Annotated in this window: 54 protein-coding genes and 2 pseudogenes (2 of these 56 only partly in view); 33 read left to right on the plus strand and 23 right to left on the minus strand. The window is 66.7% G+C overall.

Annotated features, from left to right (window positions below):
• Nucleotides 1-119 carry the end of an AAA family ATPase gene (locus CXQ90_RS05570; protein WP_104137600.1) on the plus strand. The gene continues 463 nt to the left of window position 1, outside the view, so 119 of the gene's 582 nt are visible here — the last part of the coding sequence; its start codon lies off the left edge, out of view; it ends in the stop codon at nucleotides 117-119.
• A 240-nt stretch (nucleotides 120-359) separates the two neighbouring features.
• Entirely contained in the window at nucleotides 360-1,250 is an 891-nt protein-coding gene (locus CXQ90_RS05575; protein WP_104137602.1) for an SRPBCC family protein, read from the plus strand.
• Between the two features lie 396 nt (nucleotides 1,251-1,646).
• On the opposite strand, the gene CXQ90_RS05580 is transcribed toward CXQ90_RS05575, so the two are convergent.
• Nucleotides 1,647-1,853 (minus strand): hypothetical protein, encoded by a 207-nt coding sequence (locus tag CXQ90_RS05580; protein ID WP_104137603.1) that lies wholly within the window; start codon nucleotides 1,851-1,853, stop codon nucleotides 1,647-1,649.
• A gap of 421 nt (nucleotides 1,854-2,274) precedes the next feature.
• On the opposite strand from CXQ90_RS05580, the gene CXQ90_RS05585 reads away from it, so the two are divergent.
• From CXQ90_RS05585 to bcp, 7 genes are all read left to right on the plus strand, one after another.
• The gene (locus CXQ90_RS05585; protein WP_104137605.1) at nucleotides 2,275-3,075 is read left to right on the plus strand and encodes a hydroxypyruvate isomerase family protein; all 801 of its coding nucleotides are present in this window, start codon (nucleotides 2,275-2,277) and stop codon (nucleotides 3,073-3,075) included.
• 50 nt (nucleotides 3,076-3,125) lie between these two features.
• Entirely contained in the window at nucleotides 3,126-4,004 is an 879-nt protein-coding gene (locus tag CXQ90_RS05590) for a 2-hydroxy-3-oxopropionate reductase (RefSeq protein ID WP_104137606.1), read from the plus strand.
• A 110-nt stretch (nucleotides 4,005-4,114) separates the two neighbouring features.
• Entirely contained in the window at nucleotides 4,115-5,905 is a 1,791-nt protein-coding gene (gene gcl / locus CXQ90_RS05595; protein WP_104137608.1) for a glyoxylate carboligase, read from the plus strand.
• A 34-nt stretch (nucleotides 5,906-5,939) separates the two neighbouring features.
• Entirely contained in the window at nucleotides 5,940-7,238 is a 1,299-nt protein-coding gene (locus CXQ90_RS05600; RefSeq protein WP_104137609.1) for a glycerate kinase, read from the plus strand.
• Complete coding sequence (gene allB / locus CXQ90_RS05605; protein WP_104137611.1) at nucleotides 7,231-8,574, plus strand: allantoinase AllB; 1,344 nt, start codon at nucleotides 7,231-7,233, stop codon at nucleotides 8,572-8,574. Before CXQ90_RS05600 ends, allB begins: the two co-directional genes overlap by 8 nt.
• 11 nt (nucleotides 8,575-8,585) lie before the next feature.
• Entirely contained in the window at nucleotides 8,586-9,332 is a 747-nt protein-coding gene (locus CXQ90_RS05610; protein WP_104137612.1) for a winged helix-turn-helix domain-containing protein, read from the plus strand.
• Between the two features lie 124 nt (nucleotides 9,333-9,456).
• A complete protein-coding gene (bcp, locus tag CXQ90_RS05615; RefSeq protein ID WP_104137614.1) occupies nucleotides 9,457-9,936 on the plus strand; it encodes a thioredoxin-dependent thiol peroxidase in 480 nt (159 codons plus the stop codon).
• Between the two features lie 103 nt (nucleotides 9,937-10,039).
• Here bcp and CXQ90_RS05620 read toward each other — a convergent pair.
• Nucleotides 10,040-10,276, minus strand: a pseudogene (locus CXQ90_RS05620) (polysaccharide deacetylase); the annotation flags it as partial.
• 10 nt (nucleotides 10,277-10,286) lie between these two features.
• Between CXQ90_RS05620 and CXQ90_RS05625 the strand changes: the two are divergent.
• Nucleotides 10,287-10,616, plus strand: a pseudogene (locus CXQ90_RS05625) (PucR family transcriptional regulator); the annotation flags it as partial.
• A 235-nt stretch (nucleotides 10,617-10,851) separates the two neighbouring features.
• Here CXQ90_RS05625 and CXQ90_RS05630 read toward each other — a convergent pair.
• Nucleotides 10,852-11,394, minus strand: a complete 543-nt coding sequence (locus tag CXQ90_RS05630) for a hypothetical protein (RefSeq protein ID WP_104137615.1) — start codon at nucleotides 11,392-11,394, stop codon at nucleotides 10,852-10,854.
• Nucleotides 11,395-12,018: 624 nt separating this feature from the next.
• On the opposite strand from CXQ90_RS05630, the gene CXQ90_RS05635 reads away from it, so the two are divergent.
• Both CXQ90_RS05635 and CXQ90_RS05640 read left to right on the plus strand, forming a co-directional pair.
• Nucleotides 12,019-12,621: a GNAT family N-acetyltransferase gene (locus CXQ90_RS05635; RefSeq protein ID WP_104137617.1), complete on the plus strand. Its 603-nt coding sequence runs from the start codon at nucleotides 12,019-12,021 to the stop codon at nucleotides 12,619-12,621.
• A gap of 123 nt (nucleotides 12,622-12,744) precedes the next feature.
• Complete coding sequence (locus CXQ90_RS05640; RefSeq protein WP_104137618.1) at nucleotides 12,745-13,554, plus strand: IclR family transcriptional regulator; 810 nt, start codon at nucleotides 12,745-12,747, stop codon at nucleotides 13,552-13,554.
• Between the two features lie 161 nt (nucleotides 13,555-13,715).
• On the opposite strand, the gene CXQ90_RS05645 is transcribed toward CXQ90_RS05640, so the two are convergent.
• From CXQ90_RS05645 to CXQ90_RS05655, 3 genes are all read right to left on the minus strand, one after another.
• Nucleotides 13,716-14,027: a hypothetical protein gene (locus CXQ90_RS05645; RefSeq protein WP_104137620.1), complete on the minus strand. Its 312-nt coding sequence runs from the start codon at nucleotides 14,025-14,027 to the stop codon at nucleotides 13,716-13,718.
• Nucleotides 14,028-14,260: 233 nt separating this feature from the next.
• Nucleotides 14,261-14,881: an MBL fold metallo-hydrolase gene (locus tag CXQ90_RS05650; RefSeq protein WP_104137621.1), complete on the minus strand. Its 621-nt coding sequence runs from the start codon at nucleotides 14,879-14,881 to the stop codon at nucleotides 14,261-14,263.
• A complete protein-coding gene (locus tag CXQ90_RS05655) occupies nucleotides 14,878-15,984 on the minus strand; it encodes an S-(hydroxymethyl)mycothiol dehydrogenase (RefSeq protein ID WP_104137623.1) in 1,107 nt (368 codons plus the stop codon). The genes CXQ90_RS05650 and CXQ90_RS05655 overlap by 4 nt, the downstream gene beginning before the upstream one ends.
• Before the next feature lie 492 nt (nucleotides 15,985-16,476).
• On the opposite strand from CXQ90_RS05655, the gene CXQ90_RS05660 reads away from it, so the two are divergent.
• The 9 genes from CXQ90_RS05660 to purM all read left to right on the plus strand — a co-directional run bounded on the left by CXQ90_RS05660 (nucleotide 16,477) and on the right by purM (nucleotide 25,779).
• A complete protein-coding gene (locus tag CXQ90_RS05660) occupies nucleotides 16,477-17,820 on the plus strand; it encodes an MFS transporter (RefSeq protein ID WP_104137624.1) in 1,344 nt (447 codons plus the stop codon).
• A gap of 96 nt (nucleotides 17,821-17,916) precedes the next feature.
• On the plus strand, nucleotides 17,917-19,173 hold the full coding sequence (locus CXQ90_RS05665) for an aminopeptidase P family protein (protein WP_104137626.1): 1,257 nt from the start codon (nucleotides 17,917-17,919) through the stop codon (nucleotides 19,171-19,173).
• 88 nt (nucleotides 19,174-19,261) lie between these two features.
• Complete coding sequence (locus CXQ90_RS05670) at nucleotides 19,262-20,062, plus strand: IclR family transcriptional regulator (protein WP_258064372.1); 801 nt, start codon at nucleotides 19,262-19,264, stop codon at nucleotides 20,060-20,062.
• A gap of 619 nt (nucleotides 20,063-20,681) precedes the next feature.
• Complete coding sequence (gene uraD / locus CXQ90_RS05675; RefSeq protein ID WP_104137949.1) at nucleotides 20,682-21,179, plus strand: 2-oxo-4-hydroxy-4-carboxy-5-ureidoimidazoline decarboxylase; 498 nt, start codon at nucleotides 20,682-20,684, stop codon at nucleotides 21,177-21,179.
• Nucleotides 21,176-21,514, plus strand: coding sequence for a hydroxyisourate hydrolase (uraH, locus tag CXQ90_RS05680; protein WP_104137629.1), 339 nt, complete (start codon nucleotides 21,176-21,178; stop codon nucleotides 21,512-21,514). Before uraD ends, uraH begins: the two co-directional genes overlap by 4 nt.
• A gap of 11 nt (nucleotides 21,515-21,525) precedes the next feature.
• Nucleotides 21,526-22,380 carry a fumarylacetoacetate hydrolase family protein gene (locus CXQ90_RS05685; protein WP_104137630.1) on the plus strand — a complete coding sequence of 285 codons (855 nt, stop codon included), beginning with the start codon at nucleotides 21,526-21,528 and terminating at the stop codon, nucleotides 22,378-22,380.
• 74 nt (nucleotides 22,381-22,454) lie between these two features.
• Nucleotides 22,455-22,829 carry a hypothetical protein gene (locus CXQ90_RS05690; protein WP_104137632.1) on the plus strand — a complete coding sequence of 125 codons (375 nt, stop codon included), beginning with the start codon at nucleotides 22,455-22,457 and terminating at the stop codon, nucleotides 22,827-22,829.
• Nucleotides 22,830-22,876: 47 nt separating this feature from the next.
• On the plus strand, nucleotides 22,877-24,619 hold the full coding sequence (purF, locus tag CXQ90_RS05695) for an amidophosphoribosyltransferase (RefSeq protein ID WP_104137633.1): 1,743 nt from the start codon (nucleotides 22,877-22,879) through the stop codon (nucleotides 24,617-24,619).
• The gene (gene purM / locus CXQ90_RS05700) at nucleotides 24,616-25,779 is read left to right on the plus strand and encodes a phosphoribosylformylglycinamidine cyclo-ligase (protein ID WP_104137635.1); all 1,164 of its coding nucleotides are present in this window, start codon (nucleotides 24,616-24,618) and stop codon (nucleotides 25,777-25,779) included. Before purF ends, purM begins: the two co-directional genes overlap by 4 nt.
• Before the next feature lie 75 nt (nucleotides 25,780-25,854).
• On the opposite strand, the gene CXQ90_RS05705 is transcribed toward purM, so the two are convergent.
• From CXQ90_RS05705 to CXQ90_RS05715, 3 genes are all read right to left on the minus strand, one after another.
• Nucleotides 25,855-26,682: a VOC family protein gene (locus CXQ90_RS05705; protein WP_104137951.1), complete on the minus strand. Its 828-nt coding sequence runs from the start codon at nucleotides 26,680-26,682 to the stop codon at nucleotides 25,855-25,857.
• Between the two features lie 39 nt (nucleotides 26,683-26,721).
• Complete coding sequence (locus tag CXQ90_RS22825; protein WP_258064373.1) at nucleotides 26,722-26,844, minus strand: hypothetical protein; 123 nt, start codon at nucleotides 26,842-26,844, stop codon at nucleotides 26,722-26,724.
• 212 nt (nucleotides 26,845-27,056) lie between these two features.
• Nucleotides 27,057-27,290, minus strand: coding sequence for a DUF3073 domain-containing protein (locus CXQ90_RS05715; protein WP_104137636.1), 234 nt, complete (start codon nucleotides 27,288-27,290; stop codon nucleotides 27,057-27,059).
• Nucleotides 27,291-27,841: 551 nt separating this feature from the next.
• On the opposite strand from CXQ90_RS05715, the gene CXQ90_RS22275 reads away from it, so the two are divergent.
• Nucleotides 27,842-28,342 carry a septum formation family protein gene (locus CXQ90_RS22275; RefSeq protein WP_181038438.1) on the plus strand — a complete coding sequence of 167 codons (501 nt, stop codon included), beginning with the start codon at nucleotides 27,842-27,844 and terminating at the stop codon, nucleotides 28,340-28,342.
• Between the two features lie 45 nt (nucleotides 28,343-28,387).
• On the opposite strand, the gene clpB is transcribed toward CXQ90_RS22275, so the two are convergent.
• Entirely contained in the window at nucleotides 28,388-31,057 is a 2,670-nt protein-coding gene (clpB, locus tag CXQ90_RS05725; RefSeq protein WP_104137638.1) for an ATP-dependent chaperone ClpB, read from the minus strand.
• 232 nt (nucleotides 31,058-31,289) lie between these two features.
• On the opposite strand from clpB, the gene CXQ90_RS05730 reads away from it, so the two are divergent.
• The gene (locus tag CXQ90_RS05730) at nucleotides 31,290-31,625 is read left to right on the plus strand and encodes a YciI family protein (protein ID WP_104137639.1); all 336 of its coding nucleotides are present in this window, start codon (nucleotides 31,290-31,292) and stop codon (nucleotides 31,623-31,625) included.
• 68 nt (nucleotides 31,626-31,693) lie between these two features.
• On the opposite strand, the gene CXQ90_RS05735 is transcribed toward CXQ90_RS05730, so the two are convergent.
• The 5 genes from CXQ90_RS05735 to CXQ90_RS05755 all read right to left on the minus strand — a co-directional run bounded on the left by CXQ90_RS05735 (nucleotide 31,694) and on the right by CXQ90_RS05755 (nucleotide 35,761).
• The gene (locus CXQ90_RS05735) at nucleotides 31,694-32,437 is read right to left on the minus strand and encodes a trypsin-like serine protease (RefSeq protein ID WP_104137640.1); all 744 of its coding nucleotides are present in this window, start codon (nucleotides 32,435-32,437) and stop codon (nucleotides 31,694-31,696) included.
• 144 nt (nucleotides 32,438-32,581) lie between these two features.
• Nucleotides 32,582-33,646, minus strand: coding sequence for a sulfate/molybdate ABC transporter ATP-binding protein (locus CXQ90_RS05740; RefSeq protein WP_104137642.1), 1,065 nt, complete (start codon nucleotides 33,644-33,646; stop codon nucleotides 32,582-32,584).
• A complete protein-coding gene (locus tag CXQ90_RS05745) occupies nucleotides 33,643-34,437 on the minus strand; it encodes an ABC transporter permease (protein WP_258064374.1) in 795 nt (264 codons plus the stop codon). Before CXQ90_RS05745 ends, CXQ90_RS05740 begins: the two co-directional genes overlap by 4 nt.
• A 77-nt stretch (nucleotides 34,438-34,514) precedes the next feature.
• Nucleotides 34,515-35,354, minus strand: coding sequence for a molybdate ABC transporter substrate-binding protein (gene modA / locus CXQ90_RS05750; protein ID WP_104137645.1), 840 nt, complete (start codon nucleotides 35,352-35,354; stop codon nucleotides 34,515-34,517).
• Entirely contained in the window at nucleotides 35,351-35,761 is a 411-nt protein-coding gene (locus CXQ90_RS05755; RefSeq protein ID WP_104137646.1) for a molybdopterin-binding protein, read from the minus strand. Before CXQ90_RS05755 ends, modA begins: the two co-directional genes overlap by 4 nt.
• A gap of 252 nt (nucleotides 35,762-36,013) precedes the next feature.
• Here CXQ90_RS05755 and CXQ90_RS05760 point away from each other — a divergent pair, with 252 nt between their 5' ends.
• On the plus strand, nucleotides 36,014-37,099 hold the full coding sequence (locus tag CXQ90_RS05760; RefSeq protein WP_258064375.1) for a metallophosphoesterase: 1,086 nt from the start codon (nucleotides 36,014-36,016) through the stop codon (nucleotides 37,097-37,099).
• Nucleotides 37,100-37,161: 62 nt separating this feature from the next.
• Here CXQ90_RS05760 and CXQ90_RS05765 read toward each other — a convergent pair whose 3' ends face one another.
• A complete protein-coding gene (locus CXQ90_RS05765) occupies nucleotides 37,162-38,178 on the minus strand; it encodes a glycoside hydrolase family 16 protein (protein WP_258064376.1) in 1,017 nt (338 codons plus the stop codon).
• Nucleotides 38,179-38,442: 264 nt separating this feature from the next.
• Between CXQ90_RS05765 and CXQ90_RS05770 the strand changes: the two genes are divergently transcribed.
• The 7 genes from CXQ90_RS05770 to CXQ90_RS05800 all read left to right on the plus strand — a co-directional run bounded on the left by CXQ90_RS05770 (nucleotide 38,443) and on the right by CXQ90_RS05800 (nucleotide 47,117).
• A complete protein-coding gene (locus CXQ90_RS05770) occupies nucleotides 38,443-39,294 on the plus strand; it encodes a glycosyltransferase family 2 protein (protein WP_104137649.1) in 852 nt (283 codons plus the stop codon).
• 1 nt (nucleotide 39,295) lies between these two features.
• The gene (locus CXQ90_RS05775; RefSeq protein ID WP_104137651.1) at nucleotides 39,296-40,294 is read left to right on the plus strand and encodes a glycosyltransferase; all 999 of its coding nucleotides are present in this window, start codon (nucleotides 39,296-39,298) and stop codon (nucleotides 40,292-40,294) included.
• A gap of 61 nt (nucleotides 40,295-40,355) precedes the next feature.
• Nucleotides 40,356-41,456, plus strand: a complete 1,101-nt coding sequence (locus CXQ90_RS05780) for a hypothetical protein (protein WP_104137652.1) — start codon at nucleotides 40,356-40,358, stop codon at nucleotides 41,454-41,456.
• Nucleotide 41,457: 1 nt separating this feature from the next.
• Nucleotides 41,458-43,572, plus strand: coding sequence for a glycosyltransferase (locus CXQ90_RS05785; RefSeq protein WP_104137653.1), 2,115 nt, complete (start codon nucleotides 41,458-41,460; stop codon nucleotides 43,570-43,572).
• Nucleotides 43,573-43,574: 2 nt separating this feature from the next.
• A complete protein-coding gene (locus tag CXQ90_RS05790; protein WP_258064377.1) occupies nucleotides 43,575-45,485 on the plus strand; it encodes a hypothetical protein in 1,911 nt (636 codons plus the stop codon).
• Nucleotides 45,475-45,897 carry a hypothetical protein gene (locus CXQ90_RS05795; protein ID WP_104137655.1) on the plus strand — a complete coding sequence of 141 codons (423 nt, stop codon included), beginning with the start codon at nucleotides 45,475-45,477 and terminating at the stop codon, nucleotides 45,895-45,897. The genes CXQ90_RS05790 and CXQ90_RS05795 overlap by 11 nt, the downstream gene beginning before the upstream one ends.
• A 338-nt stretch (nucleotides 45,898-46,235) precedes the next feature.
• On the plus strand, nucleotides 46,236-47,117 hold the full coding sequence (locus CXQ90_RS05800; protein WP_104137656.1) for a DUF4031 domain-containing protein: 882 nt from the start codon (nucleotides 46,236-46,238) through the stop codon (nucleotides 47,115-47,117).
• A gap of 28 nt (nucleotides 47,118-47,145) precedes the next feature.
• Here CXQ90_RS05800 and CXQ90_RS05805 read toward each other — a convergent pair whose 3' ends face one another.
• Nucleotides 47,146-47,544: a YccF domain-containing protein gene (locus CXQ90_RS05805; RefSeq protein ID WP_104137658.1), complete on the minus strand. Its 399-nt coding sequence runs from the start codon at nucleotides 47,542-47,544 to the stop codon at nucleotides 47,146-47,148.
• Between the two features lie 83 nt (nucleotides 47,545-47,627).
• A complete protein-coding gene (locus tag CXQ90_RS05810) occupies nucleotides 47,628-48,224 on the minus strand; it encodes a phosphoribosylanthranilate isomerase (RefSeq protein ID WP_104137659.1) in 597 nt (198 codons plus the stop codon).
• A 167-nt stretch (nucleotides 48,225-48,391) separates the two neighbouring features.
• Between CXQ90_RS05810 and CXQ90_RS05815 the strand changes: the two genes are divergently transcribed.
• Both CXQ90_RS05815 and CXQ90_RS05820 read left to right on the plus strand, forming a co-directional pair.
• Nucleotides 48,392-49,018 carry a HutD family protein gene (locus tag CXQ90_RS05815; RefSeq protein ID WP_104137660.1) on the plus strand — a complete coding sequence of 209 codons (627 nt, stop codon included), beginning with the start codon at nucleotides 48,392-48,394 and terminating at the stop codon, nucleotides 49,016-49,018.
• Between the two features lie 66 nt (nucleotides 49,019-49,084).
• Nucleotides 49,085-49,615: a ferritin gene (locus tag CXQ90_RS05820; protein WP_104137661.1), complete on the plus strand. Its 531-nt coding sequence runs from the start codon at nucleotides 49,085-49,087 to the stop codon at nucleotides 49,613-49,615.
• A 57-nt stretch (nucleotides 49,616-49,672) separates the two neighbouring features.
• Here the strand turns inward: CXQ90_RS05820 and CXQ90_RS05825 are convergent, their stop codons facing one another.
• The 5 genes from CXQ90_RS05825 to CXQ90_RS05845 form a co-directional block, all read right to left on the minus strand.
• Complete coding sequence (locus tag CXQ90_RS05825) at nucleotides 49,673-50,725, minus strand: hypothetical protein (RefSeq protein WP_104137663.1); 1,053 nt, start codon at nucleotides 50,723-50,725, stop codon at nucleotides 49,673-49,675.
• A 106-nt stretch (nucleotides 50,726-50,831) separates the two neighbouring features.
• Nucleotides 50,832-52,115 carry a lipopolysaccharide biosynthesis protein gene (locus CXQ90_RS05830; protein WP_104137664.1) on the minus strand — a complete coding sequence of 428 codons (1,284 nt, stop codon included), beginning with the start codon at nucleotides 52,113-52,115 and terminating at the stop codon, nucleotides 50,832-50,834.
• Nucleotides 52,112-52,924 (minus strand): glycosyltransferase, encoded by an 813-nt coding sequence (locus CXQ90_RS05835; protein WP_104137666.1) that lies wholly within the window; start codon nucleotides 52,922-52,924, stop codon nucleotides 52,112-52,114. Before CXQ90_RS05835 ends, CXQ90_RS05830 begins: the two co-directional genes overlap by 4 nt.
• Before the next feature lie 13 nt (nucleotides 52,925-52,937).
• Nucleotides 52,938-54,029 (minus strand): hypothetical protein, encoded by a 1,092-nt coding sequence (locus tag CXQ90_RS05840; protein ID WP_104137667.1) that lies wholly within the window; start codon nucleotides 54,027-54,029, stop codon nucleotides 52,938-52,940.
• Nucleotides 54,030-54,109: 80 nt separating this feature from the next.
• Nucleotides 54,110-55,869, minus strand: partial view of an Ig-like domain-containing protein gene (locus tag CXQ90_RS05845; protein ID WP_104137957.1) — the 3' portion only. Its footprint extends 526 nt past the window's final position; 1,760 of the gene's 2,286 nt are visible here — the last part of the coding sequence; the start codon falls outside the window, past its right edge; its stop codon occupies nucleotides 54,110-54,112.

Below are 55,869 nucleotides of genomic sequence, written 5' to 3' on the forward strand. Positions count from 1 at the left end.
CCTACCGTTCGCTGCCCGAGTACACGGATTTTGTGAAGATCGACGCCGATGCCCCGCCGGCTGAAGTGCTCGCCCGGCTGACTCAAACCATCGGCCAGGCCTGCGCGCTCAAGGTTTAGTCAAGAATTCCCGAAACCGGGCAAAACCGCCGTCGTGCGGGTGAACGCGACTGTACATTGAATCCCAGCTCTCCGCTTTCCCCCCATGCCGGAGCGCTGGGAAGCCTCCGCGCTTGAGTCACCGAATTCGCGCGGGGGCTTCCTTTCACTGGCCGCGACGGGCGGCCGACGATATAGTAAGCATGCTGATGACCTTTGCTAGGTTGGTCATCATCTGTTCACGTCGACGAAGGAGACACTATGAGCACGCGGGTCGAGAAGCGCATTTTGGTGAACGTACCGGTAAGCACGGCGTACAACCAGTGGACCCAGTTCGAGGACTTTCCGCATTTCATGGGCGGCGTCAAAAAGGTGACGCAGCTGAGCGATGACCGGCTTGAGTGGGTGGCCGAGATCGCCGGCGTGAAACGGAAATGGGAGGCGAAAATCCTCGAGCAGGTACCCGACCGGAAGGTGGCCTGGGCGGCCACCGAGGGTGCCACGAATGCCGGCTCCGTGGAGTTTGAGGACGTGGGCGGCGGGCAGACATCCATCCGGCTCTTCATTGACTACGAGCCCGAAGGGCTGGTTGAGAAGGTAGGAGACAAACTCAACATTGTGGATCGCCAGGCCGAGGCAGACCTCAAAAAGTTCAAGGAATTCATCGAAGCCGAAGAATACGCCAGCGGCGCCTGGCGGGGTTCCGTCAACGAAGGCGCCTCCGTGGGCACCCCCGGCGTTGAGCAAGCGGCCGAGTCGCGCGGTGACAGCGGCAAGGCCGGCATCTCCGGCAAGATGGCTGCGGCCGCCGGAGTGGCCGCAGTAGCGGCGGCCACCGCAGCCACAGCGGGCAGCAAGAGCCCGGAAGCTGCTCCGTCTGCAGGCGAACCGATCACGCCGGTGACCACAACTCCGGGCACCGTGCCCACAGGAGCCACGGGCACTGCCGGAACATCAACCGTGGGAGGATCCCCCCTCGCGGACGAGACGATCGCCCACCCCTTCGACCAGACCAACGGCCTCATCGATGACGAGGGGGACTCAGACGAAACCGCGGCAAGTGACACGCGGAGCGCCGCTGAACGGGCCGAGAATGCGGACCGTGGACCCGGCACAGTCCCGCCCATTGCAGGAAATCCCGGCCAGCACTAAGCGTGGGGGGCACCGCCGTTGCAGGTTCTTTTGACGGCGGGAACCCGGCACGGAACGCATGAAAAACGACGGCGGGCAATCCCGCCGTCGTTTTTCATGCTTAGCAATCGATAGCATTTCTTTTGCTGGTTATACGTTGGATTAGAGGATTGACCTCTACGGCAAGCGGTGAAGGACCTCTCCGGCGGCCAGCGGCAGCGGCTCGCCATTGCCCGCGCCATCCTCCGACTGCTTGGCGAAACCGTTCGCGGGACCGCGCCCACAATTGGGCAGTCCTCCGGCGTGTAGCCGTAACAGCGATCACGGCGGCCCATTAAGGTGCCGCCGTGACCTGTGTGTGGATTTTTGGTTGTTGAGTGGAGCGTCGTGGTCGGCGCTGGAAGCCAGGGGCCTCTCTCAGAGCGCCGGGTCTGGTGCTCCTGCGGGCTTGGTGCGGGTTTGCGTCAGGTGCAGCTGCAGTTTCGCCTCTGCTTCCCGACGACGCCGAGCCTGCTCGCGCAGTTGCCGTGTTGACTCGGAGCCTTCGGGATGGAACATTCCGGCTGATCGATTGCGGGGAGCGCCACCGCCGGAGGGTGCCGCCGCTATCAGTTCTTCGCTCATGCCCCATGGTCACATGCAGTTGTTCAGGCGGGAAGATCTCCGGGCGCAGCGTGACCGGATCGAAATATTGCCGCGTTCGCGCAGCGATCATAAGGGCCGGCGGCGGTTGGGAAGGCACCCCGGGCGAATACAAATCACTCTCCGAGGCTCTTGCCGTCGGCCCCACGTCAATTCTACGAAAGAAACCGTAGCCGAGACAGTGCTTTCGGGAAGCCAACATCCTTTCCATCAAACAGGCGGCCGCCGCCTCGCGAGCAATTTTCCGGCCAGGCCAGCCTCGCCAGGGCACTTCCCCTTGACTCCCATCCCCGCCTTCCCTAAACTTTTCATAAAGCAGAATCTAAATTCCACAAAGCGGAATCTCGTAAGAGGCCGGCTAGCAGGGAAGATAGATCAAAGCCCCTCCTCGGAAGGACCTACGATGACGTACACAGTGAACTGCTCCATCCTCCTGACGGAGCTGCCCTTGCTCGAGCGCCCCGCCGCCGCAAAGGCAGCCGGTTTTGACGCCGTCGAGTTCTGGTGGCCCTTCGAAACCTCCGTCCCCACCGACGTCGAGACCACGGCCTTCGAGCGCGCCATCACCGACGCCGGCGTCCAGCTCTCCGGCCTGAACTTCAACGCCGGCAACATGCCCGGCGGCGACCGCGGCCTCACGTCCTGGCCTGCCCGCTCCACGGAATTCCGCGACAACATCGACGTCGTCGCGGGGATCGGCGAGCGCCTCGGCTGCAGGGCATTCAACGCGCTCTACGGCAACCGCGTGGACGGCGAATCCGCCGAGAAGCAGGACGCCATCGGCGCCGAAAACCTTGCGGCGGCGGCCGCCGGCGTGGCCCGCATCGGCGGCACCGTCCTCCTCGAGCCGGTCAGCGGCGCACCCAGGTACCCGCTCCTCACCGCCGATGACGCACTCAGGGTGATCGCGCGCGTCAAGGCGGAGTCCGGCCTCGGGAACATCATGCTCCTCGCCGACTTCTACCACCTGGCGGTCAACGGGGACGACGTCGCCGCCGTCATTGAAAACCACGCCAAGGACTTCGGCCACATCCAGATTGCCGACAACCCCGGCCGCGGGGCTCCCGGAACCGGTGAGCTTCCCCTCGGCGAGTGGATCGCCCGCAGCCGCGAACTCGGCTACGACGGCTACATCGGCCTCGAGTACAAGGAGCCCGCGGAAACGGCCTTCAGCTGGGCCATCCGCGAGCACGCTTCCAACTAGCCCCGTTGCCCGACCAGCGCATTACACAAAGACTTAGAAAGAGAACCATCATGAGCAACGTTTCAGTCATCGGACTCGGCATCATGGGCCTGCCCATGGCCATCAACCTCGTCAAGGCCGGGCACACCGTCACCGGCTTCAACCGCAGCCAGGACAAGATCGACAAGCTCGTCTCCGAAGGCGGCAAGGGCGCCACGAGCATCGCCGACGCCGTCAAGGACGCCGACGTCGTCATCACCATGGTGCCGGACTCCCCCGATGTTGAGGGCGTAGTCAGCGGCCCCGACGGCGTCTTCGCCAACGCCAAGCAGGGCACCCTCTGGATCGACGCTTCCAGCATCCGCCCGGACGTCGCCAAGCGGCTCTCCGACGACGCCCGCACAGCAGGCATCCGCCCGCTCGACGCCCCGGTCTCCGGCGGCGAACAGGGCGCCATCGACGCCGCACTCTCCATCATGGTGGGCGGCGACGCGGCCGACTTCGAGGCAGCACAGGACGTCCTGAACGCCGTCGGAAAGACCATCGTCCACGTCGGCCCGTCCGGCTCCGGCCAGACCGTCAAGGCAGCCAACCAGCTGATCGTTGCCGTCAACATCGAGGTCCTCGGCGAGGCCATCGCCTTCCTCGAGGCCTACGGGGTGGACACCGATGCCGCCCTCAAGGTCCTCGGCGGCGGCCTGGCCGGCTCCAAGGTCCTCGACCAGAAGGGCCAGAAGATGCTCGACCGCAACTTCGACCCCGGCTTCCGCCTCGCCCTCCACCACAAGGACCTGGGCATCGTCACCTCCGCCGCCCGCGAAGCCAACGTCGCCATCCCGCTCGGCGCCGTCGTCGCACAGCTCGTCGCCGCCACCGTCAACCAGGGCGACGGCGGACTGGACCACTCGGGACTCTTCAAGCAGGTCCTCCAGCTCAGCGGCCGCGAGTAAAAGCACCTCCGGCTGTAGCCGGCTAACAAACAAAACCGGAGTCCCGCCGTCGTACCTAACGACGGCGGCTCCCTCAGCACACCCAAAAACAGACTTTCAAGGAGCACACCATGACGAAGATGCGTACCGTAGACGCAGCCGTCGCCATCCTGGAGAAGGAGGGCGCCACCGAGGCGTTCGGCCTGCCAGGCGCGGCAATCAACCCGTTCTATTCCGCAATGCGGGCCCACGGCGGCATCCGCCACACGCTGGCCCGGCACGTTGAAGGCGCCAGCCACATGGCTGACGGCTACTCCCGCGCGGCAGACGGCAACATCGGCATCTGCATCGGCACGTCCGGCCCTGCCGGCACCGACATGATCACCGGCCTGTACGCCGCATGGGCAGATTCCATCCCCATGCTCTGCATCACCGGCCAGGCCCCCGTGGCCAAGCTGCACAAGGAAGACTTCCAGGCCGTGGACATCGAGTCCATCGCCAAGCCTGTCACCAAGATGGCCATGACCATCCTGGAGCCCGGCCAGGTTCCCGGCGCCTTCCAGAAGGCGTTCCAGCTGATGCGCTCCGGCCGTCCCGGCCCCGTGCTGCTGGACCTGCCCATCGATGTGCAGATGGCCGAGATCGAGTTCGACATCGACACCTACGAGCCCCTGCCAGTCGAGAAGCCCAGGGCCAGCCGCAAGCAGCTGGAAAAGGCCCTGGACATGCTGACCGCAGGCGAGCGCCCGCTGATCGTGGCCGGCGGCGGCATCATCAACGCCGGAGCCTCCGCACAGCTGGTGGAACTGGCCGAACTCCTGAATGTTCCGGTCATCCCCACCCTGATGGGCTGGGGCGCCATCGCGGACGACCACCCGCTGATGGCCGGCATGGTGGGCCTGCAGACCTCGCACCGCTACGGCAACGAGAACTACCTGCGCAGCGACTTCGTGATCGGCATCGGCAACCGCTGGGCCAACCGCCACACCGGCGGCCTGGACACCTACACCGCGGGCCGCAAGTTCGTGCACATCGACATCGAGCCCACGCAGATCGGCCGCGTGTTCTCCCCGGACTTCGGCATCGCCTCCGACGCCGGCGCCGCCCTGGCCGGACTGGTGGAACTGGCCCGCGAACGCCGCGACGCCAAGACCCTGCCGGACTACTCCGCCTGGGCTGCCGAGTGCGCCGAGCGCAAGGCCACCCTGCACCGCAAGACGCACTTCGATAACATCCCCATTAAGCCGCAGCGCGTGTACGAGGAGATGAACAAGTCCTTCGGCAAGGACACCACGTACGTGTCCACCATCGGCCTGTCCCAGATCGCCGGTGCCCAGATGCTGCATGTCTTCGGCCCGCGCAAGTGGATCAACGCCGGCCAGGCAGGCCCCCTGGGCTGGACCGCCCCAGCCGCCCTGGGCGTTGTCCGCGGCAAGCCGGACGAGACCGTGGTTGCCCTGTCCGGCGACTACGACTTCCAGTTCATGATCGAGGAACTGGCCGTGGGCGCGCAGTTCAACCTGCCGTACATCCACGTGGTGGTGAACAACTCCTACCTGGGCCTGATCCGCCAGTCGCAGCGCGGGTTCAACATGGAGCAGAACGTGTCCCTGGCCTTCGAGAACATCAACTCCACCGACCTCTCCGCGACCGCAGCGGGCTACGGCGTGGACCACATCAAGGTGGCCGAGGGCCTGGGCTGCAAGGCCATCCGGGTGGAGGACCCCAACGACCTGGGCTCTGCCTTCGACAAGGCCAAGGCGCTCATGGGCGAGTTCCAGGTTCCCGTGGTTGTTGAAGTGATCCTGGAGAAGATCACCAACATCTCCATGGGCGTGGAAATCAACGCCGTGAACGAGTTGGAGGAGCTGGCCGCAACCGCAGCCGACGCCCCCACCGCCATCCTGGCCCTGCAGCCCTAGGCTGCAGCGCTCAACACTAAAGACAGGCACTGCAATGCGCATTGTGATCGCGCCGGACAAGTTCAAGGGCTCGCTCTCCGCCCCGGACGTCGCCCGGCACCTTGAGGAGGGGCTGCAGGCCGGCTTCCGCACCGCGGGGCTGGGTCCCCTTGAGGTACTGCGGATTCCCGTGGCCGACGGCGGTGAAGGCACCTTGGATGCCGCCGTCGGCTCCGGTTTCACGCGCCGGAGCGCCGTAGTCAGCGGCCCTACCGGGCTGCCGCTGACGGCCGAGTTTGCGGTCCGCGGGCGGGAGGCGGTCATCGAGATGGCCGCGGCCTCCGGACTCGCCGTCCTGCCGGGCGGCGCTGGTGAGACCAGCGCTGGCGGGAGTGGCGCCGGTGTAAGCGGCGGTGGTGTAGCCGGCGGCCCGGACTCCGCCACCGCCAAGGCCGCCACGAGCCTGGGCACCGGCGAACTCATCCGGGCCGCGCTCGACGCCGGCTGCCGGCAGATCATCCTGGGCGTCGGCGGCAGCGCCAACACAGACGGCGGGGCCGGAGTGCTGCAGGGACTCGGCGCCATACTGTTCGACGCCGACGGCAACGAGCTCCCGCTGGGCGGCGCCGCCCTGGCCGACCTGGCCAGCATCGACTTCTCCGGCTTCGACTCCCGCCTGGACGAGACCCGGTTCGTCCTGGCCAGCGACGTGGACAACCCGCTGCTGGGCCCGGAGGGCGCCCCCGCCATCTTCGGCCCGCAGAAGGGCGCCACCCCGGAGGACGTCCGTGCACTGGACGCCGCCCTGGCCAACTTCGTGCAGGTCCTCGCGGACGAAATCGGGCCGCGGGCGGTGAAAGCCGCGGACGCTCCGGGCGCCGGAGCCGCCGGCGGCGTCGGTTACGCGGCCATCGCGGTACTGGCCGCGACCCGCCGGCCCGGGATCGACGTCGTGCTTGAATTCACCGAACTGGCGGACCGCATGGCCGGCGCCGATCTGGTGATCACCGGCGAAGGCAGCCTCGACGAACAGAGCCTGCTGGGCAAGACGCCCATGGGCGTGGCCCGCGCCGCGGCGCTGGCCGGGGTGCCCGTGCTGGCCGTCTGCGGCCGCACTACGCTCACGCCCGAACAGCAGCAGGATTCCGGTTTCCGGCAGGTCTACCCGCTCACCGCGCTGGAGGCCAAGGTAGATATATGTATAGCCGAAGCCGCAACCCTGCTTGAACAGCTGGGAACGAACATCGGCCTGGAGCTGGCGGAAACGGCCCCGGCCAACGCCGCGGCCGGGTCCACCCCGCCGGCGAACAGTGCCAGAAACAGTGCCCGCACGAAGGAGCCCCTGAATGTCTGAAGAAACCTTTGACCTGGTCATCCGGGGCCGCCGCATCCTCACCACCGCCGGCATCGCGGCACGTGAAGTGGGCGTGCGCGGCGGCAAGATCGTCGCGATCGAGCCGCTCGGCAACGGCCTCGCCGGCGCCGAAGTGATCGAACTCGGCGACGACGAAACGCTACTGCCCGGCCTGGTGGACACCCACGTTCACGTAAACGAGCCCGGCCGCACCGAGTGGGAGGGCTTCGCATCGGCCACCCGCGCCGCCGCGGCCGGCGGCGTCACCACCATCATCGACATGCCGCTGAACTCCATTCCGCCCACCACCACGGTGGAGGGCCTCAAGCTAAAGCGCGAGGTGGCCGAGGACCAGGCGTTCGTGGACGTCGGATTCTGGGGCGGCGCCGTGCCCGGCAACAAGGCGGACCTCCGCCCGCTGCACGACGAAGGCGTGTTCGGCTTCAAGTGCTTCCTGCTGCACTCCGGCGTGGACGAGTTCCCGCACCTCGAAGCGGACGAGATGGAGGAGGACATGGCCGAGCTCAAGTCCTTCGACTCGCTCATGATCGTCCATGCCGAGGACTCGCACGCGATCGACCACGCGCCCCACCCGGGCGGCGACAAGTACGCGACGTTCCTGGCCTCCCGCCCCCGCGGCGCCGAGAACAAGGCCATCGCCGAGGTGATCGAGCGGGCCCGCTGGACCGGCGCCCGCGCCCACATCCTGCACCTCTCCTCCTCCGACGCGCTGCCTATGATCGCCTCCGCCAAGCGCGACGGCGTCCACCTCACCGTCGAGACGTGCCCGCACTACCTCACGCTCATGGCCGAGGAGATCCCCAACGGCGCCACCGCGTACAAGTGCTGCCCGCCCATCCGCGAGGCCTCCAACCGCGAGCTCCTCTGGCAGGGCCTGCAGGACGGCACCATCGACTGCATCGTCTCGGACCACTCACCTTCGACGCTTGACCTGAAGGACCTGGAAAACGGCGACTTCGCCGTGGCCTGGGGCGGCGTCTCCTCGCTCCAGCTGGGCCTGTCCCTGATCTGGACCGAGGCCCGGCACCGTGGCATCCCCCTGGAGCAGGTGGTGTCCTGGATGGCCGAGAAGCCCGCGGCCCTCGCGCGCCTCTCCAACAAGGGGCAGCTGGCGCTCGGGTACGACGCCGACTTCTCCGTCTTCGCGCCGGACGAGGCCTTCGTGGTGGACGTCTCCAAGCTCAAGCACAAGAACCCCATCACCCCGTATGACGGCAAGGCCCTCTCCGGCGTCGTCCGCCGCACCTACCTGCGCGGCAACGTGGTGGACGGCCAGATCCCCGGCGGCAAACTGATCCGCCGCGGCGGCGTCTGAGGCGCACCGCCATGGCTGTCCACGCCCATACGCCCGCCCCGAGGCTACGGTGTGCCCCGGTTCCGGGGGCTCCGGTTCCGGGAGCTGCGTCGCTGAATCCGGGGGCGCTGAAGGCACCGTCGCTGAAGGCGCGGGGCCTGGCCGTTTGGGTGACCGTTGGGGCGGGGCAGGAAATCGATGAAGCCGTGCTGGCCCGCGCTGCCGAACTCGTGCTGGCGCGCGCGCTGAAGATTGCTCCGGAGGCGGAAGTCCACTGGCCCGCCGCCGGGGCTGCAACGTCCGACGTCGGGATGTCACCGGCCGGAACGCCCCCTGGGGAGGGGGCACCGGCCGGTCCCGACGGCGGCACTCCCGCGCCGTCGTCGTCCTCCACGGAGGACTCCCCGCATACGGACGACGACGGCGCCTCCCTCCTGCCGCCGTCGCCCGGGCCGGTGAGCCGGGTCGCCGTCGACCTCGCCGCGGGCGAGGTGCTGCTGGACGGCGGGCGCGTGGCACTGACCGGCGTCGAATTCAAGCTGCTGCGCTACCTCGTGGAAAACTGCTCGCGCGCCATCGGCCGGGAGGAGCTGCGGCTGTTCCTGGAATCGTTCGACAGCCCGGGCGCGGCCACCCGTTCCATCGACGTCTACGTGGGGCGGGTGCGGCGGAAGCTGCGCGGCGGCCGGCACGCGATCGCCACTGTGCGCGGCGGCGGCTACCAGTTCATTCCCGGTCCGGCGGCCACGGTGCGCGGCCCGGCGGAATACAGCATCTAGGCCGGCTGTTATCACTTTCAGTCCTTGTTTGCCGCACTGAGTCCTCAATCGACGAGCAGTTTTTGCCTGACCAGATTTTGTCTGACATGTTTTTGTTTGACCCAGATCCATCCGAAGGAATGCCATGAGCCCCAACCTGACCAACAAGCTCCAGCCTGGAACCCAGGCGCCGGACTTCACCCTGCGGGACGCCGAAGGCAAGCAGACCTCGCTGGCCGACTACCGCGGCAAGAACGTCATTGTGTACTTCTACCCCGAGGCCGCCACCCCCGGCTGCACCACCGAGGCCTGCGATTTCCGCGACAACCTGTCCACCTTCCAGGGCTCCGGCTACGAGGTGCTGGGCGTTTCCCCCGATGCCCCGGAGAAGCTGGCACACTTCACCGGCGACTTCGCACTGACCTTCCCGCTGCTCGCCGACGAGGACCACGCCGTGGCGCTGGCCTACGGCGCCTGGGGTGAGAAGCTCGTTGACGGCGAGGTCCGCGAGGGCATCGTCCGCTCCACCGTGGTGCTGGACCCCGAGGGCAAGGTCCGCCTGGCCCGGTACCAGGTCAAGGCCCAGGGCCACGTCCAGGCGCTGAAGGAAGAGCTCGGCGTCTAACCCGCTCACACCTTTCGCAACAAAGACCGGAACGCTCTGCCAGCTGATGACAGAGCGTTCCGGTCTAAGCGGCAGGAAGTGGGAGAGCGTCCAGCCGGTGAAGTCAGGCCTTGTCGGCGGCCAGTTCCGACTGCCGGACCTGCGCCTGGGAGATGCCGGCCGGCGTGAAGCGGGCGCCGGCGTCGGGGAAGGCCGGAACCTCGATCCGGGCGTGGCTGTGGACTTCGGTGACGGTGTCCCGGGTGTGCTCCGCGATTTTGGCCATCGTGGTGACCCACATTCCGTCCATGGCCTTGACCCGGCTAATCAGCTGTTCCAGGGCAACCGATTTTGAACGGCCGGCGTCGGAAGCGTCCGGAGTGGTGGTCGACGTCGAAGAACTCGCCGTCGAGCGGCTGGCCGCACAGCATCTGGACCAGGGGGCACGGCAGGACTTCGTGCGCCAGCAGCTGGGCGCCGTGATGGACCACGACGCGCGGCGGAATTCCCAGTTGCTGACAACGCTGGCAACCTGGCTCGACTCCGGCTGCAACACGGCGCAGGCCGCGAGGGAATTGCATGTGGAGCGGCATTCGATGCATCACCGGCTGCAGCGGATTTTCGAGTTGTGCGGCGGCGATCCGCGGGGAACGGGCCGGCTCGCGGCCCTGCATCTGGCCACCCGGCTGGCGGTCCTTTAGCCCCGGGTGAAAGGGACGCCCTCCCACCTTTCGCAACAAAAACCGGGACGCTCTCTCACTTTCCCTAAGAAAGTGAGAGAGCGTCCCGGTTTAGGCGACAGGAAGTGCGAGAGCGTCCCGGTTTAGGCGACGGGAAGTGAGAGAGCGTCCTGAAGCGAAGAATCCCCCGGGCGGTGAACTCCGCACCGGGGGATTCTTGCTGAGACGGCGGGGGTTTAGCCAGGGCCTGGCAGAGCTAGCGGCCGCCTCCGCCGATCACTCCTTTTTCGACTGCCTTCGTGACGGCGACGGCTTCAGCCTGGGTCAGCGTGCCGTCCTTGACTGCAGTATCCAGCGTGGTCTTCAGGGCGGCCGCCCGCTCCGCCTGGGCAGCGGCGCGGATTTCGGTCAGCGCCGCCGTCACCTTGGATTCGTCGACGCCAAGTGCCGTCGCCAGGGACTTGGCCATGGCCGCGTCCATGGCGGTCCGGTCCGGCTTGGTGCCTTCGGCGGGCGGCGTGGTGAGCTTGTTGGCATCCCGGAACGCCTGGAGCGCCTCAGTCACCTTGGCCTCCTCGACGCCGAGCTTTGAGGCGAGGTCCGCAGCGATCTGGCCGCGGTCCCCCTTGTGGCCGCCCCGCTTGCCGTCCGCGGGCGCGGTGCTGTCTGCCGACGCGCTGGCGCTTGCGCTGGGGGTCGGGGTGGTGGCCGCGGAGGCCATTCCGGTGACGCCCAGCCCGGCACCCAGCGCCAAAGCTCCGGCCGCAACGCCGAGCGTGATTCTCTTCGTTCGTGACATGCTGTGTCTCCTAGATCCGCCGTGCGAGACGGCTTGTGATTAAGGGCGTCTGGTTCAACCCCCTCACACAAAGATGCGGCAGCGGGATATGGCACCGCTGTTCGGCAACTGTCAGGAACCTGTGAGTGTCACGGGCCGGTTTACTTCCGGCGCTTCGGCCAATTCACATTGAGCAGCAGCAATCCCAGCAACAGCGAGTCAACTGTCATGATGGCCGCCGTGAGGTAGGCCCAGCCGATCATCATGAGTCGCCCACCGCCAGCCCAAGGCCCGAAGTGCCGGTGTGGATCAGAACGCTCATGACAATCTCCTGACATGGATCCCCCAGCCATTCGATAGTGCATACAGTGTGGCACGGCGCCGCTCTGTAAGGAACGGCCCCGGGCGAACGACGGCGGCCCCCACCGAAACGGGGCCGCGCACCAGAACGGCGGCCAGCACCGAAAGGTGCGAACCGCCGTCGGCGTTTTGCAAGATCGGGGCTTCGTCCCGGACCGAGGCCATTCCGCTGGCCCACAGCAACGGGCTGCGCTAGGGCATGCTCCTGGCGGGCGTAGTGCGGTTCCAGCCGCTGGCCGCGAACTTCCCCTTGCCGGACCGGCGGGCCGGTGACATGGTGGCGGCATGGGGATCGAGATTCGTCCGGCGACGCAGTTCGAGGACGTGAAGGCGGTGCTGGGACCCAAGCGGGCCGACGCGAACGTGTGCTGGTGCCTGAGCTACCGCATCCCCTCCAGACAGCACCTGCAGTTGCACGGCCCGGAGCGCGGGGAAATGGTGAAACAACTGGTGGGACAGGATCCCCCGCCCGGGGTGCTCGCGTACGACGGCGACGAGGTGGTGGGTTGGGCAGCCGTCCATCCGCGCGCCGACACCAGTTTTGCCCGTAACCGCAAGATCCCGCACGTGGACGACCTCGATGTGTGGTCGGTGTGGTGCATTCGGGTGCGGCCCGGGCACCGCCGCGAGGGAATCTCCCATCATTTGCTGAAGGGTGCAGTCGATTTCGCCCGCCGGCACGGTGCACCCGCCATCGAGGGCTACCCGGTGGACAACCATGGCGAGCGGGTCGACCTCACCATGGCGTACGTGGGCACCCGCAGGCTTTTCGAACGGGCCGGGTTCGTCTGGGCTGCCGACACCGACTCGGTGATCAGTGGTTTTCCGCGCGTGCTCATGCGCCGTGATCTGCGTTCATTGCCGACGCGCTGCGTTAACCCCGATTAGTGCAATGTCGGCTCCGTCACAGCTCCGGGACTAGGATCGGACTGGTGGATCTAACCGAGAGGCCGCTACCTGCGGCCTTGTGGCGGGAATGCAAGCCGCAGAAACTACTTGAGAGTATGGATCATGGCTTCGAACAGTGACCCTGAACCTGATGTCGACGCTGAAGCAGGGCAGCATGGAGGCGTTCAGTCCGTGGACCGGGCGCTGGCAGTCCTGGAGATTCTTGCCCGGGACGGCCATGCGGGCGTGAGCGAAATAGCCGAGGAGATGGGCATCCACAAGTCCACGGTCTCCCGGCTGCTGGGTTCCCTGGTGAGCCGGGAAATGGTCCACCAGAACAGCGAACGCGGAAAATACCAGTTGGGGTTCGGCATCCTGCGGCTGGCAAGCTCCATCCCCGGCCGGCTGAGCCTGGTCCGGGAGGCCCGTCCCGTGCTGGAAAGCCTGGCCGAGGAGTACAAGGAGACGGTGAACCTTGCCGTGCTGCGTTCCAATTACGCCGTCAACGTCGACCAGGCCATGGGCCCGTCAACCCTGGCCACCTACGACTGGGTGGGCAGCCTGACGCCGCTTCACGCCACGTCCAGCGGAAAGGTGCTGCTGGCGGCCCTGTCCGCGGACGATCGGGACCGCATCCTGAAGGAGACCGGCCTCCCGGCCCGGACTCCCCGGACCATCACCAACCGGAGCAAGCTCGAAAGGCAACTTCTCGACGTCGCCAGCGACGGCTACGGCGTGGTGCGGGAAGAATTCGAAATCGGGCTCAACTCGATGTCCGTGCCGGTGTACAACCACGTTGGTGCGGTGATCGGCGCGGTCAGCATTTCCGGACCGGCCTTCCGCTTTGATCCCGAGACGGCGCCTGGCCTGCTCGAGGCGCTCAAACAGGCAGGTCTGCAGATCAGCGCAAAAATGGGCTACACCCGGCGATAGTGCTGCCCTAGCGGGCTCCTTCGTGGGAGGACAGCAAGGTCGGCTGACCCTTCCTGACCTTCTTTGCCAAAGAACGACGGCGACACTCCGGACTTACCGGTGTGTCGCCGTCGTCTTGGGGTCAAACAGGGTCAGCGCGGATTTGTGGCCTGGGTTTCGGTTCAAACAGGGTCAGCGCGGAGCGGGCGGCAGAGGTTCCGCAGGGCCGCATAGCTCGCCGCCGCCGCCTCTGTTTCGACCTGAATGCGCTGCGTGAGCAGTTCCACCTGCTGGGAGACCTGGAAGCTGACCGGGAGACGCTGGCCGGGCCAGGTGGATGCTTCACGGGAGTCCGCCAGGGCCTCGGCCAGCGCCTTGGAGGCAGCGTGAACTTTCCACGAGTGCCTGAGGCAGTGGACTGCCCGCCGTTTGAATTCCGGGCTTTGCCTCAGCAGCTCGCGGGTGCCCGATACAAGGCCCCGCAACTTCCCCATAGTTTGAATGCTCTCCATGCCGCACCATCCCCCAGCTCACCGACTCTTCGTTCCGTTGTTTCGAGTGTGGCGAAGGTGTCTCAACTTCCGGTCAAGGCGGTCCAAGGATTTCGTCAAATCGGCCGTCGTGACCTTCTTTGCCAAAAAACGACGGCGACACTCCGGGTTTTCCCGGGTGTCGCCGTCGTTCTGGGGTCAAAGAAGGTCAATCTGGGTCAAGCAGGGGACGTGGTTCATTCGCCCAGGCGGGCCAGCGTCTCCCGCTCGGCCCCGATGGTGGTGTCATCGCCGTGGCCGGTGCGGACCACGGTCTCGGCAGGAAGCGTCAGGAGCCGTTCCCGGATGGAGGTGAGGATGGTCGGGTAGTCGCTGTAGGACCGTCCGGTGGCGCCCGGGCCGCCGTTGAAGAGGGTGTCGCCCGTGAACACTGTTCGCTCGTCCTCAAGGAGGAAGCAGGTGGAGCCCGGTGAATGGCCGGGGGTGTGGATGGCCTTGATGGCCGCCCCGCCCACCGTGAAGACATCGCCGTCAGCGATGTGATGGTCGGGCTTGGCGTCCGGGTAAACCCGCTCCCAGAGGACCTGGTCCTCGGGGTTGAGGTAGATCGGAGCGCCGGCGGCATCAGCAACCTCCCGGGCCGCGCCGATGTGGTCGTTGTGCGCGTGGGTGAGCAGGATGGCCAGGACCTTCCGGCCGCGGACCTGGCTGATGATCGCGGCGGCGTCGTGCGGCGAGTCGATGATCACGCACTCGTCGTCGTTGCCCACGATCCAGACGTTGTTGTCCACGTCCCAGGTGCCGCCGTCGAGCGAAAACGTGCCCGAGGTGACAAGGTTCTCGATGGTGACGCTCATGCGGTCTCAGCCCCCGAACGGATCTCAACCACTGAGCGCAGGACCTTGCCCTCGTGCATCTTGTCGAACGCCTCCTCGACCTGGTCAATGGTGATGCGTTCGGATACGAAAGCATCGAGGTCGAGGTTGCCCTGCTTGTAGTGCTGCACCAGCATCGGGAAGTCCCGGGAGGGCAGGCAGTCCCCGTACCAGGAGGACTTCAGCGAGCCGCCGCGGCCAAAGACATCCAGCAACGGCAGTTCAAGCAGCATCTCCGGGGTGGGCACGCCCACCAGCACCACGCGGCCGGCGAGGTCACGGGCATAGAACGCCTGCTTGTACGTCTCGGGACGCCCGACAGCCTCGATCACGACGTCGGCGCCGAATCCGTTGGTGAGTTCGCGGATGGCGTCGACCGGGTCCGTGGCGCGGGAGTTCACGCCGTGGGTGGCGCCGAGTGACTTGGCCATCTCGATCTTGTTGTCGTCGATGTCCACCGCGATGATGGTGGTGGCTCCGGCCAGCTTGGCCCCGGCAATCGCGGCGATGCCCACGCCGCCGCAGCCGATCACGGCCACGGACTCGCCGCGCTGGACCTCGCCGGTGTTGATGGCGGCACCGATGCCGGCCATCACACCGCAGCCCAGGAGCCCGACGGCGGCCGCGTCGGCGTCCTCGTCCACCTTGGTGCACTGCCCGGCGGCAACGAGCGTCTTCTCGGCGAAGGCACCGATCCCCAGAGCCGGAGAGAGCTCGGTGCCATCCTCGAGCGTCATCTTCTGGGTGGCGTTGTGCGTGTTGAAGCAGTACTGCGGCTTGCCCTTGGCGCAGGCCCTGCACTGGCCGCAAACCGCCCGCCAGTTGAGGATGACCCGGTCGCCGGGCGCCACCTCGGTGACATCGGGGCCCACGGCGCTGACCACGCCGGTTGCCTCATGGCCCAGCAGGATGGGGAAGTCGTCGGTGATTCCGCCCTGCTTGTAGTGCAGGTCCGTGTGGCAGACGCCGCAGGTGAGGATATCCACCAGCGCCTCGCCCGGGCCGGGATCCGGCACCAGAATGGTCTCAACCGAGACCGGGGCGTTCTTTTCCTTGGCAATGACTGCTTTTACTTTGTGAACCATGAGCTGGTGTTCCTTTCGTCAGTCCTTCGGACTCGATGCAACGGTACCCATTGCCAATCTAGCTGACACGCCGGGTTCGGGTTCCTTGTACGCCGCGCGGACCAGGCGAGGGAACGCCCGATCCTGCCTTGCGGGAAGCTGGCGGACTGTGCACCCTGCGCAATTGAGGCCCCAATTGCGTGTCACACAACACGGTGCACATAGTGCGTACTCGAGAATATGGCACCCGCCACAAAGGGTGTCAACAGACCGGGCGAACGAGCCGCTGCGAGGGAGCGGGACCGCACCCGCACACCTCTCCTGCCTGCAACCACGTTCCTCTGGGTGCAACTCACATGTGCACTTCCTGCGCGACGCCAGGCCCCCGGCTGCAGCTCTCTAAGGCACATCCAAGCAATAGTTTGCCGAAAGGCATTGACCGTGTCACACGTCACGCTCTAATCTGATGCAACAGCGTTGCACTGAATGCAACCCCAACACTTTGGTGGATACATGAGTAATGAAGCTCCCTCCCCCGCCACACTTGCGGGACCCAGCCCCGGCAGCGGCGTCAATGGCGACGTCAGCAGGGAAACCCGCCGCAAAGTGGTCACTGCCAGTTTCATCGGCAACTTCGTCGAGTGGTTCGATTACGCCGTCTACGGCTATCTGGCCGCGACCATCTCCTCGGTGTTCTTCCCCGAGGCCGACCGCCAGGCGGCCCTGCTGGCGACTTTCGGAGTCTTCGCGGTCTCGTTCTTCGTCCGCCCCCTTGGCGGATTCGTCTGGGGCCACATCGGAGACCGACTGGGCCGGCGGAAAGCACTGTCGCTCTCCATCGTCATCATGTCCGTGTCAACGTTCTGCATTGCGCTGATCCCGGGTTATGCCAGCATCGGCATGATGGCGCCGGTCCTTCTGCTCCTCATCAGGATCGTCCAGGGCTTCTCCGCGGCCGGTGAATACGCCGGAGCTTCCGCCTTCCTGGTGGAGTACGCACCTGCCAATAAGCGCGGCCTCTATGCCGCCGTCGTTCCGGCCAGCACCGCGGCGGGCCTGCTGCTTGGTTCCCTGATCGCGGCGCTTCTCAGCACTGTCCTTACCCCGGAGGAGCTGCATGAGTGGGGCTGGCGGCTGCCCTTCCTGCTCGCGGCGCCCATGGGCCTCATCGGCCGCTACATCCGCACCAAGCTCGAAGACACCCCCGCATTCCAGGCCCTTGCAGCAGAGGACCACACCGTCAAGACCCCGGTCCTGGCCATGTTCCGGACGTACCGCAAGCAGCTGATCATTGCGACCGGCGCCGTCCTCCTCAACGCTGTGGGGTTCTACGTGATCCTCAGCTACATGCCCACCTACCTCTCGGAGGAACTTGGCTTCGGCGCAGCGGAGTCCTTTCTCGCCACCACCATCGCGCTGGCCAGCTACATCGGCTTCATCTTCCTGACCGGCATCGCTTCGGACAGGTTCGGCCGCAAGCGCATGCTGATCACCGCCTCGCTGCTCTTCATCGTGCTAACTGTCCCGGCCTTCATGCTGCTGGACACCGGCAATTTCCTGGTCATCGTCCTGGTCCAGATCCTGCTTGGCGCCATGCTGACGCTCAACGACGGCACGCTCCCGAGTTTCCTTGCGGAGCTCTTTCCCACCCGGGTCCGGTACACCGGGTTCGCCGTCAGCTTCAACCTCTCGAATGCGCTCTTCGGCGGCACGGCCCCGTTCATGGCCACGCTGCTCATCGGCCTCACCCAAAGCAAGGTGGCCCCGGGCTGGTATCTGGTGGCGGCATCCATCGTCTCCCTGGTCGCTGTCCTGTTCGCCAGCGAGACCTCAAGGAAGCCGCTCAGGCAGGAATGACCCACGCGTCCAGGCCCCGCCCCCTTTGGCCGCACCGCCGGCCTGGCACCACACACTTTCCTCGCTCAACTCAGCACTAAAGAAAGGTACAAACCCATGACCACCATCGAAACCGAGGCCGTCAACGATGTCGCCAAACTGGACCGCCTGAAGGTCCTCAACAACGGCGACAAGGTCCGGCTGACGTTCTCAGACACGGAGTTCGAACGCCGGCTCGCCGGACTGCGCCTCATCATGGCCGAGAAGGAACTCGACGCCGTCGTCCTCACCAGCTACCACTCCATCAAGTACTACTCCGACTTCCTGTTCACCTACTTCGGCCGCTCCTACGCCATGGTGGTCACCAAGGACGACACCGTCACCGTGACGGCCAACATCGACGCCGGCATGCCGTGGCGCCGCAGCTTCGGCGACAACCTGGTGTACACGGACTGGCGCCGGGACAACTACATCCACGCCATCCAGGAAGTGCTGCGCACCCGCGGCATCAATGTCCGCCGGCTTGGCGTCGAGGACGATTCCCTACCGCTGGACAACCGCAACAAGATCCAGGCCGCGTTCGCGTCCGCAACGCTGGTGGATGTGGCCCAGGCCGCCATGCGCCAGCGGATGATCAAGTCCGCCGAGGAGATCGAGGTGATCAAGCACGGGGCGCGCATCGGCGACCTTGGCGGCGAGGCCATCCGCAACGCCATCACAGCCGGGATCACCGAGTACGAGGTGGCCCTGATCGGCACCGAGGCCATGGTCCACGAGATTGCCCGCACGTTCCCGGACTCCGAGATCCGGGACACCTGGGTCTGGTTCCAGTCCGGCATCAACACCGACGGTGCACACAACTGGGCGACCACGCGGAAGATCCAGGAACACGACATCCTGTCGCTGAACTGTTTCCCGATGACCTCCGGCTACTACACGGCGCTGGAACGCACCCTGTTTTACGGCGAGCCCGATGCCCGTTCCCTGGAGCTGTGGAACATCAATGTGGAGGTGCACAAGCGCGGCCTCGAACTCATCAAGCCCGGCGCCGTCTGCAAGGACATCGCCGCCGAGCTGAATGAGATCTACGTGGGCCACGGACTGCTGGCCAACCGGACCTTCGGCTACGGGCATTCCTTCGGCGTCCTCAGCCACTACTACGGCCGGGAGGCCGGGCTGGAGCTCCGCGAGGACATCGACACCGTGCTGGAGCCGGGCATGGTGGTCTCGATGGAACCCATGATCACGGTCCTGGACGGCCAGCCGGGTGCCGGCGGCTACCGCGAGCACGACATCCTGGTGGTCGGCGAAGACGGCGCCGAGAACATCACCAAATTCCCGTTCGGGCCGGAGTACAACATCGTGGGCGCCTAACAGCGCCATCTTTGCCTCCGCGGAAGAGCGGCGCCACGTCAGCCGTGGCGCCGCTTTCCGGCCCTCATGCGGAATGATGGTGAACACCATGACCTCAGCAGAAGCTCCCGACACCAGCGGCAACGGCGACACCAAAGGCACGTCCGTCATAGTCAACGCCATCGCCGTCCTGCGGTGCTTCACAGCGGACGAGCCGCTGCTCGGAGTCACGGAGATCGCCAACCGGGTGGGCCTGCATAAGAGCACCGTCTCCCGGATCCTGGCCACGTTCGAGCAGGAGCGGCTGGTGGAACGGGACACGGAAACCCGCCGCTTCCGCCTCGGCCTGGGCCTGATCGCGGTGGCCGGGCCCCTGCTCGCGGAACTGGAGGAACGGCGCGTCGCGTATCCGGTGCTGCGTGAACTGGCCGAACTGACGGGCGAAACCAGCGCCCTCATGGTGTGGAACGGCTCAGAGTCCATGTGCGTGGAACAGATTCCCAGCCACCACCAGATCAAACACACCACTCCGCTGGGCGCCCGCTATCACGACGCCCTGAGCGCCTCCGTGCAGGTCTTCCTCGCAGCCGAGCCCGCTGAGCGCGTCCGCGTCCTGCTGCGCAGCGGCGCCATCACCTATCCCGGCCTGGATGAGACCAGCCTCGAGGCATACCTGGACCGGCTGGGCGACGTCCGCGAGCGCGGTTGGGCCATCAATTACGGCGAGTCCTCGCTCGATGAAGTGGGCGTCGCCGCACCCGTCCGTGACCACCGCGGCGACATTGCGGCGGCCGTCCTCATCCCCGCTCCCCGGTTCCGTGTTTCGCCGGACACGTTGCAGAGCCTCGGTGAATCCTGCAAGGCGGCGGCACGCCGGGTAACCTCCCGGCTGGGCGGCGAAACTCCTTAATTGCACGGAGGCATCACGCACGGGGCGCCGCCTTGAACCTCCCCTGCCGGCACCACCGGCAATGCCAACCAGTTCCTGCTCCCCAGGATTCGGCTACCTCGCCGGCACTACAGCTACCAGCCCGAGTCCGACGTCGACAACGTCCGCCACGCCTGATGACAACCGCACGGCATCGCCCCACCCCCTCTGCAACCCCTTCGCCTTCCGACGCCTCGGCGGTCATACGGTCTGGGCCTGCAGCAAAAGGGCGGATCCGAAGTGACAGCCGCCTGACCCGCCCGCGCTGCGGCAATCCTTCGCTGAACCTGCGCTGGATTGCCGTCGCGGAGCCGTCGACGTGCCGGACACTGGAAGAGGGGTCTGCCCGGTGATCGGGCGGCCCCTTATTGGCTCACCCAGCGTCAAGTCTCCCGCCGCCGATCCTATCTGGAGCGGCTCAGCACTGCTGTAGTCTCTTGACACCGACGCCGTCCGTCCGCTTCACTATTACGTATGCTGAAATAACAGTTCCATGATGCGGAAACTGGGTGCCGATGGCAAGCCGGTTTCGCCGGGAGAAGGCCCGGCTGTCCGCATAGCCGTCACCGTGGATGCCAGCACCTGCCTGAGGAATCATCAAGTGAAGCTTGCCGAATTCAACGACGCCGACCGCGCCGCTGCCAGCGCGGTGCTCCGGCCGTGCGTAGACATCCAGCGCTGGGTGGACCAGATCGCCGACGCACGGCCGTTCGCCTCCGTGGGGGAACTCCTGGACGGAGCCCGCGAGGCCGCGGCACCGTTCACGGCCGACGAGATCGAAGCGGCACTGGCGCACCACCCGCGCATCGGGGAACGCCCCGCCGCCCAGACCGCCGAAGCGTCAATGTCGCGGGCGGAACAGTCGGGCGTCGATCCGGCAGACGCCGCGGCTGCCGAGGCGCTGGCCCGCGGAAACCGCGCCTATGAGGAAAAGTTCGGCCGGGTTTTCCTGATCCGCGCCGCAGGCCGCACCGCCCCCGAAATCCTGGCCGCGCTGAACGAGCGCCTGGCCAACACCCCGGCGCAGGAAGACGCCATTGTTGCCCAGCAGCTGCGTGAAATCGCCCTGCTGCGCCTTGAAGGAGTGATCAGCGAATGAGCGTTTCCCACGTCACCACCCACGTCCTGGACACCGGCGCCGGCCTCCCGGCGGCGGGGGTCGCCGTCGTTCTTTACGCGAACGACGGCGGCAGCTGGACACCGCTGGCGAGCGGCACCACCGATGCCGACGGCCGCGCGAAGGACCTCGGCCCCGAGCAGCTGGCGGCCGGCAAATACCGGCTGAACTTCGCCACCGGCGCCTACTACGCGCAGCAGGGCACGGCCACGTTCTTCCCGGAGGTGGACCTGGTCTTCGAAGTGACCGGCGCCGAGCACTACCATGTGCCGCTGCTCCTGAGCCCCTTCGCCTACTCCACCTACCGCGGAAGCTGAAAGGAGCAACCATGAGGCTGATGCGTATTGGCCCGGCAGGCGCCGAGATTCCCGTGGTCCTGGACGACGAAGGCCGGGCCCATGACCTCCGGCCGATCACCCGGGACATCGACGGCGACTTCCTGGAGGCGTGGGCCGGCCAGCTCGGTGATCTGGACCTGTCGGGCCTTCCCCGGCTGACCCTCGACGGCAGGCGCATCGGCGCCCCAATAGCGCGGCCGGGTGCCGTGATCGGCGTCGGCCTGAACTACGCCGCGCACGCCGCGGAATCCGGCCTCCCGGTGCCGGAGCGGCCCATCATCTTCTTCAAGCACCCCAACACCGTGGTTGGACCGGACGACGACGTCGTGATCCCGCCCGGAGCGGAGCGGGTGGACTGGGAGGTGGAACTTGGCGTGGTGATCGGCCGACGGGCCAGCTATCTGGAGTCCGACGCCGATGCCGCGGCCTGCATTGCCGGTTTCGTGCTGTCCAACGACGTCTCCGAGCGCGAGTACCAGCTGGAACACTCCGGGCCGCAGTGGTCGCTGGGGAAGTCCTGCCCCACGTTCAACCCGGTGGGCCCGTGGCTCGTGCCCGCCGCGGACGTCGATGCGGGCGATATCCGGCTGGCGTCCTGGGTCAACGACGAAACCCGGCAGGACAGTTCGACGGCGGACATGGTGTTCGGTCCGGCCGAACTGGTCCGCCGCCTCTCGCAGTACATGGTGCTCGAACCCGGCGACCTCATCACCACCGGCACGCCGGAAGGCGTGGCGCTGTCCGGACGCTTCCCCTACCTCAAGGCAGGCGACGTCATGCGGATGTCCGGCGGCGATCTCCTCGGCGAGCAGCGGCAGCGGCTCGTGGACGCCGGGCCGGCCTGAACGCGGCCGCCTGCCTGAGCGCCCGGCCGCTGGCGGCACCGGCCGCACCGCCGGATGACAGTAGGCTAGATGGCATGGCTTCTGACGATCACCCCACGCCTGAACGGCGCGAAATCACCGTGCGGCGCGCACCCAAGTATGTTCCGTTCCTGATCCTGGGCGGGATTGTGGGCATTGCCGCGGCGGCGGTCATTGCCTACGCGCTTCCCGGCGACGCGAGCTATGACCGCGGCGCGGTCTTCGGCTTCTTCATGGTGCTGTGCGGCGCAGGCGGTGTGATCCTCGGCGCAATTGCCGCGCTGGTCCTGGACCGGCTGAGCGTCAAGCGGGCGCAGCACGCCGTGGTCGAGGCCGCTCCCGAGACGGAACAGGCCCTGCCTGACGCGGAACCGGACACTTCGCGGGAGCGCACGCGGGACGACGGCGGCGAACCCGGCCTCGGGTCATAAACCGGCCGCCGGAAGTTCCCTACCCGATGACGTGAGATAATCGACCAGTGGCACGCGGCGATGGAAAACTTTCTCATGATCTTCTCCCTGGCGAAAAAGGCCCTCAGGACGCTTGCGGCGTCTTCGGGGTCTGGGCACCAGGTGAAGAAGTAGCAAAACTCACCTATTACGGGCTGTATGCACTGCAGCACCGCGGTCAGGAGTCGGCTGGTATTGCCACCAGCGACGGCAAGCGGATCAACGTCTACAAGGACATGGGCCTCGTGTCGCAGGTCTTCGACGAGACCACGCTTAACACGCTGACCGGGCATCTGGCCGTGGGCCACTGCCGCTATTCCACCACCGGAGCCAGCCACTGGGCCAACGCCCAGCCCACGCTCGGTGCCACCGCGACCGGAACCGTGGCCCTGGCGCACAACGGCAACCTGACCAACACCGCCGAACTCAACGCCATGATCAACGAGCGCAACGGCGGCCAGCTCAGCGGCGAGATGAAGCAGGGCAACACCTCTGACACCGCCCTCGTGACGGCGCTTCTCGAAGGCGAAGAGGGCAAGACCCTCGAACAGACCGCCATCGAGCTGCTTCCCAAGATCCGCGGCGGCTTCTGCTTCGTGTTCATGGACGAAGGCACCCTGTACGCCGCCCGCGACACCTTCGGCATCCGCCCGCTGGTCCTCGGCCGGCTGGAGCGCGGCTGGGTGGTGGCCTCCGAGCAGTCTGCCCTGGCCACCGTGGGCGCCAGCTTCATCCGGGAGATCGAACCCGGCGAATTCATCGCGATCGACGAGGAGGGCGTGAGGTCCCAGCGCTTCGCTGAGCCGACGCCGGCGGGTTGCGTTTTCGAGTACGTCTACCTCGCGCGTCCCGACGCCGCGATCGCCGGCCGCTCCGTGTACGAATCCCGTGTGGAGATGGGCCGCCAGCTGGCCCGCGAAAATACCCAGGAAGCGGACATCGTCATTCCGGTGCCCGAATCCGGCACCCCCGCTGCCGTGGGCTACGCCGAGGAATCGGGCATCCCGTTCGCGCACGGCTTCGTCAAGAACTCCTACGTGGGCCGCACGTTCATCCAGCCCTCGCAGACCCTGCGCCAGCTGGGAATCCGGCTCAAGCTCAACGCCCTGGAATCCGTAATCCGCGGCAAGCGTGTTGTGGTGGTGGATGACTCGATCGTCCGCGGCAACACCCAGCGCGCCATCGTGCGGATGCTCCGGGAAGCGGGCGCCGCGAGCGTCCACATCAAGATTTCCTCCCCGCCGGTCAAGTGGCCCTGCTTCTACGGCATCGACTTCGCCTCAAGGGCGGAACTTATCGCCAACGGCGCCACCATCGAGGAAATCACCCAGGCGATCGGCGCCGATTCGCTGGCCTACATCTCCGAAGACGGAATGATCGACGCCACCCGGCAGCCCCGCGAACGTCTCTGCACCGCCTGCTTCACGGGCAAATACCCCATCGAGCTCCCCGGCTCGGACAAGCTCGGCAAGAACCTGCTGGAGCGCACGGACCTCGGCGGCCTGCCGGCTGCGGTCTCCCCCGCCGCTGGTTCCGGCCGTGCCGCTACCCCCGCTGCAGCCCGCGCCACCCCCGCGGAAGCTGCACTCGTCTCCGCCGGAAACCCGGACAACATCCCCGTCACCGAGGACCCGGCTGAGAAGCCGGGCGCCACGGGCTGCGATCCCGGGCCGGATTCCGAGTTCGAGAACCTGCTCACCGACGCCGACCGCGTTACCGACGTCCACCACGACGCTGCCATCGTCGGCGCTGATAAGAAAGAGTCCGTATGACTTCCGCCTCCTCCACTGCTGACATGAATGCCGCCCAGAACAACGCCGGCATCACCTACGCGTCCGCGGGTGTCGACGTCGAAGCGGGAGACCGCGCCGTCGAGCTCATGAAGGGCGCCGTCAAGGCGACCCACAACGCTTCGGTGATTGGCGGCGTCGGCGGATTCGCCGGCCTGTATGACGTCTCGAAGCTGCTGACCTACAAGCGGCCGCTGCTGGCCACTTCCACGGACGGCGTGGGCACCAAGGTCGCAATCGCCCAGGCCATGGACATCCACGACACCATTGGCTACGACCTCGTGGGCATGGTGGTGGACGACATCGTGGTGGTGGGCGCAGAGCCGCTGTACATGACCGACTACATCGCCTGCGGCAAGGTGGTTCCCGAGCGTATCGCGGACATCGTCCGCGGCATCGCGGCCGCCTGCTCCGTGGCCGGCACCGCCCTGGTGGGCGGGGAAACCGCCGAGCACCCGGGCCTGCTGGGCGAGCACGAATACGACGTTGCCGGCGCCGCGACCGGTGTTGTTGAAGCCGATGCCCTGCTGGGACCGGACCGGGTCCGCGCCGGCGATGTGGTGATCGGCATGGCCTCCTCCGGCCTGCACTCCAACGGCTACTCGCTGGTGCGCCGCGTCATCAACCACGCAGGCTGGGCACTGGACCGTCAGGTCTCCGAACTCGGCCGCACGCTGGGCGAGGAACTGCTGGAACCTACCCGCGTCTACGCCGCTGACTGCCTCGACCTCGCCCGCGCGTTCCCGGTAACCGCAGACCGGGCCGTCCACGGCTTCAGCCACGTCACCGGCGGCGGACTCGCCGCCAACCTGGCCCGCGTCCTGCCGCAGGGCCTCGTGGCGACGGTTGACCGCTCCACCTGGGAACTGCCGGCCATCTTCAAGCTGGTCTCGGAACTCGGGCGCGTCCCGCTCGCAGACCTCGAGCGCACGCTCAACCTCGGCGTGGGCATGGTGGCCATCGTCTCCGCAGAGGCCGCTGACGCCGCCGTGGCGCGCCTGAACGAACGCGGCCTGCCGTCCTGGATCATGGGTGCCGTCAGCGCCGACTCCGACTCGGTCCTCAAGACCGGGCCGGACTACGTCCAGGGCGCCAAGGGCGTGGACGGCGGCGCCGTACAGATGGTCAACACCTACGCTTAATCACGTCACTCACGCTTAAATAAGTCATCGAGTGCTCCCCACCGGCCCACACCGGCGGGGAGCACTCGATGCTTTTTAAACCTCCAGGACGCTGAACACGCCGCCCTGCGGATCCTTCAGCGTGGCAATGGAACCGCCGTCCTCGGCAAACTCCGGCTCAACCAGGACCTCGGCGCCGGCTGCCACGGCCGCGAGCACGGCCTCGGACACGCTGGATACGCCGAAATAGACCTGCCAGCCGAGCTCCTCGTCAGGCCGTGTCTTCTCGTCGGGCTCCGCCTCTTCGTCAAGCCCCTGCTCTTCGTCAAGGCCCGGCGCAGGAGCGACCCCGGCCACCTCCGCGCCGTCCACCATCAGCGTGGTGTACGTGCCGCCGTCGTCCTGCGGATACTCGGTCACGTCATGGCCGAACAGCCGCTGGAAGAATCCGACGGCGGCCGCAGGCTCAGCTGTCACCAGCTCGGCCCAGGAAATCGCCCCGGGCTCGCCGTACCGCCCGCAGCCCGGATGGGTTCCGGCCTGCCAGACACCGGTTGCCCCGCCGCCGGGCGGCTCCACGAACACCATGGTTCCGGTATCGGCGATTTCCTCCGGACCGAACTGCACAGTGCCGCCCGCGAGCGGTGTCTCTTCGGCGATGGCACGGGCGTCGTCGGCTGCGAGGTATACATTCCACTGCGCGGGCGCAGAGGCGGCTCCCTGGGCCTGCGGCTGCGGTGCGATGGCCGTCACCAGGTCGTCTTCCAGGAAGGCCTTTGAGTAGCTGCGCCCGTCCGGCGTGGGGAGATCCTCGTAGCGCCAGCCGAATACTGCGGCATAGAAGGACTTCGCGGCCGCCACGTCGGGGGTCTGAACGTCCGTCCAGCACACCTCCCCGCGGTTGTACCCGTTGCGCTGAACCATGCCGCTCATTCCCTCCGTTGGACAGACATCCCTATCAGGCTAAACGTGCACAGGCCGTCCGGTGAAGGCTACCAGCCGCTCCAGGCTGCTGGGCGACTCCGCCACCTGCTGGGCGGGGGCGAAGCTGCCGCCGGCGCGGACTTGGTCGCTGATGGTCTGCATAACAGGTGGCGTTCGGGCACTAAAAAACCCGCAGGGCATGCCAGCGACTGGCATGCCCTGCGGGCGTAATAGTTGTGCGGAACCCCGGGGCCGGAAGGCGAGCCCTCCGGGATCCGGGGAACAAAGAAAAACGGGTGCGCAAAGAATCAACGCACACATGCACGACGGCGGCGTCCAGCTAAGTGCCGAATGGCACCTTCAGGCTGGAACGACTAACCGATTCGACGGGTGTCTACCTCGTCGTCGTCTTCGTCCAAATCGTCCGCGTACTTATCCACGTAGGCTGAATAGTCCGGTTCAACCGGATCATTCGCGAAATGGCTCGTTGCACGACTTCCCGGACCCGTAAGCTCGCGCTGGAGGGCCGAATAGTCAGTGTTCGGGGAGTAGTACTTGATGTCCCGAGCCTGCTTGGTAGCTTTTGCCTTTTGACGGCCGCGCCCCATGGCGTGACCCCCTTTTGTACTTGGACCGGAGGTGGTCACCTTGGCGATCGGTGAGGCCCCGGAATGTTTGGTCAATTTGTCGTACCCCTAGATTACATGCTTTCGGCGGCAACTGCTCGCCGGGCGGACGACGGCACGGCCGGTGTCGTGGCCACAACCGCGGCAATCAAGGCAACGCGTGAAATTTTTGTTCGGTAGAGTCTCCTGATCAGTACCTCCTGTCCAAACTGACCGCTCAATGCCGAGAACGCCCGGAAGGGGTGCCGCCCCCAGTGAATGACGACCATCCGATCCACGGTGAGGACCCGCAGAGGGCCTCCCAATCGCGGACCGCCCCGCCCCAGGCTGCCGTTCCGCCCCAACCCACCGCCCCGCCCCACGCGGCCGTCCCTCCCCAACCCATAGCACCGCCCCATGCGGCCGTTCCGCCCCCGCCGCCCGTTCCACCGCATCCCGCCGGGCCGCCGCGGATCACGCCTCGGATCACATCGCGGATCGCAGCATGGCGCCCCACGGCGAACATCAGGCAGTCACTGGTCAAGGCGGGGTTCGTGGCCGCGTTGCTGGCTGTGGGCGGCCTCCTCATCTGGCTGCTGACCTCGCTGCTGGCTACGGCCACCCTGCAGTCCGCGAACCAGCCCGGGGCGCCTAAGGAAATCGTCTCCCCCGCCACGCCCTCCGCGTCCGCGCGGCCCAGCCTGCCTCTTAACGGAGTGAGCCCGCTCGATTTCCGGGTGGGTGACTGCTTCAAGGACTTCGATCCCGAAGCGATCGAATCCACCGTGGTGGCATGCACCACCGATCACTCCGCCCAGCTGGTGGCTGTCCACCATTACGATGCTGCGGACAGTTATCCCGGCAGCGAAGCCATGAAGGCCAAGGCGCGGGAGGCGTGCCAGCGGGCAGCGCTGACGGGCAAATCCAGCGCCTATGACCTGAACTACCGGCTCGCCTATCCCAGCAGCACGAGCTGGGGACAGGGCGACCGCCGCGTTGACTGCTACGTCACCGCGGCGGCCGGCAACATCATCAAGGCCAGCCTGATCCCCTAGCCATCCCGGTGCAGCCGTTCCGGGCCTGCGTCCGCCAGCCGCCCGCTAGTTCTTCCGGCGGACCGAGAGTCCGCTGCCGGCGGGGGCGCCTCCGTCGGGTCCCACGAGGGCTTCGAGCCCCTTAATGGTGAGTTCGTCGACGTCGGCGCCGGTGTCCACGAGCACGGTGTCACCGTCCGCGATTTCACCGGCCAGGATGGCCTTCGCCAGCCGGTCCCCGATTTCGCGCTGCACCAGGCGGCGCAGCGGCCGGGCGCCGTAGGCGGAGTCAAAGCCGGACATGGCCAGCCAGGCGCGCGCGCCGTCGGTCACCTCGAGCGAGAGCCGCCGTTCGTGCAGCCGGCGGGACAGCTCCGAAACCTGGAGCTCCACGATCCGAGCGAGCTCGTCCACGGTCAGGGGATCGAACAGCACCACTTCGTCCAGCCGGTTCAGGAACTCCGGCTTGAAGGACGCGTTCACGGTGGCCATCACGGCGTTGCGCTTGGCGTTCGCATCCAGCGTCGGGTCCACCAGGAACTGGCTGCCCAGGTTGGAGGTGAGCACCAGGATGGCGTTGCGGAAGTCCACGGTGCGGCCCTGGCCGTCGGTGAGGCGGCCGTCGTCGAGCACCTGCAGGAGGATGTCGAAGACCTCCGGGTGGGCCTTCTCCACCTCATCGAGCAGCACCACCGAGTACGGCCGACGGCGGACGGCCTCGGTCAGCTGGCCGCCTTCCTCGTAGCCCACATAGCCCGGAGGCGCTCCCACCAGCCGCGCGACGGAATGCTTCTCGCCGTACTCGGACATGTCGATCCGGACCATGGCGCGTTCGTCGTCGAAGAGGAAATCGGCCAGGGCCTTGGCGAGCTCCGTCTTCCCCACGCCCGTCGGTCCCAGGAACAGGAACGATCCGGTGGGCCGGTTGGGGTCGCTGATGCCGGCGCGGGCACGGCGCACGGCATCGGACACGGCGGTCACGGCCTTGGACTGCCCGATCAGCCGCTTGCCGAGTTCCTCCTCCATGTGCAGCAGCTTCTGGCTTTCGCCCTGCAGCATCCGCCCGGCGGGAATGCCAGTCCAGGCCGAGATGACCTCGGCGATGTCATCCGCCGTGACCTCCTCGGCGACCATGAGTTCGGGTTTTGCGGCTCCGCTGGCCACGCGGGCCGATTCCTCCTCCGCTGCGGCATTGAGCTCGCGCTCGAGCGCAGGCAGCTCGCCGTACAGGATCCGCGATGCCGCTTCGAGGTCCCCTTCGCGCTGGTACTTGTCCGCCGCCGAGCGCAGCTCGTCCAGCCGCGCCTTCAGGTCGCCCACATGGTTGAGGCCGGCTTTCTCGGCCTCCCACCGGGCATTGAGTCCGGCGAGGGCTTCCTTCTTGTCAGCCATGTCCGCACGCAGTGCTGCCAGGCGTTCCACCGACGCGGCGTCCGTCTCGCCGTTCAGGGCCAGCTCCTCCATGGTGAGGCGGTCAACGGCCCGGCGCAGCTGGTCGATCTCCTCCGGCGCGGAATCGATCTCCATGCGCAGCCGGGAAGCTGCCTCGTCCACAAGGTCGATCGCCTTGTCCGGCAGCTGCCGTCCGGAAATGTAGCGGTTGGAGAGCGACGCCGCCGCGACCAGGGCGGAATCGGCGATGGCTACCTTGTGGTGCGCCTCGTAGCGCTCCTTGAGCCCTCGAAGGATGCCGATGGTGTCGTCCACGCTGGGCTCTCCGACGTAGACCTGCTGGAAGCGGCGCTCGAGGGCTGGGTCCTTCTCGATGTTCTCGCGGTACTCATCCAGCGTGGTGGCACCGATCAGCCGCAGCTCGCCGCGGGCCAGCATGGGTTTTAGCATGTTGCCGGCGTCCATGGAGCTCTCCCCCGTGGCGCCTGCCCCCACCACGGTGTGGATCTCGTCAATGAACGTGACAATCTGGCCGTCCGAGTTCTTGATTTCCTCCAGGACGGCCTTGAGCCGCTCCTCGAATTCGCCGCGGTACTTTGCGCCAGCCACCATGGAGGCCAGGTCCAGCGCGATGAGGGTCTTGCCGCGCAGGCTTTCGGGCACGTCGCCCGCCACGATCCGCTGCGCCAGGCCTTCGACGACGGCCGTCTTGCCCACGCCGGGCTCGCCGATGATGACCGGGTTGTTCTTGGTCCGGCGGCTCAGCACCTGGATGATCCGCCGGATTTCGGTATCCCGGCCGATGACGGGATCCAATTTGCCGGACCGGGCCATGGACGTCAGGTCGGTTCCGAACTTCTCCAGCGCCTGGAAGGTGTTTTCCGGATCCGCGCTGGTCACCTTGCGGTCGCCGCGAACGCCCGGCAGGGCGGCGAGCAGCGCTTCATGGGACGCGCCGGCGTCGCGCAGTTGCTTTCCCACCCCGCCACTGCCGGCCGAGAGGCCCAGCAGCAGGTGCTCCGTGGAGACGAAGGAATCACCGAGCTTGTCTGCCTCGTTCTGGGCGTTCTGGATGGCCTGGAGCGCGGCGCGGGACAGCTGCGCCTGCTGCACGGAGCTTCCCGAGGTGGCCGGCAGTGCCTTGATGGCCGTGCTGGCCTGCACGCTGACGGCATCCGGATCCGCACCGGTGGCACGGAGAAGCGCGACGGCGACCCCCTCCCGCTGATCCATCAGCGCCTTGAGCAGGTGGGCCGGTTCCACCTGGGGATTTCCGGCGGTGGAGGCGTTCATGGCTGCAGCCGAAAGAGCCTCCTGGCTCTTGGTGGTGAATTTGACGTCCAAAGCGAGCTCCTTCCGGGAAGTGCGATATTAAGTTGAGTCTATATCGCTCAACTTTGTCCCGGAGGCCCCCGCTGCCCGAGTTTGCCGACAGCGAAAACAGCCTTCGGGGAGCAAGTGAATTTCCGGCGAACCACTGCCCCTGAACTGTATCCCCGGCACCCGAATCCCCCTAGGATCGGAGCTGTGACCGGGGCCGTTGGTCCCAACGGCACGTTCGAGAGGAGCACCCGCAATGACGAAGTTCGTAGTTCTTTACAACGCACCGCAGTCCGCGCAGTCGCAGATGGCGGAGAGCTCCCCGGAGGCCGCCCAGGAGGGCATGAAGGCTTGGATGGAGTGGGCGGCAAAGGCCGGCGACGGCATCGTGGACATGGGAAATCCGCTCGGCGCAGGCAAAGAGGTCACCGCCGCGGGAACCACTGACACCAACACCCAGGTTGGCGGGTACGGCATCCTCCAGGCCGACGACATGGACGGCGCCCTGGCACTGCTCGACGGCCACCCCCACCTGATGATGCCCGGCGCGAGCATCCAGGTTTACGAGGCACTCGACATCCCCGGCATGTAACGCAGCAGCGGAAAATAAACCGGCGGGCGGCTCCCCCAAGGCGCCGCCCGCCGGTTAGCCTGTTCGCGCTAGGAGCCCGCCACCCCGGAAACACTGGTGATCCAGCCGAGGTTCCGCGCAACGGACGCGTGGTGGTTGGAGTAGCCCGCGTAGTCGGCCGGGTTCTGGGCCGGCAGGATGCTGGACGTGGACAGCACGCCCGCGAGCTTGCCGTTGACGATCAGCGGGCCGCCAGAATCACCGTTGAGGGTATGGCCGGTCCGGGACCGCGTGCTGACGGTCGGGCCGCCGGACGGGTCGGAGCCCTGCCCCGCGACGGTGACGTCGGCGGCCTTCAGGAAGTAGGACATGGCGCCGGAGCCCTCGGACTGGTATCCCCAGCCGTAGACCTTGGCGGGCGCTCCGTTCGCGGGAAAGGAACCGGAAAGGCCCACATACGACCCGTAGTACGGCGCGGACAGCTTCAGCAGCAGGACGTCCCCCATGGGCGAGGCGTAGCGCGCAGCCACCTGCCTTACCGCCCCTCCGCTTTGCAGGTAGGTGGTGCCGAGGCGGACCGACCTCAGGCCCGGTGAGTTGCAGTGCTTGGCGGTGATGACCCAGGTGGCCGAGATCTGGCTGCCGGTGCAGCCCACTTTGGTGCCCGCGGCATCGAAGGAAACCTGCACCGCGAACGGCGCGGCGGAGACGGACGTGGTGCTGCCGCCGGCGATGTTTTTGTGAACCGTACCGTCCTCAGCAGGGGCGGCGGTGGCGGCGCCCGCGGGCGCCAGCAGCAAGGCCGCGGCGGCCAGCCGTGTGGCGATCTTCAAGGCGGTGGCTCCTTCGCACTGGGAGGCAGGCGCCGGGAATCGCGCTTACGCTCCCGACGCGCCCTTTTCGGATGAGCGGTTCGCTTAAGACACTACGGGCAGTTACACCGGTTGTCATATTTGATGACCGAACTTGTCACAGCTTCACGCCGGGTAGACGGACACCGCGCCCGCCTTGATGACGAAGAAGACGGTCATGCCGGGCGCCAGGCCCAGATCGGCGGACGCGGCCGGCGTAATGTCGGCCGACAGATCCCCTGCGCGGACACGAATCTGATCGCCGTGCGGCTCCAGGTCCGTGACGGCCACGGGGAAGGAGTTCCGCGGGCTCCCGTGCGCTTCCGTCAGGAATACGGACACGGCCGACGGCGGGAACACGGCCACGCCTGCCTGGCCGGGAATGAATGCTCCCGCCTCCGTGGCGGAGTCATGCTGGCCGGCGAATTCCTGCCCGGCAGCCGTCCGGACGCCGTGCTCGGTGAGGGTGCCGGCCACCAGGTTGAGTCCGGCCAGCCCCGCCACGAACCGGCTGCGGGGCCGCTGCAGGACATCGCGGGTGGGGCCGGCCTCGGTGACCCTGCCGTCCTCGAGGACTATCACCCGGTCTGCCAGCATGAGCGCGTCCAGGACGTCATGAGTGATAATGATCGCCCGCCGCTCCGCAAGGACCTGCTTGAGGAGGCGTCGCAGCAGCGGAGCCGCGTGGATGTCCAGTGCGGCCATCGGCTCATCCAACAGCAGGAGTTGGGGATCGGCTGCCAGCGCCCTGGCCACGGCAACCCGTTGAGCCTGGCCGCCGGAAAGCTCCGCAGGCCGGCGGGCGGCCAACTCACCCGCGTCGACGGCGCCGAGCCAGCGGCGGGCCGCCTTCCGCGCCTCCCGCCGCGGCACCCCTTTGCTCCGGGGACCGAAGGCAACGTTTTCGAGCACGGTGAGGTGGGGGAAAAGCAGCGGTTCCTGGGCCAGCAGCGCGGTTCCGCGCAGATGCGGCGCCGTCCAGGAGGGCCGTCCGCCGGCAAGGTCGAACAGTATCTTGCCGTCCACCTCCGCCCCGCCCGCGTCCGGGTGGAGCAGCCCGGCGATGACGGCAAGCAGCGTGGACTTGCCGGCCCCGTTGGGTCCCATGATGGCGACCGTCTCGGCCGGGCCGACGGTCAGCGACACGTCGAAGCCGCGGGCCTCCACGGCGGCGTCCAGCCGAAACGTCACTGGACGCCCCCGCCGGTGGCGCGTGCCGCCGTCGTGCCCGCTGCGGTTCCAGTTCTGCGCGGACCGCGGTAGGACAGTGCCACCACCGTAACTGCGACGGCCACCAGGACCAGGGAAAGGGCGACGGCGGCATCGGCGTCCGTCTCGCGCTGGAGGTAGATCTCGAGCGGGAGGGTCCGCGTCACGCCCTGCAGGCTGCCGGCGAACGTGAGGGTGGCGCCGAATTCCCCGAGGCCCCGCGCGAAGGAGAGCACGGCCCCGGAGGCCAGGCCGGGCAGGACGAGGGGAACGGTCACCCGCCGAAGCACCGTGCCGGGCCGGGCGCCGAGGGTGGCGGCCACAGCCTCGTATCTCCCGCCGGCCGTCCGCAGGGCTCCCTCCAGGCTCACCACCAGAAAGGGAAGCGCCACGAACGTCTGGGCGAGAACCACTGCCGCTGTGGAGAAGGCCACCTGGATGCCCAGGAGTTCCAGGTTCCGGCCCAGCAGCCCCTGCCGCCCGAAGGTGTAGAGGAGCGCGATGCCGCCCACCACCGGCGGCAGGACGAGGGGCAACAGCACGAAGGACCGGAGCAGCCGCTGGCCGGGGAAGGTTGCGCGGGCCAGGACGAGGGCGAGCGGGACGCCGAGGATGATGCACAGGGCAGTGCTGGCGGCCGACGTCCTGAGGCTCAGCCCCAAGGCCGTGAGCGACGATTCCGAGGTGATGAGCGGGATGAACTGCGGCCAATTGACCCTGGCGGCCATGGCCGCCACCGGCAGGAGGACCAGGAGGCCGCCGAGGGCCGCCACGGCATAGATCCACGACGGAATCCCGGTGTAGCCAGTGCGCCTTCGGCGGACGCCACCGTACCGCCGCCGGCCATTCCTCACGGAGCCCCGAAGCCGGCGTCGGCGAGCATTCTCTGCCCGTCGCTGCCCGTCACCAGGGAGATGAACGCGGCCGCCAGCTCCTTGTTCCTGGCCGTGCCCACCGAGGCTATCGGGTAGGTGTTCAGTGCCTGGCGTGCTTCCGGAAACGGGATGCCTTCGACCTTGCCCACGGCGTTCTTCACGTCGGTGACATAGACCAGCCCGGCGTCGGCCTCGCCCGAGGCCACCTTGCCAAGGACGTCTGTGACCGACGATTCCTCGCTAACGGGCTTGAGCGCCGCGTCTGTTGCTCCCTCGATCTTGTCCGCCGCCGCTCCGCACGGCACCTGGCTGGCGCAGACCACCACCTTGATACCCGGCCTGGCGAGATCGGCGAAGGAGGTGATCGACGCCGGATTGCCCGGCGGAACGGCGATCTCAAGGGTGTTCGTGGCGAAGTTGATCGGAGCGTCCACGAGCGATTCCGCCTGCAGCTTTGCCATGTTCTTGCTGTCCGCGGATGCAAAGACGTCAGCCGGGGCGCCCTGGCTAATCTGAGTGACCAGGTCCGAGGAGCCCGCGAAGCTGAGGACCACCTCCGTGCCGGGGTTCCTGCTCTCGAACTCGCCGGCCAGCCTGGTGAAGACTGACTTCAACGAAGCGGCAGCGAAGACGGTGACCTTTCCGGAAAGCTGCGGGCTTCCGGTACCGGATGCCGCGGCGTTCCCTGGTCCGTTCGATGTGTGTCCGGTACCGCCGGGGGCTCCTGGAGCGCAGGCCGACAGGACGGTGGCAAGCAATCCGGCGGTCAGAAGCGCAGCGGGCAGAGCGGCGGGATTCCTACGGGCGGATTTCATATGACGCCCCGCCCCTGGGGAGTTTCGATGATGACCGTGGTGGCTTTGACCACGGCCGTGGCCACGGAACCCAGTTCCAGCCCCAGTTCCCGGACGGCCTCGCTGCTCATGAGGGATACCACCCGGAACGGCCCGCACTGCAGTTCCACCTGGGCCATGACTTTGTCCGCCGTGATGCCGGTGACGAGACCCACGAAGCGGTTGCGCGCCGAGCTGCCCGACCTGGCAGGGTCCTCCGGAAGGCTTGCCTGCTTTTTGGCCAGCCGGGCGAGCTCAAGTCCGTCCACCGCCAGGCGCCCGGCAGGGTCCCGGAGCGGAGTCAGGCTACCGCTCTCGGTCCACCGGCGGACGGTGTCATCACTGACGCCGAGGAACCGGGCGGCCTCCGCAACGCGAATCATAGTCATCCGGCTAGTTTATTCCAGATTTGCGGAACAGAGTATGCCATGGGTCCGCAGATGCGGATGACGCCTTCTTGGCGGCCACACCGGACTTGAACTGCCGGGGCGGCCCGGCCGGGCGGCCGCCGCCTGCGTTCCGGCTATGGCCTTGGCCTCGCCGCTGGCACTAGTCTGGGGGCCTAATGGTTGCTCCGCGTTTGCCCGATGCCTGGTGCTTGTTCCACCCGCAGCAGGTTCCATTCTGTGATGTGAGGGACCATGACTGGACCGTCGAGACAGCGGATGTGGTCCGCCGTGGTTCCGGCGGCCTTGCTGGTGCTTACCCTCATACTGACCGGTTGCCAGGCCGGGCAGCCGCGGCCGCCGTCCTCGGGCCGGCCGGTAACGCCCCCTTCCATCGATCCGGCGGTGCCCACCGTCCACTTCACCGCCCAGGGCGATGTGGGGCTCGGCACCGGAGCCCGGCAAGTCCTGGACACGATCGCCAGCCTCCGGCCGCAGCTGAACCTGGGGCTCGGGGACTACTCGTACCGAGCCGGGATCGAGCAGGAGTTTTGCGACATGGTCACGGACAAGCTGGGCACTGATTTCCCCTATCAGCTGGTGACCGGGAACCACGAAAGCGACGGCCACGACGGCGACATCGCCAACTTCGTCAAGTGCCTGCCCAACCGGCTGCCCGGCCTCCAGGGTGAGTACGGAACGCAGTGGTACGTGGATTATCCGGAGCAGGACCCCTTGGTGCGGTTCATCATGGTGTCTCCGGGCATCACATTCCATGGCGGAAATACGCTGAACTATTCGCAAAACAGCAGGCGCTGGAATTGGACTGCGCGCGCACTGGACGGTGCGAAGTCGCGGAACATTCCCTGGACCGTCGTGGGAATGCACACGCCATGCCTCAGCGTGGGCAGATACGACTGCCAGGCCGGGCAGGACTTCACCAACATGCTGATAAGGAAAAAGGCGGACCTGGTGCTGACCGGCCACGAGCACCTGTACCAGCGCAGCCACCAACTGGGCGGCGGAACCGGCTGTCCTATCCTGGTGCCCGACGCCTTCTCCGGTGACTGCATCACCGATTCCGATGCAAGCATGGTCGAGGGCGAGGGAACCGTTTTCGCAACCGTGGGCACAGGCGGAGTGGGGCTCTACGACGTGCGGGATGACGATTCCGAGGCCGGGTACTTCGCCAGCTGGTCCGGCGGGAACCGCGATCCCGCGCTCGGCACGCTGGACGTGACGGCCACCGCAGACCGGCTTTCCGCCAGGTTCGTTCCGGCTGAGGGATACACGTTCACCGATTCCTTCGATATCAGGCGGAAGAAGCCGCTGCAGCGGTGACGGGTCAGCCCGGTCACATCAGCCCCGACGGGTCAGCCGGTCGGGGCGGGTCAGCCCGATCATCAGCGTTTGGTCCAGATGGCGATCCAGTCGAGGTAGACGTGCCCGGCCGTGGCCGGCGCCGGGCAGCCCGTCAGGCAGGATTCGGTCTGAAGAATGTAGTGCATGGGCGTGTTCGGCACCCTGGTGGTTCCCGCTCCCAGCGAGACGCCATCCAGGAAGAATTCGACCTTCCCCGGGCTCCACTCCATCGTGGCGACGTGCCACGTGGTGAACATGGCGTGCGACCTGATCAGGTCGGAATCCGTCGGACTGTTACTGCGGCGATGCACGGCTCCGTAAAAGGATGTGGCGAGATCACCTTCGGGATAGTCGATCTCTCCCTCCTTGGGCCACGCACGGCTGTCCGGCCACAGAAGCCACGCCGTCTTGAATCCCGGAAGAGCATCGGCCTTGAACCTGACCGAGATCCTGCCATAGAGCAGGCTGTTTGCACGGGGTGGATTCCACGTGGCGTTCGGAATCTTGGGAGTAGGCGCGGCGCCCATGGAGATCCCGTTCTCGGTATGGAGGAACCAGTCCAGCATCCCGTTCTTGACGCTCAGCACTTTGGACGGGTAGTAGCGGGATTTCTTCCCCTTCTGACCGGCCGTGTCCGGCGTTCCGTCCTTGTATCCCGCACTCCAATTGGCCTCGTAGGCCGGACCGGGAAAAGCGCCGATGGGAACGTCTCCGCTGGTGAAATCCTCCCGAAAGACCTGTTTCCACCCGGGCAGGTCGCCCACCGGCAGCTTGGTGAGTGGATTGATTGGAGGCACTGCACGGACCGACGGCACGGCAGGAGGGACAGCGCTAGCGGGCGGTTTCGCTGGTGCCGCGGTGCCGCGGAGCGGCTTGACCGAAGGCGCGGTAGTGGCCGGCGCGGCGGTGATCGGGGCCGTTGTGGCAGGCCCGTCCACGGGCGGAAGCTCGCCGAGCGGCAGCCGCTGGGCTTCCTTGGCCACTGACCCGCAGGCCGTCAGCATGACGACCGTGGCGAGCACGGACACGTGCCGAAGGGCCGCGCGGCGGCGTTTCAAGGGATGGTCCTGTGCTTAGAGATACCCATGGGGAAAGTGTGGCATTGGAGACTCCCTGTCTCCAAGGCTCTGCCGACCCCCAAAACTGGGGTTGCCAAAAGGGACCCCAAGCTTTTTACAAGTTGCTAAATCGAACATATACGAGGGGGAGTGCAAGCAAGTCGCCCTTGCCGCAGCAGCGAGCGCTTTGGTCTACTTCCCGGTTAACCGCCGGGAGGGCTGCTGTGGGGGCGAAAGCAAACAACTCCATGAGTGGTGAGGTTAGTGACCATCCCTATACTTGTTTCCAATCTGCGGGCACCGGAATCGGTGCCAACCCCCGTGGCTTCCGTCAGCGTGGTGATCCCCACCCTCAACGAGGCCATGAACCTCCCCTGGGTCCTTCGCCGCATGCCTTCTTACGTGGACGAGGTAGTGATCGTTGACGGACGGTCACTGGACAGCACTGTCGACGTCGCCCGTGCCCTCCGCCTCGACGTCGTGGTCGTTTCGGAGCCGCACGCCGGCAAGGGTGTGGCCGTCCGGGCCGGGTTCGCCGCTGCTTCCGGGGACATCATCGTCATGCTGGACGCTGACGGAAGCATGGACCCGCAGGAGATCGGATGGTTTATTTCGCCGCTCCAGCACGAATTCGACTTCGTTAAGGGCTCTCGCTACGTCACGGGCGGAGGCTCGGACGACATTACCCTGCTGCGCAGCGCCGGTAACAGGGCACTGACGGGGCTGGCCAACATTGTCCTGCACAGCAACTACTCGGACCTTTGCTACGGCTACATTGCCATGCGCCGCGAATGCCTCGAGATCCTGGAGCTGGAATCGGAAGGCTTTGAAATCGAGACCGAGCTCGTTGTCCGGGCGTCCCGAGCCGGCCTTCGGATTGCCGAGGTACCGAGCAACGAACTCACCCGGATCTCCGGCAACTCGAACCTCCACACCTTCCGCGACGGGTGGCGGGTACTGCGGACCCTCGCCCGCGAATGCGTCGGGTGGGACGCGCCCACAGCCGGCGCCCGCGCAGAGGCCCTGAGGCGCGTGAAGTACAAGTACCCCAGCATCTCCCTCCCGCATGTGCCAACGGATCCCCGGACGGTCCTCGGACTCATGGCGGGTGAATGAGATGAATCAGTCCGAGGGCCTGCCGGCCGTCTCCGTGGTGATCTGCTCGTACACAGAAGACCGCTGGGACATGCTGATGTCCGCCGTCGACTCCGTCCGCGCCCAAACGGTGCCGCCCCAGCAGACGATCGTGGTTGTCGACTACAACATGGACCTTTATAAGAGGCTCATTTTCACGGTTTCGGATGTGGTGATCCTGGAAAACACCGGCCCCAAGGGCCTGTCCGGTGCCCGGAATACAGGGGCTGCCGCCGCGACCGCGGGGATCGTCGCCTTCTTGGACGACGATGCGGAGGCGGCACCGGACTGGCTGGAGCGGCTGACGGCACTTTACGACGACCCCGACGTCCTGGCCGTGGGCGGGCGTGTTGTGCCGGAATGGGAAACGGGTCGCCCGGACTATTTCGGCGAGGAACTGGACTGGATCGTAGGCTGCACGCACCGGGGCATGCCAAAGGTGGCTGCCGAAGTGCGCAACGTTATCGGCGCCAATATGTCCTTCCGTTCCCAGGTTCTGGAAGTCGCGGGCGGTTTCAACACGTCACTCGGCAGGCAGAATTCCCTGCCCCTGGGCTGTGAGGAGACGGAAATCTGCATCAGGGCGGTCATAGGCGCGCCAGGAGGCCGCGTGGTCTACGAACCCGCTGCCGTGGTGCGACACTACGTCCCCGCGCAGCGCGGAACACTCAACTACATGCTGCGGCGCGCGTGGTCGGAGGGGATATCCAAAGCTATGGTCAGCAAGATCGTCGGCCACAAGCGTGCCCTCGGGCCCGAACGCCGGTACGTCGCCAACGTGTTGCCGCGCGCGGTGGCCCGGGGCACCGTGGGCCGGATCCGCGGTACGGACCCCGCCGGCTTCCGCCGGTCGATGGCCGTGATCGCCGTTCTGACCGTCACTACCTGCGGGTACATCCGGGGACGCCGCCTGCCCCATGACCCGGCGAACGTGGGACTCGAGCCGCACGAGCCGCACGCCAGCTGGAGGGAAGTCAAATGATCCGGATGTATCCGCAGTACATTACCCCGCATACCGCCGAGACCGCCGGAGGGTACGGGCCATGAGCCAGGCCGAAAAAGACGCTCTGAAGGACTCGGTCCCGTCTGCCGGTACCAGTTTCGATGTCCACGGACTCGTCGGCATCGACGTGGCTCCCGGCACCCCCGGCGAAGCCCAATTACGGGACATGCTCGCACCATTCCTAGGTCCGTCCCGGGCGCCGCTGCGGCTGCATATAAGTGCGGAAACGGCGGATGTAACCGGCCAATCACACGCCGAGGACACCTACCGTTTCACTGCGGACTCGCTCTATATCCCGGCCGACCGTGTCCAGATCCAGGAAACCCGCGACGGTTACTCTATCCAGGGCCGGGGCGAACTGCTCACTGCCGTTATCCCGTTGCTGGACTGGCTCTCCATTAAGGAAAACGCCGCGATGATCCATGCGGCGGTGGTTGACTTCCGGGGGTCAGGAGTCCTGCTACCTGCCTGGGGCGGCGTGGGGAAGACCAGCACGGTCGCAAAGCTCGTGGCCATGCCCGGTGTGCGATTCATGGCCGATGACTGGGCCTTCCTGGACGCCGACGGCATGCTCATGGGCTACGCCAAACCGATGTTCCTGAAACCACACCACCGGAGGATCTATCCGGAGGTCTTCAGCGGGGCCCGCAAACCCCTGGCCCCAGGCTGGCTCACAAATTCGGTGGCCCACCTGGCCACGGCCGTCCACCCGTTCATCGTCAGGTATCCAAAAACCGCGGCGTTCACGCGCCACTGGTCCCCGGAACACCGGATGGTCCATCCCGAACAGGTCTTCGGGCAGGATCACATCTCCTCGGCTGCGCTTACGCGACTGGCGATTTTCCTCGAACGTTACGACGGTTCCGATGCCCGGCTGGAGATGCGGAGCCGCGAATGGATGACCTCCCGCATCGTGGGGAACTTCCATTCGGAGCTCCCTGTGGTGTCACGTCGGCTGATCGAGGCCCTCGGCGCGACGGGACTGGTTCCCTTGGAGGAATTCTTCAGCCAGAAGGCAGCCGTGGTGCGGCGGGGGCTCGATGACGTCCCCTGCTTCCTGCTGCGCATTCCCGCATCGTGGTCCGCCGACCGGACGTCGGACTACGTTGCCGGCCAGATCAGCGCCAAGCTGGAGGAATGACATGGGCGCCCACGTAAGCGACCTTGAATTGTCGGTAGTGATTCCTGCACGGAACGCTGCCCGCTCGTTGGGCGAATGCTTGGAATCCATCCGCGCGGAGAGGCCGCGCGAGATCATTGTTGTGGACGGCTGCTCCACCGACAACACCGTGGAAATTGCACTTTCCCTCGGCGCGCGCGTCCTCTCGGATGAGGGCCGCGGGCTGCCGGCAGCGAGGATACTCGGCGTCCAGAGCGCGTGCAGCGACGTTGTGGCGCTGATCGACGCCGACGTCGTTCTTCCGACGGGCGCTTTGGGCGGTCTCCTGGACGAGTTCAAGGCCTGCGGTTACGACGGGCTGCAGTTCGCCATGGTCTGCGAGGCGGACGGGCGTGGATATTGGGGCGCGGCCCTTGCCTGGCACCACCATCACAGCCGGGTGCGCTCATGGTTCGGCGCGTCCGCCACCATGATGCGGAGGAAAGCCCTGCTGTCCGTGGCGTTCGATAACACTTTCCGGTCCGGCGAGGACATCGAGCTGAGAATCCGGCTCGAAGAGGCCGGCTACCGGCTTGGCGTCTCCAGCATCACCGCAGTGAGGCATCGGTGTACGGACTCGTTCGATGCCGCCCGTGACCAATGGCTCCGGGACGGCGCCGGTTTGGCCCGAACCATCCGCAAGCACCCCGGCCGCGCAGGCTGGCTTGCGGTCTTGCCGCTGCTGGACACCATTCGCGGCGTCGGCCTGTCGCTGCTGCATGCACCGCGTTTCCTGCCTTACTGGACCTGTTTCCTGGTCTATAACTACAGGTCGATGTTCGGCGAATTCCTGCGTCCGCCCGGGACCGGGCACTCCGTAGGCGGTAACGCGGCCTGGCTAAGCGCTGCAAGGATCGCGCCGATGGCCACAGGATTCCTGTTCTGGGCGCTGGCGGCGATCATGCTGCCGCCCGCGCAGCTCGGCATGGGCTCCGCCGTAGTGGCCGCGGCGCTCCTCACTGTGCAGCTTGGGATGCTGGGCATCGGCCAGGCTACTCTCACTCTGTTACCTGAGCAGCTTGATGGCGGTCGGCGCCTCATTCCCAGCAGCCTCCTCACTGTGGGGGTGTCCACAGTCGTCCTGGCCGGGGCAGTGGCCGGTGTGACCTATGCGCTGGGATCCGGCGTGGGCCTGGCCTGGAACGACCCGCTCCTGACGGGGATGTTCGTGGCATCAGCGTTATTCGCCGCCGCCGCCTATCAACTCGACCATGTAGGCGTCGCGCAGGAACGCTCCGACCGTGCCCTGGTCAGGAGCCTCGCCCAGAGCCTGGTGCAGCTCGCCGTACTGGCTCTGGCTTGGGCCGCCGGGATCCGGGAAGTGGCCGTGGTGGTCGCCGCGATGGCCGCAGGCGCCCTGGCAAGCGTGATCCTCGGGTTGCGCCAACTCAACCGCACCGGCGTAGCACCGGACTGGAAGCACGGACTCAGGCCGGGACCCGCCTTGCGGCTGCTGAAACCGGGCTTGCCCAACCACATGCTGATGCTTGCAGACCGCGCCCCTGGCTATCTCCTTCCGCTGGTGGTGGCCGCTACCCTCGGCCCGGCAGCAACCGCGTCCTGGTACATGGTGTGGATGATGGCCTCGGCGGTCTTCTTCTTTCCCCAGTCTTCCGGGTTCTCCCTGCAGACCGCGCTGGCCGGGGGCAGGGCACGGCCTGGGCTGGTGTCCTCCGCACTCAAGGCCAGCCTCGCCCTCACGCTCGTCGCCGGAGCGATGGTGCTCATAGCTGGCCCCTACCTTCTCGGTTTCCTTGGCCCGGATTACGGGGCGACCGCCGTCCTGCTGCCTGTCCTGGTGCCGGCGCTGGTGCTGGGCTGCGTGACCCAGGTCTATTTCGGTCTGTGCCGGGCCCAAGGCCGCCAGGCCGAGGCCACAGCCGTAGCGGTGTTCGCTGCCGTCCTGATGGTAGGACCAGCTTCCCTTGCCGCCAGCCAATTCGGCCTCCTCGGCCTCTCAGCGCTCTGGTCCGCCGCCCAGGCGTCCGCGGCTCTGATTGCCATCTGGCGTCTCAGGATGCTGATGCCAGCAACCCCCAACGCTGAACGGGTCCAGCTCGCGTCAGCGGCAACAAACCAGCCGACCGGAAGCGAGTAACCATGACATCCGAACCTACCTCCGCGGTGCCCACGGCGCCGTCGTCGCCGGCCCCGCAGCGCCACGCCGAAACAAAGCACGGCGCCGCCAAGCACGGCGGTCCGGTGCCGCCCGCCGTCGTTTATCACGGTCCCACGCCCCCCTGGCAGCTTGTGACGCTGGTGGCCTTGGCCGCCGTCGCCCTGGCTCTTGGGGTCTGGAGCCTGTTGAGCGTAGATCCCGAACGGATTGGCGGGACAGGACTGGTGGAGGCGGTACCACCGGCCTACTTCGTTGCGATCTTCCTCAGTCTGGCCGGGTTCGTGGCCACGCTCAACCTGCGCCGCCACACTCCAATGTTGCTGGCCACTCAGGTAATGGTGTTGGTGGTGATCCTGCATGCCGCCGACCCTATCGTCCATGGCCTGCCCCGGTTGCAAGCCAGCTTCCGGCACCTCGGCGTCGCCGACCACATCGCCAGGTCTGGCCAGCTGGACACCACCCAGGACGCTTATTTCAACTGGCCGGGTTTCTTCGATCTCCTAGGGTTGCTGTCCGGCGCGACTGGCGTCCACGACCTCATGGGCCTCGCCACATGGGCTCCGCTGGGCGTGAATCTGCTGCTGCTCGCGCCCCTTCTGGCTTTGGCCCAGAGGCTGACATCCCAGCCGCGGCAGGCGTGGGCCGGCGTATGGCTCTTCTACCTGGCCAGCTGGGTGGGCCAGGATTATCTCGCACCCCAGGCCTTCTCCTTCCTCCTCCTCGTCACGATGCTTGCCTGCCTCCTGAGCGCTTTCAGCGGCTGGGCCTGGCCCACCGGCAGCAACCGGTTCACAAGGTTTCTGGCCCGCGGAGTAACCCGGCTTGATCCAACCGTTCCGCACCAGGGCATGTCCAGCCCGCCGCCGGTGGATGCAGCGGTCCTGCTGGTGGTCAGCGTCGGCCTCCTGATCGCAATGATTGCCTCACACCAATTGACGCCGTTTGCCGCGATCCCGATCCTGACAGTGTTCCTCCTGAGCGGACGGCTCCGGGTGCCTTCCCTGCCCATCCTCGCTGCTGCGCTCGCGATGGGCTGGCTGATGTTCGTCGCAAGTGACTACGTCGAGGGCCACCTGACCCAGCTGTTCGGAACTTTCGGTGATGTCGAGGCGCACACCATCGATGCGGTGTCTCAAAGGGTTACCGGGAGCGATGCCCATGTGCTGGTGGTTTACACGCGCCTGGCAGAGGTGGCGCTGGTATGGCTGCTCGCCGCGTTGGGAGCCTTCCTGGCACACCGGCGGCGCACCGCCTGGCTCACGGCGGCGCTCGGGGCATTGGCCCCACTTACCCTGATTCCCGGCCAGGCCTACGGCGGCGAGTTGCTGCTCCGGCTGTACCTCATCAGCCTGCCGTTCGCTGCCTGCCTCGCCGTGCTGACGCTCGTACCGGACCGCCGCGGCGCCCTCGGCTGGCGGCGGGCAGTGGGCCTGCTGGTGATGGGGTCCCTGCTCGCCTACACCACCGTGGTGACCCGGTACGGCAATGACAGCATGGAGAGGTTCACACCCGACGAGGTAGCGCTGGTTGACCGGCTTTACGAATCTGCCCCGCCTGGGAGCATCCTCATAGAGGCAGTAAGCAACACGCCCTGGAAATTCCAAAAATACGTGGAATACCGCTACCGCATACTGGTGCCGTCCCAGCAGGAGCCCGGAGCACGACCGCTAACCTGCAATGCAGGCAACAACTTCGCGGCGCAAGGCTCCGACGACGCCTACCTGATTATCACGACCAGCCAGAAACGCGCGGCGGAACTTCTCGAAACAATACCTCCAGGGGACCTTGACCGCTTCATTGCCACGTGCGGCAGCTCGCCGGGCTGGTCGAAGGTGTTAGAGAACGCCGGGGGCGTCGTCTTCCAGATCAAAGGAACGGGCAATGGCAACTAATCGTAAACACGTCGCATGGGTTGTGGCCGCCGTCGCCATTGCCGCGGTGCCCCTGTCGTTCTTCGGCCCGGCGGAACTCCGGCTAGCAGTCATCGGCCTGCTGATGCTCGCCGGACCGGGAACGGCCTTGGTTCTCTATCTCCGGTTGACCTCCGCGGACACCGACGACGCCGACGGCGCTGTTGCCGACGGTACCGGCGCCCACCGCTACGCTAAGCAAAGCGCCCTCCCGCTGGCGATAGCGATCGCCGTTGCTTCAAGCCTCGCCCTCTCCACCATCGTGGCGACGGCCATGGTTTTTGCCCGGGTGTGGTCCCCGCCGGCGGCGGTGTTCGTACTGTCGCTGATAACCCTCCTCCTGCTAATCCTCGGGGCGAACAGGTCCCGCGAGCCCCAGACAGGTGCGTCATGATCGTCTTTTTGGCTGGTTTGGCCACCGTCGTGGCATTGGTCACGTGTGATACTTTGCGCATAGTTCGGCCGGACGCCCCGTTGCCGAAAGCTGCGGTTTACACCGCGGCGGCTCTCCTTTCCCTCATCTGCGTTTCGGTTCTGACCAGGCTCATCCAACTGCTTTGACGGCGTTTCGCCCCTGGGGCGGGCTGACTGACTGACCGCTGGCTCGGTACCGGCACCCTGCCGGTACCGAGCCCCAACACGCCGCCAAGGCTGCGACCTGCGGAGCCGGGCATCCACCGGCGGGGCTGCGTTCTGGCGAGGACAGAAGCGCGGCGGTCTACACTTTCCTCCATGGCCATTTATCTGGATCCGCCGCTGTGGCCGGCGCATGGAACGCTGTTTTCGCACCTGATCTCGGACACGTCCCTGGCAGAACTGCACGCCTTCGCCGAGGCCGCCGGCATACCTGACCGGGCCTTCGACGGAGATCACTACGACGTCCCGGAGCGGCGATACGAGTCGCTGGTGGCCGCGGGCGCTCTTCCCGTGGAAGCCCGGATCCTGGTCCGCAAGCTCATTGCCAGCGGGCTGCGGATTCCCGCCCGTGAACGAAATTCATCACTGAAGATGCCGCTGCTGAAGCGCTGGAACAGCGTGCTGCCAGGCCACGAAGTGCTTTTCCTGGACCTTCTGGACCGCTGGAGCGAACCCCACCGCAGTTACCACGGCCGCACCCACCTGCTGGCGGTGCTCGAGGCGCTGGATCTGCTCACAGAACCTGCCATTCCGCCGCGCGCCGTGCTGCTTGCGGCCTGGTTCCATGACGCCGTTTATCACGGGATTCCGGGGCAGGACGAGGAAGAGTCCGCGCGGCTCGCCGAAGAAAGGCTTTCCGAGGCCGGCCTGCCCGCCGCGGAAGTGGCTGAGGTGGCTCGGCTGGTCAGGGTGACCTCCGACCACCGGCCCGCTCCCGGGGACGACGGCGGCGTCCTCCTTTGTGATGCCGACCTTTCCGTTCTGGGGAGCGAACCCGGGCAGTACGCACGGTATGTAGCTGCCGTCCGGAAAGACTTTGCGCACGTCGGCGACGCCGACTTCGCGGCCGGGAGGGCCGCCGTCGTCCGCCGCCTGCTGGATCTCGATCCGCTGTTCCACACCGACCGGGCGCGCCGACTATGGCTGGAGGCCGCACGGCGGAACCTGGCAGCCGAGCTGCAGACGGCAGGCCTGTGAACTCGCCCCCGGTGAGCTTGGGTACCGTTCAGCGGTAGGCCGCGAAGGGCGCATTCGTGGGAACGATCTGCTTTCCCAGCGGCATGAGCGAAACAGGAATAAGCTTCAGGTTGGCGATGGCCAGCGGGATGCCGATGATGGTCAGGGCCATGGCTACCGCCGTGACCACATGTCCGATGGCCATCCAGATGCCGGCCACCAGGAGCCAAATCACGTTGCCCAGCAGCGCAAACACACCGTTCCCTCCGGGCTTGTCCACGACCATGCGGCCGAAAGGCCACAGCGTATAGGAGGCGATCCGGAAGGACGCGATGCCCCAGGGGATGGTGATGATCAGCAGGCAGCAGATCAGGCCCGCCACGAAATAACCGATGGCCAGCCAGAGGCCGCCGAACACGAGCCAGATGATGTTCAGGAGTGTCTTCATCTGACCATTCTGCTCCCCGGACGGCTGCCGGTCCTCCGGGACTTGCCCTGAATTAACCCCTAAGTTCAGAACCCGGCGGGGGATCAGGCCTTGGCGGCAGTGACGAACGCGCGGATCTTTGCCAGATCCTTGATGCCGCGGGACTGTTCGACGCCGGAAGAAACGTCAACGCCCCACGCCTCCGCAGCCCGGGCTGCCTCCGCGACGTTTGCGGGATCCAGCCCTCCGGCGAGCAGCCACTTCCGCGCGTCGAGGCCCTTGTCCCGCATGGAACCGTAATCCCAGCTCTCCCCGGACCCGGGAACGGCCGCGTCCACGAGCAGCAAGTCTTCGCCCCAGTTCTCGAAGGCCTCCGGCGCAGCGCCCATGGCGACGGCGCGGATGATCTTCATGCCGGCGTCGTGGACGGTTGTGACGTCTTCCGGGGTGCGTTCGCCATGTAGCTGGATCCACTCCAGACCGGCTGCACGCGCGATGGCCACGGCGTCGGCAACCGGTTCGTCACGGAAAACACCGACGGCGGCGACACCGTCCGGAACATTGCTCAGCAGTTCAGCGACGTGCGCAGGAGACACCACCCGGGGACTCGCCGTCAGGACGAAGCCCACGGCGTCCGCCCCGGCGTCCACGGCCTCCCGGATAGATTCAGGCGTACTCAACCCGCACACTTTGACGAACATTCACCGGCTCCTCTGCTTGATATGTCCCCCAAAAGACCTACTCATACTGCGCTGACTTTACGCAGGCAGGGTGGCGGGGGCAACGAAGTGACCGAACCTGCCGCTCTGCGACATCTGGAGCGCTGTATTTTTGGGAGCAGCGTGCTGAGTAGAACTAGGCTGGGCGGATGGAGATCATCCGCTTCGCAGACCTCAAACCGCAACCGTGGCGCAACGGCGGAGGCGTCACTCGGGAGCTGGTCAGCCATCCCCTGGCCGCGTCGGCGCAGGACGGCGCGTGGGACTGGCGCGTCAGCATCGCCGATGTTACCAAGGCGGGCGACTTCTCGCCCTTCCCGGGGATGGAGCGCGTGCTGACGGTGATCGCCGGCGAGCTCCTGCTGCTGAATGCGGGCGGCATTGAGCACCCACTCGAGAGGTACCGGCCCTTCCGCTTCTCCGGCGAGGCGGAGTGTTCGGTCACGCTGCCCACCGGCGACATCCGGAACCTCAATGTCATCACCCGGGCCGGAGCGTTCAAGGGCTACACGTCAATTGTGGAGCTCTCGAAGAAGCGGGCGCATCCCGTCTTCGAGGGGCAGCTCGGCATCTTGCTCGAGGGCCAGGCGACCGTTTCCGTCACCGTCGCCGCAGCCGAACCCGCAGCCGAACCTCCGGCTGAGCCCGCCCCGGCGCCAGGTGAACCGGAGGCACTCAGCCGTTATGACGCCGTCGTCGGTTCAGACACGCAGACGCCCGAAATCCTGGGCCGCGGGTTCCTGGCAGTCGTGTCCATCGATCCAGGGGCAGGCTAGCCTACGCTTTCTTACCTGAGGCTTTCCACACTGGTCCCCCTGCGTGCCCGAACCTAGACTCGGGCCATGACGAAATCAAAGTTTAATGATCTTCTCGCGGTCCAGATCGGCAACGAATTCGCGGCGTCGCAGCAGTACATAGCCGCGGCAGTCTGGTTTGCCGGCCAGGACCTCCCGCAGCTGGCCAAGTACTTCTACCGGCAGTCCGTGGAAGAACGGAACCACGCCATGATGATGGTCCAGTACATGCTGGACCGGAATCTTCCCGTCTCCGTTCCGGGCGTCCCAAATGTCCAGAACAACTTCTCCAAGGTGACCGAGCCGCTGGCCCTCGCCCTGCAGCAGGAGAAGGACGTCACCAGAAGCATCGAGAGCCTCTTCAGGGCTGCCAGGGCGGAGGACGACGCACTGGGAGAGCAGTTCATGCTGTGGTTCCTGAAGGAACAGGTCGAGGAAGTCGCGTCGATGAGCACGCTCTACAACATCGCTGAACGGGCCGAGAATCTGTTCGATATCGAGAACTTCGTGGCCCGGGAAACCATCGGCGACAGCGGGCACGACCCATCCGCACCGGAAGCCGCAGGCGGGTCACTCTAGGTTGATGTGGCCTGCAAGGGCGAGGCGCCGCTGACGGTGCGCTGACACCGGTACGGCTCAGCCGCCGTCCGGACGCCAGTACCGCAGCCCGCCGCTGGTGGTGCCGTCGCGGGCGACGTCGACCACGGCGTACGGGAATGCCCGACGGTCCGACTGGTCAGGTCCGCGCCCCCGGACGTCCGAACTCCAGGTGCCGGTGTTGACGTACCGGGTGGGGCACGCCTCGAGCGCCGACTCGAGGGCCCGGTGGGTGTGGCCCGAGACGTACCAGGGCACCCCGAAGCCGTGCGCCTCGAGGGTACGGGCAAACCGGCCCGCTGTAGCAGGAGCCTCGTCGCCCGCGACTCTGCGCCCGGCCGCCGCGAACACCATGCGAGTCGCGGCGACCGGAAGCGCCGACACCGTCCGGAACCGGGACAGGCGCGCCAGGTCCCGAACGGCCACCCGGTCGAGCGCGAGCCGCCGTGACTCGGCCTGCAACAGCTCGTCATACGCGAGCCTCCGGACGCGGCGTTCCGCCCGCTCGGACGCCAGACAGGCCCGGGCAACGGCTCCGACACGGCTCAGGCGCGACCTCGACGGATGGGCGTTCCAGGCGGCGAGTGGTGGTAGGTCCAGCTCGTCGGTGCCGTTGACCGCCGCACGGAGCACCTCGGGCATCCGATGCAGCGCGTGGTGCTGGTGCCCGTGCTCGGCCACGAGCACGTGGGGCACGTGCAGGAACCACGGGTACACCCGGATCCGCGTGGGCTCTGCGGGTGACAGCAGCGCCGACAGGCGGGCGGCAACCGAGGGCCGGGCAAGTTCCACGTCGTGGTTGCCGCACACGAAATGCAGCTGCACGCCGCGCGCCGCACAGGCCTCCAGCGCCCGGAACGTGTCGGGGTGGCGGGCCAGGATGGACTCGAGCCGGGCCAGGCTCTCATCCTCGTCTAACCCGATCAGCTCGAACGTGTCACCGACGAAGGCGACGTGCTGCTTCGGACCGGAGGCTGCGAGCACCTCGCGGCGCAGGAACTCGGCCAGAACTCTGCCGGGGCACCGGGGGTCGTCGTCCGACACGCCCAGGTGGAGGTCGCTGAGGAGCCACCACCGCGCCGCGCGGCTCACGCGAGCAGTCCCAACACTCGTGGAAGGAAGCGGAGCAGGTACATCGTCCGCAAGACGGCAACGACACTTGCCCCCTCGGTACGGCCGGTTGCTTCGAACGTGCCTGTCATTGCGCGTCTCGCGTGACGCGCCGGAGGACGGCGATCAGCCGGAGGCCGGTCGCCGCGGCCCCGATGGAGAGCACCACCAGCCAGGCAAGGGCCATGGCGGTCGGGCCCCTGTCGGCGGCCGACAGCGCTGAGGTGCAAAGGGCGACTCCGAGCGTCACGCCGACCACGATCGCCTCCGCGTAGCGGCCGCGGGCCCGGCACACGGCGTTGTAGGCCTGCAACACCGCGTACGGCACCAGTCCGGCCGCCAACAACCGCAGAGCGCCGGCGGACGAGTCGGCGTACCGCTCGCCCAGCAGACTGAGCAGCGGGTGAGCGAAGAGGACGAGGACGGCGGCAGCCAGACCTCCTACGGCGAGCGACCAACGGAGACTCGCCCAGGTTGTGGACACCAGGCGGCCCGCGTCGCGGACACCCTCGGAGAACTGGACGATGCCTATCAGCGTCGGAGCGGTGTATGCGGCCCAGGCCATCATCCATGCGGGATACCAGTAGGCAGCGGCCTCCGGCGCCACCATGTGTGCGAGCAGGAGCGGCAGCACCAGACCGGGCGTGCGCTCGGTGAGGGTGAGGAGCTGGTGCGGAATGCCCAGCGCCAGCAGTGGACGGCCGCGCGCTAAGCGTAAGGACGGCCGCGGCCGGTAGCCCACCAGTCTTCGCAGCTGGACCGCGCCGACGACGCAGGCCACGGTCGTCCCGAGGGTCCAGCAGGCCATCAGCACGTCGGCAGAGGCGCCGTGCGCCTGCCAGGCCACGAGCGCCGCAGCCCCGAGTGCGACCCCACCACCCCACGTGTACCTCGAGGTCGCGCTGGCACCGCGTCCCAACGCCACGAGCGCCTGGTCCAGCACGATGACCAGGGTGCCGGTGACGGCAGCCACGAGGAATGTGAACCAGAAGAGGACCGATACCGAGGCCGTGTCCGGCATCACCGCCGACTGCAGCGCGAGGTAGCCGAGCGCCAGCACGGTGCCGGCTACCCCCACGATGGCGAACGCCGCGTCCAGCACCCGCGCGGGCGACTCCCCACGCCCCACCGAGACGATCACGGCCGACCCTGCGCCCAGCACCGCGAGCTGCGTGCAGATCATCACCGCCGAGACCGCGGCGGTGGTGAGCCCGACCTCGCGGTCGGACGTCGCGCGCGCCGCCACGATCCAGAAGGCGAAACCCGCGCCCGTCTGGGCGGCCTTGGCCACCACGAGGCCGAGCGAGCTGCGCAGGGCGGAGTGCCGGACGGTTGAGGCGTCCGTGACAGCGGCCCCCCGCTTAGCCCTCACCGCGCGAGACCCCTTGCAAGGCCCACGTAGTTGTACCAGCAGAAGGCGATGTAGTAGCGCAGCCACCGAGGCTGGCGCGCGGCGAGGCTCAGGGCGCTGCCCCGGACTGCCGCGGCGGCGGGCAGCAGCGCCAACCTCGCACCCCGCCAGCCGTGCTTGCGGATCATCCGTCCCAGTCCCGTTCCGTCCATGAGGAACTGGTCGAGCGCGAAGTCGAAGTCGTCTGCGGCGAAACGATGTTCGACGAACACCCGGCGCGACACCGCCGTTCGCAGCCCTGACTCCCGCATCCGCCAACGCAGCTCAATGTCCTCACCCGACTTGAACGAGTCGTCGAAACCAACGCCCATCATCAGGTCTCGGTCGACGAGCGTCGCCACGAGCCCGAACCAGTTGCGGCTGCGGCCGGTGCGATGGTGATGCGCCAGGGCCTGCCCCCAATAGCCGGGTCCACCGACACTCTCCAGACCGGCTTGGAGGGCATCGTAGCCGCTCTCCACGAACTCTGTGAGCAGGTCGGCGACCCCCGAGGGCCCGAACACGACGTCGGAGTCGACGAGCAGGACCCAACGGGTGCTGCTGCTCCGCACACCGAGCGTTCGAGCCCATGGCAGGCCGCGGCCCTCGTCACTCAGTACCCGGGCACCGGCTGCGAGGGCGATGCTGGTGGTGCTGTCAGTTGAGCATCCGTCCACCACGATGATCTCGGCGACACCGGACTGACGCAGGGCCTCCAGGCAGCGCGGGAGCATGAGCTCCGCGTTGCGGGCCGGAACGACCGCTGTGACTTCGGCAGGGCTGTGACCCACTGTGCACCACCCCTCAGGCTTGCTCGTCGAGGAACGACGGCAGCAGCTGCTCGAGATACCGGACGATGTCGTCCGACGCCTCGTCCGCCGTGTACGCGGCGGGCACCTGCAGCAGGTGGCAGGGCCGTCCGTCGAGCGCCTTGCTCAGCATTAGCCCCTTCGCCGCGAAGTGCTCGCGCCAAGGGACGACGGACGTGGCCGCCAGGCCGGTCACGACCCGCTGCGAGAAGCCCGCCATCTCGATGTGGAAGTTGCCGAGCATGCGGTCGACCATCCACTCGGTGGTCCGCTCGACGATCCGGGACCGGGCGCCCTCGAAGCGCTCGACGTAGATGGCGGCCGCGAGCGGGGCCGAGGTGGTCACTTCCCGCCCCGGGAACGCGGTCCCCGGGACCACCATGCGGTGCTCCGGCGACCATCGCCGGGAGAAGTCCGCGAGGCGCGGATAACGGATGACGTACGGGTGCACCACCGTGGTGAGACGGCCGACGCTCTTCGAGAGCCGTGACGGGACGAGGGGTTTCCGGACACCTTCGAACAGGTGCGGGTAGATGTTCCGGTGGTGCGGCTTGATGAACATGGGCTTCGCGTAGCCGAGCAGCGTGGCGTCCTCGGCCAGGAAGGCCCAGTCGTCGCCCATGAACGACCACCCCTCCCGCCGCATCAGCTTGGCGACGGTGCTCGTCTTACCGGTCCCTCCGGCGGCGGGAAGCGCGATCGCGTGACCCCGGTATGCCATCGTTGCCGCGTGGATCATGCCGGCTCCTCGACCGACCATGGCGGCATCGAGAACAGGGACCACGGAGGTCAACAGCTCGCCCGGCCCGTGAATTCGCCACTGTTCTCCGTCCCTCACCACCTGGACCCGCTCGGCTTGGAAACGCACACTGTTTCCCGTGTACGCGAGCTCGTGCTCAAGCAGACTCGCATCCGGCATCGGCTCCGGCCGGTCGTCCACGACGATGTCGGCCGGCCGTTCGGTGTCGGTGGCGAAGCACGCCAACATGCTCTGGAGCTGGGCCGCTGCCGGCGCCTTTGCGTCGACGCGGATCGTGACGCGGCCGTGGATGTCGAAGTGCAATGCCTTGGTGTGCGAGTTGCGCATGGGTCGTCCCCTGTCTGGGTGGTGTCGGTCAGATGGTGTTGCTGGTGTGCACGGTGTTGGCCCCTGTCGACGGTGGCCTCCTAGTTCCTCAGCGTGAGCACCAGCTTGGGTGCGGCTGTGCTGCCGGCCTCCTTGGAGTTGAGGTCCAGGCCGTCACTGCTGTTGGCGTCCATACCAAGGGAGAGCTGTTGGCCGAGCTCACCGGTCACACCGCTGACCGTCAGCGGAACGCTGTAGTTGGTGTTGGTCGTTGTCGCGCCGAGCGTGCCGATGCTGGTGCCGAGCGCCGGACGGTTGTTGTACGTGATCCCGGTCTCGCTCCAGGTGTCAACGGAGACCAGCTTGACGTTCTGCGTACCCGTTGACCCGCTCCCGGCGCTACGCAGCTGCAACGTCGCACTATCCAGCGTCCTACCCGCATACGCCGACAGGTCGAACTTCAAGTACGCGACCTCCACCGGGCTGTTGTCCACACCCAACATGGTGCTCGTGCCGAAGTTCGTCGTCAGCGCCCCGTTCGTCACATAGCTGTCAGCGGTGGCCGTGAGGGTGACGGTAGTCGTGCCGCCACCCGCGGGAGCCGTGGTGAAGGTCCACGTCCTGTCGGCCGCCAACGCGTTACCGGCAACGTCCTTCACCCCGGCGGAGCCGCCCTTGATCGTCGCCGTGTACGTCGTACCGGCCGCCAGATTCGCACCGGGGTCCAGTGTCGCAACGTTGCCCGAGGTGCTGTACGTTGCCGAAACCGTCTGTGTCCCCGCCGTCAACGTGAACGTGCTCGACGTGACCGTCGACGCGTTCATCGCCTCCGAGAACGTCCCCGTCACATTCGCCGTCACCGCCACACTGGTCACACCAGCAGCCGGAGACGTGGCCGCAACCGTCGGAGGCGTCGTATCACCGCCGCCCGCGGTAGCCGTGGTGAAGGTCCAGGTCTTGTCCGACGCCAACGCGTTACCGGCAACATCCGTCACCCCGTCGGAGCCGCCGTCGATCGTCGCCGTGTATGTCGTACCCGCCGCCAGATCCGCAGTCGGGTTCAACGTCGCAACGTTTCCCGTGTACGACACAGCGGCCGGCACCGTCGTTCCGGCCGGGGTCTTCAACGTGAACTTGGCCGACGTGACCGTCGACGCATTCATCGCCTCCGAGAACGTCCCCGTCACATTCGCCGTCACCGCCACACCGGTCGCACCATCAGCCGGAGACGTATTTGCCACCGTCGGAGGCGTCGTATCACCGCCACCACCGCCGCCGCTGGTGTCCGAAAAGTGCCAGTACCGGCTGGTGGCGTTCACATCGGCAAGGAGCAGCAGACCGCTGTTGGCCGTGCCCCGCGCCGTACTGTTGAGATTCTGCTTCGTCGACGTCACGTTGTGGACATACTGGTCGGCGTCCACGATTCGGGCCGTCTTCGCAGTGCTGAAGCTGATGCCGCTCAGCGGCGAGGACTTCTCGTAGATCGCGCCCCCCGAGCTAGTGCAGACGCCAGCGTTCGTCGTGCCACTCGGCTTCGGATAGGTAGCGAACGTACGCAGCCTTTGCGTGCTCTCATCAATCAGGACGATCACCCGGTTGGGGCACTCCGCCACGGTCGCGATTGTGTGCGCCGTCCACGTCGTACCGTTCAGTGCCAACAGCTGGATCAGCGGCTGAGAGGCTGACGTGAACGACGTCTTAATGGCGGCGAAAACCTGATTATTCGTGGAGTCCAGCCACTTCAAGTTCATATGGTCATCACCGCTGCGCAGGCCCCTCACCGCCGCCACAGGAGTGGTCCAGGTGGTGTTTGACGCTCCATCGACGTGATAGCTCCAGTACATGCCGTCATTGGCGTCAC

The organism is Arthrobacter sp. ZGTC131 (assembly GCF_002929275.1).
Classification (GTDB): domain Bacteria; phylum Actinomycetota; class Actinomycetes; order Actinomycetales; family Micrococcaceae; genus Arthrobacter.

What these genes read in the sequence shown, in the direction of transcription:
- CXQ90_RS05590 (WP_104137606.1), top strand. Translation starts at nt 3,126, where the DNA reads ATGAGCAACGTTTCAGTCATCGGACTCGGCATCATGGGCCTGCCCATG.
- CXQ90_RS05705 (WP_104137951.1), bottom strand. Translation starts at nt 26,682, where the DNA reads ATGGTTCAGCGCAACGGGTACAACCGCGGGGAGGTGTGCTGGACGGAC.
- CXQ90_RS05600 (WP_104137609.1), top strand. Translation starts at nt 5,940, where the DNA reads ATGCGCATTGTGATCGCGCCGGACAAGTTCAAGGGCTCGCTCTCCGCC.
- CXQ90_RS05635 (WP_104137617.1), top strand. Translation starts at nt 12,019, where the DNA reads ATGGGGATCGAGATTCGTCCGGCGACGCAGTTCGAGGACGTGAAGGCG.
- CXQ90_RS05685 (WP_104137630.1), top strand. Translation starts at nt 21,526, where the DNA reads ATGAGGCTGATGCGTATTGGCCCGGCAGGCGCCGAGATTCCCGTGGTC.
- CXQ90_RS05755 (WP_104137646.1), bottom strand. Translation starts at nt 35,761, where the DNA reads ATGACTATGATTCGCGTTGCGGAGGCCGCCCGGTTCCTCGGCGTCAGT.
- uraH (WP_104137629.1), top strand. Translation starts at nt 21,176, where the DNA reads ATGAGCGTTTCCCACGTCACCACCCACGTCCTGGACACCGGCGCCGGC.
- CXQ90_RS05840 (WP_104137667.1), bottom strand. Translation starts at nt 54,029, where the DNA reads ATGCGCAACTCGCACACCAAGGCATTGCACTTCGACATCCACGGCCGC.
- CXQ90_RS05660 (WP_104137624.1), top strand. Translation starts at nt 16,477, where the DNA reads ATGAGTAATGAAGCTCCCTCCCCCGCCACACTTGCGGGACCCAGCCCC.
- CXQ90_RS05585 (WP_104137605.1), top strand. Translation starts at nt 2,275, where the DNA reads ATGACGTACACAGTGAACTGCTCCATCCTCCTGACGGAGCTGCCCTTG.
- CXQ90_RS05610 (WP_104137612.1), top strand. Translation starts at nt 8,586, where the DNA reads ATGGCTGTCCACGCCCATACGCCCGCCCCGAGGCTACGGTGTGCCCCG.
- allB (WP_104137611.1), top strand. Translation starts at nt 7,231, where the DNA reads ATGTCTGAAGAAACCTTTGACCTGGTCATCCGGGGCCGCCGCATCCTC.
- CXQ90_RS05650 (WP_104137621.1), bottom strand. Translation starts at nt 14,881, where the DNA reads ATGAGCGTCACCATCGAGAACCTTGTCACCTCGGGCACGTTTTCGCTC.
- CXQ90_RS05800 (WP_104137656.1), top strand. Translation starts at nt 46,236, where the DNA reads ATGGCCATTTATCTGGATCCGCCGCTGTGGCCGGCGCATGGAACGCTG.
- CXQ90_RS05690 (WP_104137632.1), top strand. Translation starts at nt 22,455, where the DNA reads ATGGCTTCTGACGATCACCCCACGCCTGAACGGCGCGAAATCACCGTG.
- CXQ90_RS05790 (WP_258064377.1), top strand. Translation starts at nt 43,575, where the DNA reads ATGACATCCGAACCTACCTCCGCGGTGCCCACGGCGCCGTCGTCGCCG.
- CXQ90_RS05785 (WP_104137653.1), top strand. Translation starts at nt 41,458, where the DNA reads ATGGGCGCCCACGTAAGCGACCTTGAATTGTCGGTAGTGATTCCTGCA.
- CXQ90_RS05665 (WP_104137626.1), top strand. Translation starts at nt 17,917, where the DNA reads ATGACCACCATCGAAACCGAGGCCGTCAACGATGTCGCCAAACTGGAC.
- CXQ90_RS05760 (WP_258064375.1), top strand. Translation starts at nt 36,014, where the DNA reads ATGACTGGACCGTCGAGACAGCGGATGTGGTCCGCCGTGGTTCCGGCG.
- CXQ90_RS05795 (WP_104137655.1), top strand. Translation starts at nt 45,475, where the DNA reads ATGGCAACTAATCGTAAACACGTCGCATGGGTTGTGGCCGCCGTCGCC.
- CXQ90_RS05655 (WP_104137623.1), bottom strand. Translation starts at nt 15,984, where the DNA reads ATGGTTCACAAAGTAAAAGCAGTCATTGCCAAGGAAAAGAACGCCCCG.
- CXQ90_RS05715 (WP_104137636.1), bottom strand. Translation starts at nt 27,290, where the DNA reads ATGGGGCGCGGCCGTCAAAAGGCAAAAGCTACCAAGCAGGCTCGGGAC.
- bcp (WP_104137614.1), top strand. Translation starts at nt 9,457, where the DNA reads ATGAGCCCCAACCTGACCAACAAGCTCCAGCCTGGAACCCAGGCGCCG.
- CXQ90_RS05630 (WP_104137615.1), bottom strand. Translation starts at nt 11,394, where the DNA reads ATGTCACGAACGAAGAGAATCACGCTCGGCGTTGCGGCCGGAGCTTTG.
- CXQ90_RS05575 (WP_104137602.1), top strand. Translation starts at nt 360, where the DNA reads ATGAGCACGCGGGTCGAGAAGCGCATTTTGGTGAACGTACCGGTAAGC.
- modA (WP_104137645.1), bottom strand. Translation starts at nt 35,354, where the DNA reads ATGAAATCCGCCCGTAGGAATCCCGCCGCTCTGCCCGCTGCGCTTCTG.
- CXQ90_RS05645 (WP_104137620.1), bottom strand. Translation starts at nt 14,027, where the DNA reads ATGGGGAAGTTGCGGGGCCTTGTATCGGGCACCCGCGAGCTGCTGAGG.
- CXQ90_RS05580 (WP_104137603.1), bottom strand. Translation starts at nt 1,853, where the DNA reads ATGAGCGAAGAACTGATAGCGGCGGCACCCTCCGGCGGTGGCGCTCCC.
- CXQ90_RS05775 (WP_104137651.1), top strand. Translation starts at nt 39,296, where the DNA reads ATGAATCAGTCCGAGGGCCTGCCGGCCGTCTCCGTGGTGATCTGCTCG.
- CXQ90_RS05670 (WP_258064372.1), top strand. Translation starts at nt 19,262, where the DNA reads ATGACCTCAGCAGAAGCTCCCGACACCAGCGGCAACGGCGACACCAAA.
- CXQ90_RS05780 (WP_104137652.1), top strand. Translation starts at nt 40,356, where the DNA reads ATGAGCCAGGCCGAAAAAGACGCTCTGAAGGACTCGGTCCCGTCTGCC.
- CXQ90_RS05730 (WP_104137639.1), top strand. Translation starts at nt 31,290, where the DNA reads ATGACGAAGTTCGTAGTTCTTTACAACGCACCGCAGTCCGCGCAGTCG.
- CXQ90_RS05810 (WP_104137659.1), bottom strand. Translation starts at nt 48,224, where the DNA reads ATGTTCGTCAAAGTGTGCGGGTTGAGTACGCCTGAATCTATCCGGGAG.
- CXQ90_RS05820 (WP_104137661.1), top strand. Translation starts at nt 49,085, where the DNA reads ATGACGAAATCAAAGTTTAATGATCTTCTCGCGGTCCAGATCGGCAAC.
- CXQ90_RS05640 (WP_104137618.1), top strand. Translation starts at nt 12,745, where the DNA reads ATGGCTTCGAACAGTGACCCTGAACCTGATGTCGACGCTGAAGCAGGG.
- purM (WP_104137635.1), top strand. Translation starts at nt 24,616, where the DNA reads ATGACTTCCGCCTCCTCCACTGCTGACATGAATGCCGCCCAGAACAAC.
- gcl (WP_104137608.1), top strand. Translation starts at nt 4,115, where the DNA reads ATGACGAAGATGCGTACCGTAGACGCAGCCGTCGCCATCCTGGAGAAG.
- CXQ90_RS05815 (WP_104137660.1), top strand. Translation starts at nt 48,392, where the DNA reads ATGGAGATCATCCGCTTCGCAGACCTCAAACCGCAACCGTGGCGCAAC.
- CXQ90_RS22825 (WP_258064373.1), bottom strand. Translation starts at nt 26,844, where the DNA reads ATGCAGACCATCAGCGACCAAGTCCGCGCCGGCGGCAGCTTCGCCCCC.
- CXQ90_RS05805 (WP_104137658.1), bottom strand. Translation starts at nt 47,544, where the DNA reads ATGAAGACACTCCTGAACATCATCTGGCTCGTGTTCGGCGGCCTCTGG.